The sequence below is a fragment of the Amycolatopsis sp. NPDC004747 genome, from assembly GCF_053601335.1.
The window spans coordinates 56779-112737 of sequence record NZ_JBSGBQ010000007.1; the positions used below are offsets into that span (position 1 = coordinate 56779).

Sequence of the window (55959 nt, forward strand, 5' to 3'; positions counted from 1 at the left end):
CGTACTTTTGCTATAGCAAGATGGTCAAGAGTTGCAAACCGATTTGCCGTAGACTAAGCCCCATGCTGGGTGAAGCGCTGACCACCGACACGCTGGCCGACCGCGTGTACCGCGCGCTGCGCGACGCGATCACCACCGGCGAGCTGCGGCCGGGCCAGAAGGTCACCGAGCGCGGGTTCGCCGAGCGGCTGTCGGTCAGCCCGACACCGGTGCGCGAAGCCATCCGGCGCCTGGAGCAGGACGGCCTCCTCGAACGCGCCGGACCGCGGACGGTCAAGGTCGCGATGTTCGGCGGCGTCGCCATCCAGGACCTCGCCGAGGTGGAGATCGGCCTGCGCGGCATGGTCGCCCGCTTCGCCGCCCGACACGCGACCCCCGAGCAGCTGGACGGCCTCGACGCCGTCCTCGACGAGGCCGACGACCTGCTCATCCTCATCAAGCAGCGCCACCAGGCCGGCCAGGACGTCGAGAAGCACATCGGCCGGCTCTTCGACGCCATGCAGCGCTTCAACGGCCTCGTCGAGGCGTGCGCCGGCAACCCGGTGCTCGTCCGCCTGCTCGACCAGACCCGGGTGTTCTCCTACCCCGAACGGCGCTCGCGGGTGCTCGAGCGCGCCACCGTGGACGAGACGTTCGGGATGAAGCGCTACGCCATGCACCGCGCGCTCGTCCGGGCGCTCCGCGCCGGCGACTCGGCGAAGGCCGAAGCGCTGGTGCTCGAAGACGCCCGGGGCGGGCTCGGCGACCTGCTCGCCGGCCGGTAGCTCACCCGATGTCCGCGAACAGCGTCAGGTCGTCGCCGACGCGGATGCGGCAGTCCGGCCCGAAGGAGCAGGAGGATTCCCGTTCCTCGAAGACGGCGGGCCCGGTGAGTTCCGTGCCCGGCCGCAGCCGGTAGCGGTCCCACACGGTGGCCCGCACCCGGCCGTGGCCGGGGAAGTGCACCTCCCGCTCGCCCCGCCGGGGGTCGCCGTCGGCGGGTGCGCACCCCAGCTCGACGTCGTGGCCGGGCAGGTGCGCGGTCAGGCGCCAGTCGACGACCTCGACGGGCCCGTCGAGGGTCCGGCCGAACGCCACGCGGTACGCCGCTTCGAAGGCCTCCCGGAGATCGCCGCCGTCGGGCAGGCCGACCTCGAGCGCGGAGCCCTGGCCGAGGTAGCGCAGGTCGGCGGACCGGCGCAGGCGCGCCCCGGGGCCGAGTACCGCGGCCGCCTGCCCGGCCATCTCGTCGTAGAGGGCTTCCACCCGCTTCCAGTCCACTTCGGACAACGGAGAAGGCAGGCTGCGGGCCAGGTCCACCGTCGGCGCGGCGACGAGGAACCCGTAGGCGGACATCACGCCCGCCCGCATCGGCACGATCACCCGCCCGATCTTCAGCTGCTTGGCCAGGCCATAGGCGTGCACCGGGCCCGCGCCGCCGAACGCCACGAGCGCGAACCCGGCGGGGTCCCGGCCGTGCTCGGCCAGGTGCATCCGGGCGGCCGCGGCCATGCTCGCCGTCGCGACCTCGACGATGCCCGCGGCCGCGCCGGTCTCGTCGAGCCCCAGCGGGTCGCCGACGTCCCTGGCCACCGCCTTGCGGGCTTCGGCGGCGCGCAGCCGCAGCTCGCCGCCGAGGAACGCGTCCGGGTCGAGGGAGCCGAGCACGAGGTCGGCGTCGGTGACCGTCGGCTGCTCGCCACCGCGGCCGTAGCCGACCGGCCCCGGCACGGACCCGGCGCTGCGCGGCCCGACCTTGAGCAGGCCCAGCGCGTCGGGCGCGGCGATCGAGCCGCCACCCGAGCCGATCTCGATCAGGTCCACGACGGTCAGCTTGACCGGCAGTCCCGAGCCGGGCTTGAACTTGTCGACGCGGCCCGCCTCGAAGTCGTGCTTGCGCCGCGGCTCGCCGCCGCTGACGATCGCGATCTTGGCCGTGGTGCCGCCCATGTCGAACGAGAGGACGTCCGGCTCGCCGGCCCGGCGGGCCACCGCGGCGGCGGCGATCGCCCCGGCCGCGGGGCCGGATTCGAGCAGGCGGACGGGGAACGCCTTGGCGTCCTCGACGGTGGTGACCCCGCCGCCGGAGAGCATGATGTGCAGCGGCGCGTCGATCCCCAGCTCGGTCAGGCCGGCCCGCAGCGCGTCGAGGTAGTGCGCCACCAGCGGCTGGACGTAGGCGTTGAGGCACGCCGTGCTCGCCCGCTCGTACTCGCCGATGACCGGGGCGACCGCGCTGGAGAGCGTCACCGGCAGGCCGGGGTGGGCCCGGGCGAGCAGCTCGCGCACCCGGCGTTCGTGCCGGTCGTCGCGGTAGGAGTGCAGGAGCGCGACGGCCAGCGCTTCGACGCCGTGGGCCAGCAGGTCCGCCACCTGCGCCAGCACGGCGTCTTCGTCGAGGGGCGTCAGCTCGGTGCCGTCCGCGGTGAGCCGGCCCGGCACGCCGCGGCACCGGTGCCGTGGCACCAGCGGGGGCGCCGGGCGCGCGTGCAGGTCGGTCGGGTCGAAGCGGATCTCGCGGGCCATCTCCAGGGTGTCCCGGAAGCCCTCGGTGGTGAGCAGGCCGACGACCGCGCCGGTGCGTTCGAGCAGCGTGTTCGTCACCAGGGTGGTGCCGTGGACGACGCCCGCGACGTCACCGGGGTCCGTTCCGGTCTCGGCCAGCAGCCGGGTGATGCCCGCGGTGATCGCGTCGTGCGGCGCGTGCGGGGTGGTGGGCAGCTTGCCGGGCCAGGTCAGGTCGCGGGCCGGGTCGTGCAGCAGCAGGTCGGTGAACGTGCCGCCGACGTCCACGCCGATCCGGGCGGTGCGGCTCATCGGCCCGCCTCCGGTGCGCCGTAGCCGCCGCCACCGGCGAACGAGATGACGACCGTGCCGCCGGGGGCCAGCTGCGAGATCGACTTCAACGGGACGCGTTCGCCGTTGTCCAGCACGACCTCGGCCGTGGCACCCGGCCCGCCGCCGTCGACGCCGAGCGCCGGGTGCCGTTCGCGGTCGCCGAGCAGCACCAGCTGCACCGGCCGGCCGGTCGGGTTGTGCACTTCGATGTCCTGGCCGAGCCCACCGCGCCGGCGTCCCGCGCCGCCGGAGCCCTCCCGCAGCTCCTTGCGGACGAACCGCAGCGGCGACGCGGCTTCCATCGCCTCGACGCTGCCGCTGCCGGAGTTGGTCGGGAACGCCGTCGCCGAGAGGCCGTCCTGGTCCTTCGAGGCACCCATCCCGGCGTTGGCGAAGAGCATCTGCGCGAACGGGCGGCCGGCGTCGTCGACCCCGGCGAAGCGGACGCGCAGGGCCGGCGCTCCCCCGCTGTCGGCGATCACCCGGTCCGGCAGCACCGGCGCGAGCGCGCGGTAGATCGCGCAGGAGAGCAGGTGCCCGGTCAGGTGCCGCGCGACGACCGGTGCCGGGAACCGCGGGTTGACGATCGTGCCTTCGGGCGCGGTCACGGTGATCGCGCGGTAGGAGCCCCAGTTCGTGCGCGTGGCCGGGTCGAGCAGGATCTTCAGCGGGTACACCGAGTACGCGCGGGTGTAGTTCAGCGTCGAGTTCATGGCGAACGGGACCTGCGGCGAGGTTCCGGTGTAGTCGATCGCGATCGTGTCGCCGCTGACGGTGACCGTGCACTCGATGTGCGTGGGATGTCCTTCGACGCCGTCCGCGTCGACGCCCGCGCGGTAGACGCCGTCGGGCAGCTCGCGGATCGCCGCTCGCATCGCGGCCTCGGTCATCCCGTGCACCTGGTCGGCGAAGTCGTCGAAGCCGTCCTCGCCGAAGTCCTCGAGGAACTCCTGCGCGCGCCTGCGGCAGACGGCGTGCGCGGCGGCCTGGGCTTCGAGGTCGCCCCACAGCTCGCCGGCGAGGCGGACGTTGGCCAGCAGGAGGTCCTTGACGCCCTGCTCGACGCGGCCCGCGCGGAACAGCCGGACCGGCGGGATCAGCAGGCCCTCGGACATCAGGTCGGTGGCGGCGAGCGACGGCGTCCCGCCGATGTCCGGGGAATGCGCCGCGGTGCCGGTGAAGCCGACGAGCGAGCCGCGGTGGAAGACCGGCGCGAGCATGGCGATGTCGGGCAGGTGCCCGGTCGCGATCCACGGGTCGTTGGTGATGACGACGTCGCCGTCCTGCCACTCCTGGGCCGGGAACCGCCGCAGCACCAGCGAAGTCAGCGAACTCATCAAGGCGGCGAAGCCGGGGATGCCGGCCCGTGACTCGGCCATCGTGCGGCCGCGGCGGTCCATCAGCACCACGGTGTAGTCGTTGGATTCGCGGATGATCGTCGAGAACGCGGTGCGCAGCATGGTCGACGCGGCTTCGCCGGTCGCCGCGGCGAGCCGGTCCCAGCGGACCTCCAGGCCGATCGGGTCGACGTTCACGCGAGCACCCGCTCGGCGATCGCCTTCCCGAGCCCCTCCGTCGTCCCGGTTCCGCCGAGGTCGGGGGTGAGCACGTCCGGCTGCTCGGCCAGCACGCTTTCGACGGCCGCGACGATCCGTGCGGCGGCCTCCGGCTCACCGAGGTGGTCGAGCATCATCGCCCCGCTCCAGATCTGCCCGACCGGGTTGGCGATCCCGCGGCCGGCGATGTCGGGGGCCGACCCGTGGACCGGCTCGAAGAGGCTCGGCCAGGTGCGGTCCGGGTTGATGTTGGCGCTCGGGGCGATGCCGATCGTGCCGGTGCACGCGGGCCCGAGGTCGGAGAGGATGTCGCCGAAGAGGTTGCTGGCCACGACGACGTCGTAGTTCTCCGGGCTCAGCACGAACTTCGCCGCGAGGATGTCGATGTGGTCCTTGTCCGCCGTGACGTCCGGGTACCGGGCGGCCATGGCGGCCGCGCGTTCGTCCCAGTAGGGCATCGAGATCGAGATGCCGTTGCTCTTGGTCGCCCACGTCAGGTGCTTGCGCGGGCGGGTGGCGGCGAGGTCGAAGGCGTAGCGCAGCACCCGGTCGACGCCGGTGCGGGTCATCACCGTCTCCTGCAGCACCGTTTCGCGGTCGGTGCCCTCGAAGATCCGGCCGCCGATGCTGGAGTACTCGCCCTCGGTGTTCTCCCGCACGACGAGGAAGTCGATGTCGCCGGGTTCGCGGTCGCGCAGCGGGGCGCGCACGCCGCGCAGCAGCCGCACCGGCCGCAGGTTGACGTACTGGTCGAAACCGCGGCGGAACTTCAGCAGGCTGCCCCACAGCGACACGTGGTCGGGCACCACCTCGGGCCGGCCGACCGCGCCGAAGTAGATCGCGTCGAAGCCGGCCAGCACGTCGTGCCAGTCCGGGGGCAGCATCTCGCCGTGCTCCAGCCAGTACTCGGCGGAGGCGAACCCGAATTCGGTCGTCTGGAGTTCGAAGCCGTGGACGGCGGCCGCGGCCCGCAGGCAGCGCAGGCCTTCCGGGACGACCTCGCGCCCGATGCCGTCGCCGGGGACGACCGCGATGCGGTGGTGCACGAAACGCTCCTCGATGTCGGGGCCCTCCACTGTGGGCGGTGGCCCGGCACCTGGCAAGAACGCCCGCGGCAACCTATCCTTTCCCCTGTGGAAAGACTGGACGACCTCGGCTTCTTCCACGTCGTCGCGGTCAGCGAGACGCTCACCGCCGCCGCGCGCGAGCTCGACGTCTCGCTGCCGGTGGTCAGCAAGCGCCTGAAGGCACTGGAACGCCGCCTCGACGCCCGTCTGGTCCACCGCGGCGCGCGCCGGCTCACGCTGACCTCCGAAGGCCGGGTCTACGCCGCCCGCGTCGAAGCGATCCTCGACCAGGTCCGCGAGCTCGACGACCTCGTCAGCCACTCGTCCGGCGAGTTGCGCGGCTCGATCGTCGTCCAGGCGACGCTCGGGCTGGGCCGGGCGCACGTCGCCCCGCTGATCGGCGAGTTCACCGCCCGCCACCCCCAGGTGCGGATCCAGCTGCGCACGTCCGCGCTGCCGCTGCGGCCGCACCGGCGCGAGTTCGACCTCGCCGTGCACGTCGGCACGCCACCGGATTCCACGCTGCGGATGCGCCGGCTGGCCCGCAACCGCCGGATCCCGTGCGCGGCGCCGTCCTATGTGGAGCGACGAGGCGCACCCGAGCGGATCGAGGACCTGACCGCCCACGACTGCATCGTGCTGCGCGAAAACGAAGGCGACTTCGCCGTGTGGCGCTTCGGCAGCACCGCGAAACCCCGCCAGGTCCGGGTGCGCGGCAGCCTGTCGAGCAACGACGGCGACATCGTGACCGACTGGGCCCTGCAGGGCCGCGGGATCGTGATGCGCTCGGAGTGGCAGGTCCGGTCCCACCTGGACAGCGGCGCGCTGGTCCGGCTCCTGCCCGGCGTGCCCACCCCGCCGGCCGACATCCACGCCCTGCTGGCCGAGGATGTCCACGTCCCGAGGCGCACCAAGGAGCTGATCACGCACCTGGCCGCCCGGCTGCCGGAGCGGCTCGGCCCGGCGAGTTCACCCACCGGACCGCACCGCTTCTGAGCCAGGACCTGCCGTTCGCGACGAGGGGTTCAAGACGCCGGTTCCGGCGGCCTCACCTCGGGCACCGGCGGGGGTGGGTCAGCGGCCGTAGGCTTCGAGCAGCCGCAGCCACACCTCGCTGACGGTGGGAAAAGCCGGAACCGCGTGCCAGAGCCGGTCGATCGGCACCTCGCCGGCGACCGCGATGGTCGCCGCGTGGATCATCTCCGCGACGTCCGGGCCGACGAGGGTGAACCCGACGATCACCGTGCGGTCCTCGTCGACGACCATCCGGGCGTGCCCGCGGTAGCCCTCGGCGTGCACGGCGGATCCCGCGGTGGCGGCCAGGTCGTAGTCGACGACGCGGATGCGCAGCCCGGCGGCCTCGGCCTTGGCCGCGGTCAGGCCGACCGACGCGGCTTCCGGGTCGGTGAAGACCACCTGGGGCACCGCGCGCTCGTCGGCGGTGGCCGCGTGCCGTCCCCAAGGAGCGTCGTCGACCGGCTCCCCCTTGGCGCGGGCCACGATCACGTCACCCACCGCGCGGGCCTGGTACTTGCCCTGGTGGGTCAGCAGAACGCGGCGGTTCACATCACCGGCCGCGTACAGCCAGTCGTTGACCCGCATCGTGTCGTCGACCGTCAGCCACGACCCCGGCGTCAGGCCGATGTTCTCCAGCCCGAGGTCCTGGGTGTTGGGCGTGCGGCCGATCGCGACGAGCAGTTCGTCGGCTTCGATCTGCTCGCCGTCGGTGAGCGTGATCGACACCGTGCCCGCGTCGCTGCGCTTGACGGAACCGGCTTCGGCGCCGATCCGCACCGAAACTCCCTTGCCCCGCAGGGACTCCGCCACCTGCTCGCCGACGAACGGCTCCTGCAGGTGCAGCACGCCGTCGCGGGCCAGCATCGTCACCGACGACCCCAGCTCGCTGAACGCCGTCGCCATCTCCGAGGCCACCACCCCGCCGCCGATGACGGCCAGCCGGGCCGGAACCTCCTTCGCCGCCACGGTTTCCCGGCTCGTCCACGGCTTCGCCTCGCGCAGGCCCTCGATGTCCGGGACCAGCGCACCGCTGCCGGTGGCGACGACGACCGCGTGGCGCGCGGTCAGCGTCGTGACGGTGCCGTCGGCGGCGGTCACCTCGACGACCCGCTCGCCGGCGATCCGGCCGTGCCCGCGCAGCAACGGAACGCCGACCGACTCGAGCCAGGACACCTGGCCTTCGTCGTTCCAGTTCGAGGCGAAGTCGTCGCGGCGGCGGAGCACGGCGGCCACGTCGAGCTCGCCGGTCACCGCTTCCCGCGCGCCGGGCACCTGACGGGCGGCGCGCAGCGCCGCGCCGCTGCGCAACAGCGCCTTGGTCGGCATGCAGGCCCAGTAGGAGCACTCGCCGCCGACCAGCTCCCGCTCGACGATCGCGGCGGTCAGACCGCCCTGCACCACCCGGTCGGCCACGTTCTCCCCGACCGGACCGGCCCCGATGACGATGACGTCGTAGGTCGACATGTCAATTCCCCTTCGCGGCGCGGCCGAGCCGGATCGCCGAGACGAGGAAGAAGATGCCGCCGAGAACGGCGTAACCGGCCACCCCGGACAGCGCCGGGTTCGCCGCGGAGGCGCTGATGACGAAGTTCGCCCCGGCCAGCACGGAGATGCCGCCGCTCAGGATCATCGGCCACTGGCCGCCCATCTTGCGGCGGGAAACGCCGACGACCAGCTGGACCAGCCCGGCGACGATCGCCCAGGCACCCCACACCCGCAGCACCGCCGGGATGCCCGAAGCCGCGGCGACGCCGAGGCCGATGGTGGCCAGGAGGCTGATCGCCATGTTCACGTACAGCCCGGTGACCGAACCGTTCCCCTTCGCCGACCGGGCGTCCACAATGGCCGCACCGACGTCGAAGAGCGGGTAGACGACGACCAGGACGACGCCGGCCACGCCCAAGCCCGACTTGGTCGTCAGGAACACCAGGACCGCCCACACGACGGCGAACCCGAACCGCACGAAGTACAACCGGCGCAGCGCCGGAGCGAACCCACCGACGGTGGGCGAGTCGACAGTAGTCACCATGATCCCCTTCAAGGCCGCGGGGACTTCCCCCGACAAGACCGAACGTTCTATCTCAACCGAGCATGGCGGGCTCCGCGAAGGAAGTCAAGACAGATCGTTCTATCTAGTTCTTACGAATCACTTGTCCGGCCGGAGCGGACGCGCCCGCCGGGAGCACCTCAGAAATGAGGAAATCGTCAGAACCTCTTGACTGACGATGCGGTCGAGAGTGACGATATCGTCATCATGATGGGAGGGGCGATGATCGACCACGACGATCCCCACGCCGACCTGCACAGCGAGCAGGGCGCGTTGCCCGGCGAACACCCCGGGAGGGCACCCAACCCGGTCGTCAAGGTGCACGACCTGGCGTGGCTGGAGTTCGAGAAGCCGGACCTGGCCAAGGCCGAGCTGTTCGCCCACGCCTTCGGTTTCACCACGTCGCTGCGCACCGCGGACGAACTGCAGCTGCGTGGCACCGAACCCGGCGCGCCCTGTGTCCTCGTCCGCCGTGGCGCGCGCTCGCGGTTCACCGGGCCGGCGTTCCGGGCCGCCGGCCCGGCGGACCTGCTCCGCCTGGCGGAGGCCACCGGGCACCGGGTCACCCGCCTGCCGGAGAGCCTCGGCGGGGCCACCGTGGACCTGCGCGACCCGAGCGGCGCCCGAGTGCGTGTCGTGTCCGGCACGCACGAGCTCCCGGCGTTGCCGGGGCAGGAGCCGCTGCCCCTCAACTTCGGGCGCGACATCAGGCGGGTGAACGCCACCCAGCGGCCGCGGCGGGAGCCGGTCAAGGTGCAGCGGCTCGGCCACGTCGTGCTGCAGACCCGCAAGTACCGCGAAACGCTCGACTGGTACCTGGCCCACCTGGGCCTGATCGTGAGCGACTTCCTCTACTACCCCGGGCAGCGCGGCCGGGGCCCGGTGATGAGCTTCATCCGCTGCGACCGGGGTGACACCCCGACCGACCACCACACCCTCGCGATGGTGCTCGGCCCGGCGAACCGGTACGTGCACTCGGCCTACCAGGTGCCCGACCTCGATTCGCTCGCCGCCGGCGGCGAGTACCTGCTCGAGCGGGGCTACCGGCGCTCGTGGGGCATCGGCAGGCACATCCAGGGCAGCCAGCTGTTCGACTACTGGCGCGACCCCGACGGATTCCTCGTCGAGCACTTCAGCGACGGCGACCTGTTCGACTGCTCGCTCGAGCCCGGCTGGGCGCCGATGACCGCGTCCGGGCTGGCCCAGTGGGGCCCGCCCGCCACCAGGGACTTCCTCGGGGTCAAACCCGGCCGGGAAGCGTTCGGCGAGCTGCGCGCCATCATCGGCGCGCTGCGCGAGGAAAACGAATTCGACTTCGACCGCCTTCGCGGCCTGCTGAAAGTAGCTGTGTCATGAGCATTTCCGTCCTCCGCACCGCCGACGCCTGGTGGGTGGCCACCCCGGCCGGGGCGGCCAAGGTCGCCACCCGCGCCACGACCACCGCCCAGCTGCTCGCCGATCGGAAAGCCCTCGAAGCGGCGTCGAGCGGGCGCACGGTCGACGTGGAGTCGCTCGCCCTCCTCTCGCCGGTCACCGCCCCGTGCCGGGTGGTCGCGCAGATGACCAACTTCGCGTCGCACGTCGAGGACACCGGCGGGAACCCGGACACCGTGCCGCTGACGTTCTTCCGCAAGTCGTCCGGCTCGATCAGCGGCCCGCACGACGACGTGGTGCGGCCCCCGCACGTGCGGCTCCTGGACTACGAAGTCGAGATCGGCCTCGTCATCGGCACGGAAATCCCGGTCGGCACGGAGATCGGCGACGACCTCTCGGCGTACGTCGCGGGCCTGGTGGTGACCGACGACGTCTCCGCGCGCGACATCCAGCTGCCCCAGACCCAGTTCTACGAGGCCAAGTCCTACCCCACGTTCACCCCCACCGGGCCCGCGCTGGTGCTGCTCGACGCCGACGAGCTCAAGCGGTTCACCGACCTGCGGCTGAAGCTGACCGTCAACGGCGAAACCCGCCAAGACCGGACAGCTGCCGACATGATCCACCGGCCCGCCGAGGCCCTCCGGGCCCTGGCCCGCTTCCAACGGCTCGACCCGGGCGACCTCGTCCTGACCGGCACCCCGGTCGGTACGGCGTTGTCCGCCCCGCCGAAGCCGGTGGAGGTCATCGGCTCGCTCCTGCCGCCGGCGCTCAAGTGGAAGCTGTTCTTCCGTGGCCAGGAACGCCGTCCCCGGTACCTCCGGGACGGCGACGTCATCGAGGCCGGCGTGGCCACCGACGACGGCGCGCTCGACCTGGGCACCCAGCGCACGGTGGTGAGGCACGCCCGATGAACGGGAACCCGCTGTGGCCGGAGCACTCCGCGCCCGCCGACGTCACCGCGATCGAGGCCCTGCCGCCAGCCGGCCTCGGCCGGCCCGCCCTGCGCGCCGGCGCCACCCGCCGCCACGCGGTCGGCCGGCGCCTGGCAGGTGCCGCATGACCGAGGTACCCGTGGTGATCATCGGCGCCGGCCCGACCGGCCTCACCGCCGCCACCCTGCTGGCCCAGTACGGCGTCGAATGCCTCGTCCTCGACCGGTGGGAGACGATCTACCCCCAGCCCCGCGCCGTCCACCTCGACGACGAGGTCTGCCGCATCCTCGGCCGGCTCGGCCTGTCCGAGGAGTTCTCGGCGATTTCCTGGCGCTGCCACGGACTGCGGCTCGTGGACCGGGACCTGCACGTGCTCGCGGAGTTCCGGCGCGACGCGGCGCACGGCAGGCACGGCTACCCCGAGGCCAGCATGTTCGACCAGCCCGAACTGGAGGCACTCCTGCGCTCGGGACTGAAGCGGCACGGCGCGGTCACGCTGCGCGGGGGCGCCGAAGTCACCTCCCTCGCCCCGGAGGTCGGCGGTGTGCGGGTGGCGTTCACCGAGTCCGGCCGCCCGGGCTCGGTGCTCGCGCGGTACGTCCTCGGCTGCGACGGAGCGAACAGCCTGACCCGGACCTCGATCGGCGCCGTCCTGCGCGACCTCGGGTTCACGCAGCGCTGGCTCGTCGTCGACATCCGCACCGACGCCGAACTCGGCGCCTGGGAAGGGGTGCACCAGGTCTCCGACCCGGTCCGCGCCGCCACGTACATGCGCATCGGCGAGAACCGCTACCGCTGGGAGTTCCAGCTGGCCGACGGCGAAACGGCCGACGGCCACCGCGAACCGGCGGCGCTGCTCCCCCTCCTCGAGCCGTGGACCGGCGAGACACCGGCCGACCGGCTCGAGATCGTCCGCGTCGCCGAATACACCTTCCGCGCCCAGGTCGCCGACCGCTGGCGCGATCGGCGGGTGTTCCTCCTCGGCGACGCCGCCCACCTCACCCCGCCGTTCATCGGCCAGGGCATGGGCGCCGGGATGCGCGACGCGATGAACCTCGCCTGGAAGCTCGCCGGCGTGCTCGACGGCACGCTGCCCGAAACCGTCCTCGGCAGCTACGAGACGGAACGCAAACCCCACGCCACCGCCATGATCCGGCTCGCCAAGCTGATGGGCACGGCGATGACCGAAGGCGGCGAACTCGGCAACCTCCTCCGCCGCGTCGCCGCACCGCGGCTGCACCTCGTGCCCGGCCTGCGCAAGCGCGTCCTCGAAACCGCAACTCCGCCCCTCCACCGCTCCGCGCTGGTGGCGCGCCCACTCCTGCGGCGTTCCCTGGCCGGCCGGCAGTGTCCCAACGCCCCGGTCGGCGGCGGCCGTCGCCTCGACGACGTGACAGCCGGCCGGTTCGCCGTCGTCAGCACCGCCGAGCCGTCACCCGCACAGCGCGCGGACATCGAGCGACGCGGTGCCGTGCTCGTGGTGGCCCGGCCGGGGAGCGCCCTGCACCACTGGCTGCGCCGCGGGTTCGCCCGGGCCGCGCTCGTCCGTCCCGACGCGACGGTGCACAGCTCCGGGCGCGACCTCGCCGCCCTCTGCGCGGCGATACCCCCGTACCGCGCAACCCCGTGAACCGCGTGCCGCCACTCGGATCGAACCGGGGATCGAAGCGCCCGTGACGAGCACAGTGCCTTTGGGAAGCCGGCCGCGGCCCTGGTGAACCGCTCAGTCCTCCAGTCCAGTGTGCTCCAGGTCCAGCAGCCGCTGGATGCGCCGCCGGGTGCCGTCGGTGATCTCGCCCGCTTCGAACAGGCGGGTCAGCTCGGCCGCTTCCACGTCGATCAGCTCGCGCTTCAGGGCGCGGTAGTCGATCCCGCGCACCCAGTCCGCCGCCTCCTCGCCGGTGTCGCCGCGGATGTGGTCCAGCCTGGCCTGCCAGCCGGCCCGCAACCGGTCGACGACGAACGCCGGCGCCGACTCGGTCTCGGCCAGGTGGTCCACGTGGGAAAGGCCGGCCTCGGCCAGCTTCCGGCGCGCGGTGGCGTATTCGGTGTGCAGGTCGGCCGGATCGAGCGCGATGCCCGCCCGGCGCACCAGCGGGGCGAGCGTGAAGCCCTGGACCACCAGCGTCAGCACGATCACCGCCGTCGTCAGCAGCAGGACGAGGTCACGCGCGGGCAGCTCGGAACCGTCCAAGGTGGCCACCGGCAGCGACAGCGCCGCCGCGAGCGGCACCACGCCCCGCGCGCCCGCCCACGACACGACCGCGGGCACCTGCCAGGAGATCCGGCCGTCCTCCCGTCGTTGCCGCAGCGCCGAAAGCACGAACACCAGCAGCAGCCGCGCCACGACCAGGGTCGCCGCGATGGCCAGTGCCTGCAGCAGCCACCACGCGCCCCCGCCGGTCACCCGGCGCACCAGGGCGGGCAGCTGCAGCCCGATCAGGCCGAACACCACGCTCTCCAACAGGAACACCACGGTCTGGTACACCGCGCCGACCTGCAGCCGGATCCGCGCGGTCGTCAGCCGCTCGGCCTGGGTCCCGAGGATCACGCTCGCCACCACGACCGCGGTCACGCCCGACCCACCGACCGACTCCGCGACGACGTACCCGGCATACGGCGTGACCAGGGAGATCACCGTCTCCAGCACCGGGTCCTCGGTGCGCCGCCGGATCACGAACGCCCCGAGCGCCGTGAGCACCCCAACCGCCACCCCGCCGCCCGCGAGCACCCCGAACTCCCCCAGCGTCCGGCCCCAGGACGCGGCCCCGCCGGCGACCGCCAGGAACAGCGCCACCCGGAACAGCAGCAGGCTGGTGGCGTCGTTGAACAGGCTCTCGGCCTGGATCAGCGCCTGCACCCGCGGCGGCAGCGCCAGCCGCCGCGCCAGCGCCGTCACCGCGACCGGGTCCGTGCTGGCCAGCACCGCACCGAGCACGAACGCCATCCCCACCGGCAACGGCGTCACCGCCACCGCGACCCCGATCACCGCCGCGGCCGACAGCAGCACCAGCCCGACCGACAGCACCGCCACCGGACGGCCGACCGCGCGCAGGTCCCGCCACGGCAGCTCCTCCCCCGCGGCGAACAACAGCGGGGGCAGCACGACCAGGCTGATCACGTCCGGAGTCACCTGCACCACGGGAACGCCGGGCAGCAGCCCCACGACGACCCCGACGACGACCAGCAGCGACGGCGCCGGCACCCGCCACCGCCGGGCGAACGTGGCCACCACGGTCGCCACGACCACGAGGAACAAGACGGTTTCCACCCCGCGCATGAGCCGGTCCTCCGATCCGAATCCGGATGCCGACCAGACTTCCCGGCGCGCCGGGACCAGCCTACGCGAGCCACCCGGCCGGGAGCACCGCAAACCACCCCGGCGCCGATGTGGGTGGTCGAGCCGCTCGTAGCCCCGATGGTCACGCCGGGGCGGCCGGCGAGACCGGGCCGTGGTGCTCGAGTCCGTACGCGGTGCGCGGCCACCGCAGCCGTCAGCGAACGGCGCCCTCGACGCCACCTCGGCGGGTGCGGGAGGTGACGACCACGAGCCAGACCGTGGCCGCGGCGGCCACGGCGAGCACGATCAGCAACAGCGCGGCCGGGCTCAGCCGGACGCCGGTCTGCCCCACGGACATCAGGAAAGGGAACGCGAAGCCGAGGTAGCTGAGCACCTGGTAGGCCGCCGTCGCGGTGCCGAGCGAACGGTGGTCGGCGATCTGCTGGACCTCGACGAGGCCGCAGAACTGGGTGAGGCCGTAGGCGGCGCCGAGTACCGCCGAGGCGAGCAGCACGACAGCGGGCGACCTCATGTCCGCGGCCCACGCCGCGCAGCCGATCCCGGCGAGGACCGACAACATCGACGCCGGCAGCAGAACGGGCCGTTCGGCGCGGTGGATCCGCTTCGCCAGCGGCTGGGCGAGGATCCCGGTGAGCGCCGTCGTCGCGGTGGTGACCGCGCTGAAGAGCAGGGCGTACCCGGTGACCTGGTCGGCGACCAGGGCAGGCAGGTAGGCCAGCGCGATCGTGGCGGTGCCGAACACCCAGGGCGCGAACGGCAGCAGCACCAGCAGGAAATGCGCGACCACACTCCGGTCCCGGGTGGACTCGGCGTGCGTTGCGGCCCGGACGACGACGCCGGGATCCGGTGTCCTGCGCAAGCCGATCATCGCGGCGAGCAGAAGCAGCAAATGCGGAACGTAGACGGTGATCGCCGGGTTCGGCAGCCACTGGGCGCACAGCCCGGCGACGAACGGGCCGGCCGCGAACCCGGTGGTCATGGACACGGTGGCCCGCCGCGGGCCGGCCGCCGTGTCGCCGGCTTCGGCCGAGAGCTCCTTCAGCCACGCGGCTCCCGTGCCGAACGCCAGGCCGCTCGCGATGCCGGCCAGCAACCGGCCCGCGTACAGCCAGCCCGGGAAGGTGCCGCCGATCATCAACAGGCACGTCGCGGCGAAGGAAACGGCGAGTGCGGTGCGCACGGCCGGTCGCCGCCCCGCCAGGTCGGACCACTTCCCGCCGACCAGCAGCGCCGGGATCAACCCGAGGGCGTACAGCCCGAACATGGCACTGGCCACCGCGGACGAGAGGCCGAGCCGCTGCTGGTAGAACACGATCAAGGGAGCGAACTGGTTCGCGCCCCAGCCGATCGCGGTCAACGCGAGGCCGGTGCCCAGCCACGCCCGCGACGACCGGGACACCTGTGGAGCGGCATGAGTCGAGGTCACCTGATCACCGTCGCTGAACGACGCGGCACACCGCGAGTGTCCGATCTGACAATGTGCGTACACTTTCGGACATGACCGTTGTGGCGCTGGCCGTGGCCGACGGCGTGCCGTTGTACGAGCTGGCCGCACCCTGCGCGATCTTCGGGACCGACCGCTCGGACCTCAGCGGCTCGCCGTGGTACCGGTTCGAGGTGTGCGCCCCCGCCGACGTGCGGGTGGACCGGTGGTTCCGCGCGAGCACCGAGTTCACCTACGAGGACCTGGTGGCCGCGGACACGGTCGTGGTGCCGGCCTGCCACGACGCCGAGCTGCGCCCGCCCGGCGACCTCGTGGACGCCGTGCGGGCGGCCTTCGAGCGTGGCGCGCGGGTGATCTCGCTCTGCACCGGGGCGTTCGTGCTCGCGGCCGCCGGTCTGCTCGACGGCCGCCGGGCCGCGACCCACTGGCTGCACGCCGAGACCCTCGCCCGGCGGCACCCGTCGATCACGGTCGATCCGAACGCGCTGTACATCGACGAAGGGCGGGTTCTCACGTCCGCGGGCAAAGCCGCGGGCACGGACCTGTGCCTGCACGTCGTCCGCCTCGACCACGGAGCGGCCGTGGCGAACGCGATCGCCCGCCGGCTCGTGACCGCTCCGCACCGCGAAGGCGGGCAAGCTCAATATGTGGCTTCGCCGAGCCTCAAGACGTCCTACGACGAGCTGGCGCCCGTCATGGACTGGGCACTCGCCAACCTCGACCGGTCCATCACGGTCGAGCAGCTGGCCAAGCGGGCCAACCTGGGGGTCCGCACGCTGAACCGGCACTTCCACGCCAGGATCGGCATCAACCCACTGGGGTGGCTCCAGGCTCAGCGCGTCCGCCGGGCCCAGCACCTGCTCGAACAGACCGACGACAGCATCGACTCCATCGCGGGGCAGGTCGGGTTCGGCACGGCCGCGGCCCTGCGCCGCCACTTCCGGCAGGCCCTCGACACCAGCCCCGACACCTACCGCCGGACCTTCGCCCAGAAAGCGGCCACGGACCGAACCGGCGCGAGCCGGGACGTCGGCGGTGGCGTCATGGCCGGCCGCGGCCAGTGATCACCTCCCCGGGAGGGCCGAGATGATCTCGCCCCTCCCGGGGACGGTTCGGCACCAGGATCAGATCCTGCCCGCGGCCACGTCGGCGAGCGTCACCCGGGCGGACTTGTAGTTCACCACGTAGCGCTTGGACGAGTCCGCCGAGGTGATCTCCTCCCGGATCGGCAGGCCGTTGCCGGCGTTGATGGTGAGGACGTCCGCGGCGCCGCCCAGGATGGCGGGGGGCGGGGTGAGGGTCAGCGCGGCCTGGCCGTCGACGTCGGTCCGGCCGACGACCATGCCCGGGATGGTCGCGTACAGCTTCAGAACGCCCGCGCGCACCTGCGCGTCGGCGGCGTTGGCGAACAGCGCGTGTTCGGCGTTGCTCCACAGGTGGTTGTCGATGAGGTTCTCCAGCTCCTTGCCCGTCGGACGCGGCTTGGGAGCGGGCACCGGCTTGCCCATCTTGCGGAACATCTCGGCGAGCTCCGCTTGGCCATCCGCCCAGGCCTTGTCCGCTTCGGCGGGGCTCAGGCCGACTCCCAGGGCGTTGTTGGACGCGGTGATCATCGCGATCCGGGCCTGGTCGACGTCACCGGTCGCGGCGAGCCGGGCCGCCGCCATCACCTTCCCGTCGTACGGCGTGGCCGGTTCGGCGTGGCCCTGGGCGACCGCCTCCGCCACGCTCTTCGCCGAGTCGCCCGTGAACTGCCGGCCCTGGTCGGTGTAGATCGTGTAGTTGAGGTCCGGCTTGCCGTCCGACCCGAACTTCGTGTTGACGATCAGCGACGCGTCTCCTGGCTGGGTGCCGGCCGCCTGGACCGCGGAGGCCAGCTTCACCAACGGCGCCTCGACCGCCGGCGGGGCGGCATCGGCCGGGCCGGCCGGGCCGGCCGGGACGCCGCCGCCGGACGTGCCGATCACCACGGCCGCCGCGACGGCCGCCGCGCCCGCGGCGGCGAGGCTGAGCTTGGGCCAGGAAAGCCGGCGCTTCGGTCGTCCGACCGTGGCCACGGGTTCCTCCATCGCCGCCCGCAGTGCCGTGCGGGCACGGTCATAGGCCTCGGGGCCGGGGGACGGCACGTCACGCAGATTCTTCATGAGATCCATTTCGTCCATGGGTCGTCTTTCAGGTCGTCGGGACTTGCAGCAGCGCAACCACTTCGGGGGCTTCACGCAGTGCCTTGCGCGCCTGGTGCAACAGGCGGCGGGCCGAGCCGGCCGGGATGTCGAGCACCCGCCCGGCCTCGGCGACGGTCAGGTCCTCCCAGGCGACCAGGCCCAGCACTTCCCGCTCTTCCGGTTTCAGCCGAGCCAGTGCCCTGCCCAGCAGAGCCTGCGTGTCCACGCGGACGTCCACCGCCGGCCAGGGATCCCAGTCACTCGCCACGCCGGTCAGGTCCGGCGCCGGCTCCTCGGCCGGTGCGGACCGCCAGTGCCGGCGCAGCCGGTTCAGCGCGACGCCGTACAACCAAGGCCGGGCTCCGGGATACGAACGGTCGTAGTTCGCACGGGACTCGTAGGCCGCCACCCACACGTCGCCGAGCACGTCCTCGGCGGCCTGCCGCCCGACCCTGCGCGCCAGGTAGTTCCCGAGGGCGGTCTCGTGCCGGCTGATCACTTCCACGAAGGCATCGGTGTCTCCGCGCAGCGACCTGCCGATAAGTTCCGCGTCCGACGCCATGAAGCTCCTCGGGTTGCGCTTCGCCCTGACAACCCGTCTTTGCCGAACCACGCCCGAAAGCGTTCAGGTTGCGTCAGCCCGTGACGAACAGCGCAGGTCAGGCGACGGTATCGAGGTCACGAGCGAACGTGCGAGCGGGACGGCCGGCGGGGGGTCCGCTGCGGGTACCAGGTTCACCATGAGATCGGGTGCGGGCTTCCTGGCCCCGTGCTCCCGCGGTGCCCTAGCGTCGTGCCATGACGATTCCGGCCGGGTTGAGCCGCGCGGTTCTCCGGGCGCGGCGGGACACCGGCTTCCTCGCCGCCGGTGTGCTGCCGCACCTGGCGCTGCTGCCCGTGTGGTCCTGGGCGGCGACGACCATCGACCGGACGGGGAACTGGCTCCTCACGGTTTCCGTGTCGGCCGCGCTGGTCGTGCTCGGTGCCCCGGTGCTGACGGCCGTCCAGCGGGTTCGCTACCGGGTGCTCCTCGGCGTGGACCTCCCCCGGCTCGCCCCCACCGCGCCGGCACCCCGGACGTGGGCCTCGGCCGCCCGGTGGCTCGCGGCGACGCGGCCTTGGCGCAAGCTCGGCTACCACCTCCTGCTGGGCCCGCTGCTCGCGCTGCCGGAGCTGCTGGTGCTCACGGCGGCAGCGGCGGGCTTGGCGGGTGTCAGCGCCTACGCCTGGTCATGGGCGCTGCCGGCCGCCGTCCGCCAGGACGGGTTCGGCTCCCTGACCCAGCTGCCGGCTTACACCGCTGGTGGGCTCCTGCTCCTGTGCGCCCTGCCCTGGACCGCGCGGACAGTGGCCCGGATCGAGGCGCGGACGGCGGTGGGCCTGCTCGGGCCGAGCCGGGCGCAGCGGCTCCAGGCGCGGGTCGATCAGCTGGCCGTGAGCCGGGCCGACCTGATCGAGGCCGTCGACGCCGAGCGGCGGCGGATCGAGCGCGACCTGCACGACGGCACCCAGCAGCGGCTGGTGTCGCTCGCGGTCAACCTGGGTCTGGCCTTGGCCGCCCGCCCGGACCTGCCGGGTGATGCCCGCGAGGTGATCGCGAAAGCGCACCGGGAGGCGAAGGAGGCGATCGCCGAACTCGACGACCTGGTGCGGGGGCTGCACCCGGCCGTGCTCGACGACCGGGGCCTGGACGCGGCGTTGTCCGGGCTGGCTGCCCGCACGCCCCTGCCGGTGCGGTTGCGGGTCGAGCTGGCGGAGCGGGTGGCACCCCACGTGGAGTCGGTCGCGTACTTCGTGATTTCCGAGGCGCTGACCAATGCGACCAAGCACGCCAACGCGATGCGTGCCGAGGTGACGGTCCGCCAGGTCGGCGAGGTGCTGCGAGTGCGCGTCACCGACGACGGGCTGGGCGGTGCCGACGCCGCCGGCACGGGGCTGACCGGGCTGGCCAAGCGGGTCGGCTCCCTCGACGGGGCCTTCCGCGTCAGCAGCCCCGCCGGCGGGCCCACCACCGTCACCGCGGAGCTGCCGTGCGCGCGGTGATCGCCGAAGATTCGGTGTTGTTGCGGGTCGGCCTGCGCAAGGTGCTGGAGATGGCCGGGTTCCAGGTCGCCGCGGAAGCCGGCGACGCGGCGGGGCTGCTGGCGGCCGTGGCGGAGCACCGGCCCGGACTCGCCTTGATCGACGTCCGGATGCCGCCCGGCTTCACCGACGAGGGGGTCCGCGCGGCACTGGAGATCCGCCGGCGCTGGCCGGGGACGCCGGTGGTGCTGCTTTCGCAGTACGTGGAGGAGCGGTACGCGGCCGACCTGCTGTCGGCGAACACCAGTGGGGTGGGCTACCTGCTCAAGCAGCGGGTCGCCGACGTCGCCGAGTTCGTGGCGGCGGTCCGGCGGGTGGCGGACGGGGGCACCGCCCTGGACCCGCAGGTCGTCGCCCAGCTGCTGCTGCGGCGCGACAGCGACCCGCTCGCGCGGCTGACCCCTCGCGAACGGGACGTGCTCGGCCTGATGGCCGAGGGGCGCTCCAACACCGGCATCGCGCAGGCGCTGGTGGTCGGCGAAAGCGCGGTGGCGAAGCACATCAACAACATCTTCGCCAAGCTCGACCTGCCCGTGGCCGACGTGGACCACCGGCGCGTCCTGGCCGTGCTGCGGTTCCTCGGAGCGTCCCGGCGCTGACGGTTCAGGCGTTGCGCAGCGCGAGCCACGTGCACAGGCCGGCCAAGGCCAGTTCCGGAACCGCGCAGGCGACGGCCTGGGTGAATTCGGGGCCGGCCTGGGCGGTGAGGACGTCGAACCAGGCGTCCATCACCATGAGCGCCGCGACGGCCGACGCCGACAGGCGGGCGCGGTCGTCGCCGAGGTGGACCAGGCGCGCGGTGGTCGCGCAGCCGAGCGCGACCGTCAGGTCGAGCCCGATCCACGCGGCGGGCCAGTGCCGCACCTGCGTGGTCTCGGGCAGCGACCGGCCCAGCACGACCACCCACGGCACCAGGCCCGCGGCGACCGCGCCGAGCACCCTGGGGGCCCAGCCGACCCGCGACCGGGCCCGGGCGCCCGGCACCCCCTCCGTGCGTGGCGGCCGGGGCATCGTCGGAACGGTCATGGATTCCTCCACCGGAGTCGGGGTGCCGCCGGCATCGGCGGCCTGCGGGGAAAACCTTGCCGCCGCGGGCCGCCGAGATCAGTAGCCCGCGGTTCCGTCTTCGTGGTGGTGCCTGGTACCGGACCGGCCTGGTGCCTGCACGATGGCACCGCCGGTCCGGTCTCGAACAGCTTCGGACGATGGACACGGCACGACGTACGCGGACCGCGGGTCCGGCGGCTTCCGGTCGCGGTGCTGCGCTGCCTGTGGAAGGACAGACCACGCCTTCCGGTCCGGAGCGCCCGGACCGGCGGGCGCCGGCTGCGGCGGCCCGACCCGAACCGCCTACCGCGCCGCCGGTACCGCGGGACTCACCGGTGGCCCGCGTCGGCGAGGTGCGCTCCGCCCAAGGGAGTGCGCTGCGGGAAGATGACCCGGCGGCTGATCCGCCAGCCGCCGTCGTGGCGCCGCAGGCTGTCGAGGTGCGTCACGCTGGCGAATGTCCCGTCCGCCATGATGATGAACCCCTTGGACCGCGCGGTCGCCCGGTCGTCCCCCTCGCCGGTGACGACGATGTTCGTCACGTGGTGGGCGACGGGGTTGCCCGCGCCGAGGTGCAGAGCGGCGTTCCTGATCGCCTCGATCCCCTCGAAGGTTCCCACTCCGAGAGCGCTCATGTCGTAGACGACGTCCGGCGTGAAGATCTCCCCGAGCCGGTCCAGGTGGCCTTCGTCGAACAGCTGCCCGTGCAAGGCCAAGGTCTCGCCGATGGCCTGGCGGTCTTCCGCGTGCAACTCGTGTGCCATGGGTGGTCTCCGTTCGTTTTGGTACTCGGTACCATACCGTACTTCGTTCCTTTTGGAACGGCAAGCTATGCTGAAGTCATGACCTCGCCCCGTCCGCTCGTGGAGCGCAAGCAACGCCAGGCGCGAGCGCGCATCATCGAGGCCGCCCAGGAGCTGTTCTTCGATCGGGGCTTCGACGGCGTCTCGGTCGGCGACATCGCCGAGCGCGCCGAAGTCGGCCGCACCACGTTCTTCCGCCACTTCGGCGACAAGCAGGAAGTCGTGTTCGCCAAAGAGCGGGAACTGCTCGAGACGATCGCCGCGGCCGGCCGGGCGGACGACGTCGCAGCCGCACGAAACGTGACCGAGGCCGTCGAACAACTCCGCCCGGTCGTGCTCGCGATCTGTTCCCGGGCCGCCGCCGACCCGGAGGGGTACACCCGGCACTTCCAGCTCGTCGAGCAGCACCCGGAACTGCGCGCCCGCGACGCCGTGAAAGTGCAGCAGATGGCCGACGAGCTGGGCGACCTGCTCGTCGACCGGGGAACCGACGAGGCCACGGCCCGCTTCGCCGCGAACATCGCCATCGCCTGCTACCAGACCGCAAAACGCCTGGGCAACGACCCCCGCACCCTGGTGGAAGAGGTCCGGACCGCCTTCGGCCGGGCACTCACGCTGGGGACCGGCGCCGCCGGGTCCTGACGCCGGGACCGCCCGCGCCCTATCCGCCCGTGCAGTCTTCATGTCCACCCGTGCACCCGGGTGGGTCGCTCTTCTCAACGCGGCGGCCATTGGCCAGGATGGACGCCTGGGTGGCGAGGGAGGTCCTTCATGACGACGGTGCGCAACGAGGCCGACGCGCGGCGGCAGCTGCGCGCGGCGCGGGAGCACGAGCCGGACGAGCTGCTTGTCGTCGGCCCGGTGACCGGCACCGGCGGCATCGAACTCCACTACGACGGGGTCGACGACGTCAAGCGGGCCATCGACGAGCGCTACGACGAACTGAGCCGGCACCTCGAAACGGCCCGCGCCCTCGACACCGGACTGGCCGACGGCAAGGGACCGGTCGCCCACTGGATGCGCCGCTCGTTCGCCGTCCGCGGTGGCGCCGAAGCCGGCGGGGTCCAGGCCGCGCTGCGGTCGTACCTGGCCGAGCTCGCGACGCTGCGGCAGACGCTCGACACCGTCGTGACCATGCACCAGGGCAACGACGAGCAGGCCGCCGCGGCGCTGCCGACGGGGGACGCCGATGCCTGAGTTCCACTCGACGAACCACGCCCCGACCGCCCGGCAGCGGGCCAAGGCGCGGCGCGTCCGCCGGGAGAAGGCGGTCAACGACCGCGAAGCCACCTTCGGCCGGATCAACTGGGACAGCTACGAGCACCGCGAGCTGTGGGACATGGTGCAGTCGGCCGTCCCGGCGAAGCTCGGCCAGCACGCGGCCTGGTGGCACGAGGTGGCCGCCGGGGTCGGATCCGCGACCGAAGAGGTGGCGGCGCTGGTGCGGAAGCTGCGGGAGTCGTGGCAGGGGCCGTCGGCGGACCAGGCCGCGGAATCGGTGGACCGGCTGACCGGCTGGGCGACGACGGTGGGCGACAACGCCCGGCGCGTCGGCTCCGGCCTCGAGACGTACACGTCGGTGGTCAGCGAGGCCCGGAACCGGATGCCCGAGCCGGTGCACTACTGGGCCGAGCGGTGGTTCCGGCAGGGGTACGCGGTGAAGCGGCTCGACGGCCCCGAGGGCACCTACATGCTGGACCAGCTGCTCGACGACAAGCTGCCGACGAAGAAGGAAGCCGACGACGCCAAGGCCGCGGCCGTCCGGGTGATGGAACAGTACGAGAGCGCGAGTCACGACGTCCGCCACCGCCTGCCCCCGGAGTTCGACACGGCCCCGCCGGTGACCGCCGGCTCCGCACCGCCGCCGGTGGTCCGGACCCCGCAGGCCCCGCCGGTCCCCCGCGATCCGGCCCCCCACGATCCGGTCCCGCACGATCCGGTCGCGCCGCCGGCCGGGGGAGCCCACCACGAGCCGGACGACTCGACGTCGACGGCGTCCGCGCTGCCGCCCACGTTCACCGGCGCCGGCGTCCCCGGCGCGCTCGACGGGGTCATCGGCGCCACCGGGCCGGGTGCGACCGGCCCGGCTTCCGGCTTCGCCGGCGTCCCCGTGGCCGGACCGGCGGGCCCGGGAACGCCGGGTTCGGGGACGCTCGGCGAAGGCGGACGAGCCGGCGCGGGCCGGTTCGGCGCCGGGTCGGCGGGCTTCGGACCGGGCGGGACGGGCGGCCGCGGCCCGGCGGCCGGCTACGGCATGTACCCGCAGGGCCAGGGCACGCGGCGCGAGGAGGACACCGAGCACCGCGACAAGTACGCGAAGGGCTACGACCTGCTCGACGACCTCCCGCCGGCGTACCCCCCGGTGTTCGGGGAATGACCGGCTTCCACGTCGACCCGGTGGCCCTCGACGCGTTGGCGCTGCGCCTGGAGGACACGGCGGACGAGTACCGCGCGGCCGCGGCCGCGCTGGAGGCACCGGAGGCGCCGGGCGGTCTCGGCCCGGCACCGGTCTCGGCGGCGCTCACCGCGCTGACCGGCGCGTGGTCCGGCAGCATCCGAGCGGTGCAAACGGACTTCGCCGACGCGGCCGCCGGTGTCCGGGCGGCCGCGACGGCCTACCGGGCCACGGACGCCGCCGCGGCCGAGGAGCTGGGCCGGGCCGATGGCTGACTTCCGCGGCCTCGGCTTCGACCCCGTCCCCGGCAGTCCCGACGCGGCCGCCGAAGCCGCTCGGCGCTGCACCGCCGCCGCGGCCCGGCTCGGGGAAATCCCGTCCACCGGCCCGATCCCGGAGTGGGCCGGCCGGTCCGCGCAGGCGCTCGCGGACCGCGCCGGACGAGCCGCCGCCGGCCTGTCGGCCACCCGCGATGCCCTCCGTGCGGCCGCCGGGGTCCTCGAAGACTGGGCCGGCACCCTCCTCGCGCACCACCGCCGGGCCGAAGACCTCGACCGGCGCGCCACCGCCGCGCGCCGAGCCGTCACCGCCGCGCACGACGACGTCGAGCGGGCCGAAACCGAAGCCCAGTTCTCCCCCGTCACCCGGCCGAACCTCGCCGCCGCCCGCACCCGGCTCGCGGCCCGCCGGGACGACCTCGACCGCGTCCTCGCCGAAGCCCGCGACCTGGAACGCACCCACGGCACCGAAGCGAACCGCGTCGCCGAGCGGCTGAACGCCCTCGGCGACGGCTCCCCCGTGCCGGAAGCACCCGGCTTCGCCCTGGTGGCAACCCAGCTGGAGGCCTTCTCGGCCGCCGGAGCTCAGCTGGGCGCCACCGTCGCGCGCACCCCGAAAGCGCCGGTCACGCCGCCGGCCGGGGCCGTCAGCGCGTTCGCCGCGGCGCTGGGTGGCCGGTGAAACTGCCCGCCGTTCCGGGGATCACCCCGGTGAGCCTGGACTCGGTCGAACGCACCACCGCCGAGCTGCACGCCCTGATGGCCCGGCTGCGCGGTCCCGACGCCGCCCGCGACCTCGGGCTGGAGGCCGCGGCCGTCCAGTGCGCGGAGATCGCCCACGAGCAGCGGGCCGGGCTGCTCGCCGTCGTCGAACACCGCGACGCCGATCCCGCCCTGCTCATCGCCGGGGTCGTCCCGGTCGACGACCCCGGCGAGGCCGCCGGCCTCGGGTACTTCCTCGCGGACACCACCCCCGGCATCCGCGAGGTCAGCAACGCGCAGACCGGCCGCGGCTACCCGGTGGTGATCGTCGAGCGGATCGGCCTGTCCGGCGCGCAGCTGCAGGCCGTCGTGCTCGACCCGGACCGGCCGCGCGCGGCCGTGTTCACCCTGCACTCCCCCGGTGGCCGCGGCTGGCTGGAGGTCGCCGGGCTGGCCGGGACCCTCGTCGCCGGCATCGACCTCACCCCCGCAGCGCCCGCTCCCGGAACTCGCGCGGCGTCCGGCCGGTCGCCTGGCGGAACGTCCGCGAGAAGTGCGGGGCGCTGGTGAACCCGCACTCCCGCGCGATCTCGGCGATCCCGCGTCCCGCCTTCGCCGGGTCGGCCAGCAACGCCTTCGCGCGCTCGACCCGCAGGCCCTTGAGCCGTTCCGACACACCTTGGCCGTCGTCGAACAGCTGGTACAGCCGCCGGCGCGAGATGTACAGCGCTTCGGCGATCCGGTCCGCGCCGAGGGACTGCTCGCCCAGGTGGGCGCGCATGTACTCGAGCGCTTCCCGCCTGCGCGCCGCCAGCGCGTCGACGCGGTCGAGTTCGACGCGCAGCGCGCTCCGCAGCACCAGTTCGGCCAGGCCGAGCAGGTGGTGGGCGAGCCCGTGCGGGTCGAGCCGCGGCCCGGCCGCCACGACGTGCGCGACGGCGCCGGCGAACAGCGACCGCAGCGGCGCGTCGACCTCGACCGGCCGGAACATCAGCGGCCGCAGCTCGGCGAAGGAGATCGACAGCTTCGCCGCCGCGACGGTCAGCATCACGACGCCGGACGGCTGCAGGTGCAGCGTCGCGTCGGCGAACGTCAGCTTCGCGCCGGACTCGGCGACCGCCCGCGGGACCGGGCAGCGCAGCAGCAGCTGGACGTCTTCGGGGTCGCGGCGGCCGCCGAGGATCGCGGCGCGCGCGGCCGCCGCGCCGGACGCGCGGACGACGAGGTACCCGCTCGCGGGGACGTCCATCGACTGCGGCTCGGCCATCGGCACCATCGTGCCCGACGGCGGCCGCTCGGCACGGGAAGGGGGACCATGGCGCGGCGCACCGCGACGGCGGCGGGAGTGATCCTGTCGCATCTGGAATTCGATCTCCTCTGGGAGGACCTGGGACCGGGCGGGCCGCCGCCGTACCCGTTCGACGTGCCGTCGCACGGCGCGACGCACGCCGAACGCGACGAACTGGGCGTCCGGGTGTTCGCCGGTCTCGCCGAAGCGGGCTTCACCGACGGCGAGGACGTCGACCCGGAACTGGCGGACCTGGTCGGGCTGCTGGGTTCGCCTGCCTTGAGCATCGACGCCCTGGTGCTCGGTGAAGCGCCGTGGCGGCTGCTCGCGGCGGCTCGCCCCGGCGCCGGCGTGCTCGCCGTGCTGGACGAGCGCGACCTGGTGCTGGAGCCGGTGCGCCCGGACGACCTGGTCCCCGCGGTGGCCCGGATGGCAGGCGACGCCGAAGCGGGCCCGGGTGACCAGCTGCGGCTGCCGCGGGCGGCGTATTCGGCGGCGATGGACGCGTACGCGCGCAGCGGGTACGACGCGTTCGAGCGGGCACTGGGCACGGCCGGGATCACCGGCCGCGCGGTCCGTCCGCTGGCGACGCTGGTGACGGCGCAGCGGTACGCGGCCGGCCAGCTGGCGGCGACCGGGTCGGCGGGCCGGAGCCCGGTGCTGGCGTGGTTCGACACCGCGGCCGGCCGGTACGCGGTGACCCCGGAGGACGTCGGCGGCGAGCCGTGGGTGACGGTGACCCCGGCCGGCGGCGCGTGGCTGGCCGACCGGCTGGCCCGCATGGTCGACGACGTCCGCTGAGCCCGTCTCCCGCGGCTCGTCACGTCGCCCAGGTCGCCGGGGCCCAGGAGTCGGGTTCTGGCGGGCGGGCGGCCGGCTCGGGCTCGTCCGGGAGCAGACCGCCCAGCAGCTCACGCCCCTGCCGCAGGGCGTCGACGCCCGCCTCCGCGGCCAGGCGCCGGATCAGCCCGGCCAGCTCCCCCGGCGGCTTGGTCAGCGCCCGCCGGTCGAACCGCAGGTCCACCAGCGCGCCGTGCAGGTCGACCACCACCGCGACGCCGTCGTCCGCGGCGGCCGCGCGGATCGCCGCCAGCCGGGTTCCGTAGCCGGGGTCCGGTGCCGCGAACGCGTCGTCGGCCAGTTCCACCGCCGTCCGGTTCACTGGGCCCGCCAGCTGTCCGGCGTGGTTTCTTCCGCGGCTTCCCCCGGTTCCGGCAGCCCGAGGGCCTCGACGCCGTCGTGGGCGTGCCACAGGGAAGCCGTGGCCCGCGCCGACGCGGTCGCGGTCAGCAGCAGGATCCGGCGTGCCAGTTCGTCCGGCTCCAGCCGCAGCGCCGCGGCTTCCAGGGTCAGCTCCTGCAGCGCCCCGCCGGGCGCGACCTCCACGGCGACCGTCCGGTCGGCGGCTTTTCCGGTGATCACGGGTGCACCCCTCCGTAGAACGTCGACGCCGAGAGCGGGTGCGTGTTCCGGCGGACGGCGTCCCCGGAGTTGCCCTCGATCATCGTGACCTGGTTCCCTTCGACCTTCTCGACGATGCCGATGTGCGTGCTCGTCGACGTGTTCTGCGGGCCGGTGCCGAAGATCAGCACGTCACCCGGCTTCGCTTCGTGCAGCGCGTGCTTGCCGTAGGCGTGCCCGTTGCGCTCACCCCAGTGGTAGACGTCGCCGCTGAAGGGCAGGACCGGGATCTTCACCCCGGCCTTGCGCCACATCGCCGTCGCGAACGACGAGCACCACGCGGCGGTCGGCCCGTACGGGTTCCGGTTGCTGCCCGGCGGGTTCTCGCGCGTGCCCAGTTCCTTCCGCGCCGCGTGGACGATCTCCGCGCCCCGCCCCGGACCTGCCTTCGCGGGCGCTGTTCCGGCAGGCACCGTCTTGTCCACGACCTCGTCGTGGGCCAGGTCCTTCCGCAGCCCGTGCAGCTTCTTCGCCGCGGCCTTGAGTTCCGCGTCGACGTGCCGCAGGGTCGAGGCCGACTGCCGGGTGTACCGCGGCGCCAGGTCGGCGGCGTGCCCGACGGCCCGCATCAGCGCCGCCTGCGTCCCGGCCGCGACGCCGGCGTCGAGGACCTGCTTGGCCCGGGCGGCGTACTCGTCGACCAGCCGCTGCACCGCCGTGTGCCCGCTGTCCACTGTGGACGCAACGTGCGCGACGACCTTCTCCGCCGCCGCGCCGGCCGCGCCGGTGATCCGCAGCTCCTTCGTCAGTTCCGCGCTCTGGCGGTGGAAGCCGTCGGCGCCGCAGCCACGCCAGTGGTCCAGGACCGTGCGGCTTTCCTTGTGGTAGGCGTCGTGCTGGGCGCCCAGCGTGCCGGCCACCTGGTGCAGGGCGTATTCGGCGCGGACGGCGTCTTCGGCCTTCCCGGCGAGCTTGTTGCGGTGCGCAATGAGGTCCTTCGCGAAGGACCGCGCGAGCGCGGCGGTGTCCATTTCAGCCCTTCCCGTTCAGAGCTGCGGCGGTGGCCGTCTCGTGGTCGCGATAGGTCTTCGCGGCTTTCCCGGCGGCCGACGCGAGCCCGTCGGCGTGCGCACCGACGCCGCCGACCTGCCGCTGCAGCGCCAGGCCGAACCCGGCGAGGGCGTCGGCGAACCCCGACTCGTCGCCGATCTTCCCGAAGCTGTCACGGGCGATCTCGCGGACGTCACGCAGTTGCCGGCTCGCGGTGCCCAGCGCGTCGGCGACGTGCCGGGTCCGGTGCACGTAGGAGTGCAGCACCGCGTCGTCCACCCGCAGCGGGCCGCCACCCGCGCTCGCGCCGGTCTGCCCGTGGTGCTCCGTGACGTCTTGGGCGGCCTTGCGCGCGGCCGTCAGGTGGTGCTTGTAGGCGCCGTTCAGGTAGGTCGACCAAGGCGTGAAGTCGTGGCCGTCGCCCGAGATGCGGTTCGCGACCCGCGCGTTGGTGGCCGGGTCGAACAGCTGGTCGTCGGACTTCAGGTGGTACTGCCGTCGCCGTTCCGGGCCGAGCGCGCCCAGCATGTTGATCTGCCAGAGGCCGTAGGAATCATCCGGCGGGGTGGCGTTGTGCGCGGTGGTCCGCCCGCCGGATTCGGCCAGCGCGACGGCGACCGCGGTGGTCAGGCCCCGGCCGCGGAACCCGGCCGCGTAGGCGTGCCGGGCGATCTGCTCGGCGCTCAGCTTGGTCATGGTCCGACCTTGCCGGTCCGGGGCACCGGTCCGGTAGGCGCGCTGCACACCGGGACAACCCGGCTGCACACGTGGCTCGGCGGAAGCCGTCCTCTGCGGAGAACGGCACCCGACCTCTCAGCGTTTTCACAGCGTCTTTGCGGAAAGGTTCGGCGCCGTCCGTCGTGTGGGAGGTTTTCGTGGACGACCCGCTGACCCGGCGCCGCCTGTTCGGGGTGGCGCTGGGCGCCGCCGCGCTCGCGGCGTGCTCGGCACCCGGGCAGACCCCGGCTCCGGTCGGCTCCACTCCTCCCACCGCGGGGCCGCCGTCTTCGAGCACGCCCTCGCCGTCGTCTTCGGCGCAGCCGCACGGGCCGGCCACCGAGCTCGTCCGCTCCGCTTCGGGGCGGCCGCAGGTCGCGCTGACGTTCCACGGCGCGGGCGACCCCCAGGTCACCCGGCAGGTGCTGGACGTCGTGCACCAGCACGGCGCGCGGATCACCGTGCTGGCCGTGGGCACGTGGCTCGCCGAGCACCCCGACGCCGCCCGGATGGTCCGCGACGGCGGGCACGAGCTGGGCAACCACACCTGGAGCCACCCGGCTCTCTCGGGGTACGCGGCCGAGCCGATGTACGCGGAAATCCAGCGGTGCCGGGACAAACTGGTCGAACTGACCGGCTCGCCGGGGAACTTCTTCCGGCAGTCACAGGGTCAGCACGCCACCCCCGGCGAACTCGCCGAAGCGGGCAAGGCGGGCTACGCCCGGGTGCTGTCCTACGACATCGACTCCCTGGACTGGAAGGATCCCGGGCCCGCCGCCATCCGCGCGGCGGTGGCGAAGGCCCGCGCGGGCAGCGTGGTCAGCATGCACCTGGGCCACCCGGGCACGGTGGCCGCGCTCCCCGGCATCCTGACCGCGCTCGCGGACCGCGGCCTCGCCCCGGTCACCGCGTCGGACCTGCTGGCGTAAGCGGATGCGCGTCCGGCTGACCGCCGTGGTCCTCAGTGCCTTCCTCGCTGCCGTCCTCGCCGCCGGCTGCTCGTCCGACGCCGGCTCGTCCATGCCCGGCATGCCGGGGATGAGCGGCGGACCGGGCACGTCCGTGCCCCGGCTGCCCACCCCGCCGGTGCCGGCGGCGAACCCGCTGCCCGGCATGCCCCCCGTTCCCGACCCGCACGACGTCGACGCCGCGGCGGGCGCCGGCATGCTCTCCCCCGCCGTCGCCGGCGACAAGCCGCTGGTCTACGTACCGCACAGCGGCTCGGGCGACGTCTGGGTGATCGACCCGGCGACCTTCGGCGTCGTCGCGAAGTACCCGGCGGGCAAGGAGCTGCAGCACGTGGTGCCCTCGTGGGACCTGCGCACGCTGTACGCCACCGACGACCGCGGCGACCACGTGCTGCCGTTCGACCCGAAGACCGGGTTGCCGGGCAAGGCGTTCCCGGTCGTGGACCCGTACAACATGTACTTCACCCCGGACGGCCGGTACGCGATCTCGGTGGCCGAGCGGCTGCGCAAGCTGGTCTGGTACGACCCGCACACCTGGCAGGCCCACGACGAAACACCGGTGCCCGAGTGCGCCGGCATCGACCACGCGGACTTCTCCCCCGACGGCCGCACGGCGGTCTTCACCTGCGAGTTCGCCGGCCGCGTCGCGGTGGTCGACGTCGTGACGCACCACCTGCTGCGGATGATCGACATGCCGCACCGCAACACGCGCATGGGCCCGCAGGACATCAAGCTCGCGCCGGACGGTTCGGTGTACTACATCGCGGACTCCGACGCGAACGGCCTCTGGGTCCTCGACGGCGCCGCGACGAAGGTGCTCCGCTTCATCCCGACCGGCCGCGGCGCGCACGGGCTGTACCTGTCACGGGACGCGAAGCAGCTGTACGTGACCAACCGCCACGAGGGCAGCGTCAGCGTGCTCGACGCGTACACCGGCGCGCCGCTCACGACCTGGCACATCCCGGGTGGCGGCAGCCCGGACATGGGCAACGTGACCGCCGACGGTACGCAACTGTGGCTCTCCGGCCGCTACGACCGGGCCGTGTACGTGCTGTCCACAAAGGATGGCGCACTGCTGGCGAAGATCCCCGCCGGGAACGAGCCGCACGGCCTGTGCGTCTGGCCGCAGCCGGGCCGGTACTCGCTGGGGCACACGGGCATCACCCGGTGAGCCCCGCGCGTTCGGCCGATTGACCGCTGCAGTCAGCGGCCGGTCACGGCCTTGGCGGGGACCAGGTAAGGCCCTCGCCGGCCGTGCGGACCCGGCGCGGCGGCCACCGGATCCGGCTGCCCGGCGGGCAACCCGCTCTCCCCCTCGGCGACAACGCACCCGGCCGAGGGCGGCGGAGGGCGGCGAGTGGGTGTGCCGAACGCGTGCTCCCCAGTGGCCACCACGCCATGATGGGCCGGTTTCCGGCCGCGAAATGCGGCCCATGACGCAACCGGAACGGCTCGAACCCGACGAGTGGGAGAACTTTCTGCCCGCGCTCACCGATTGGGCGGCCGTTTCACCTCGCAGCCAGGGATATCCGGCGTAGTCGAGCCGGCTCGGGGATCAGCCGCAGGGCACCGTGAGTTCGCGGTCGACGGCGGTGTAGGTGTTGGTTGCGGTGCCGTTGCACTGGTACTGCACGAAACCTTGGCCGCTGGCCACCACCTGCGGCGCGCCGTCGACCACCCGTGAAATCGACACCGGCAGCGGGATGATGGGCCCGAGCGGGAAGTAGGAAATCTCGTTCACCGCGGTCAACGTGGTGGCGGTGGCGGAGAAGTTCCGGATCACCCCGGCGGCGTGGGCGGGGGCGGTGGTGGCGCCGGTCAGCAAGGCGATTCCCGACGCGATCACGGCGATTCGACGAGGCATGACTACCGTTCTAACACCGCCACCGGGAACTGTCTGCCACCATTCGCGGCCCCCTCCGACAATGCGACGCGGGCACCAGCCCGCGGCGAAGATCCGGATTCCCGGCGGCGAATCGTGCGGGTTATCCGTCGGCGGGCGGGCGGCGCAGCCCGGCCAGCAGGAGCGTCACGACACCGTCGGCCTCGGTCCGCCAACCGGGGCGGTCGTGGGCCGCGCCGATGCCGTGCAGGGCCATCATCACCGCGCCGGCATCCACGTCGTCGCGGACCGTGCCGTCCCGCACGGCGGCGGCCACCAGGTCGGTGACCGCCTCTTCCAGCGCCCGGCTGCCTTCGGCGAGGGCGCCGGCGCGATCGGCCCACAGCGTGGCCAGCGTTCGGGCGAGGCCCTCGTGGGCGGCGATGTGGTCGACCATGTCGCGCAGGAAGGTCGCCAGCGCCTCCGCCGGGGGCAGCGTGGCCTGCAGTTCGCGGGCGCGGTTGCACAGCGTGGCGACCTCTCCGCGGTAGACCGCCTCGGCCAGCGCCTCCCGGGTCGGGAAGTGGCGGTACAGCGTGCCGGTGCCGACCCCGGCCAGCCGGGCGAAGTCGTCGAAGCGCAGGTCGAAGAAGCCTCCGGCGTCGAAGACCTCCCGGGCCTTGGCGAGCAGGGCCTCGCGCTTGCGCCGGGCGTCGGCCCGCAGCGGCTTGTCGGCGGTCATGCGCTCCCTCGCGTTGACAACTGGAGATGACCTCCATATTTTCGAAGTGGAGATGACCTCCAGATCGAGCCTACCCCACGAGGTGCAGCGTGAAGATCCTGATGTTCGGCCGGGGCGCGGTCGCCACCGTCTACGGCTGGGCCTTGGAACGGGCCGGGCACGACGTCGAGTTTTACGTCCGGCCGGGCCGCGCGGTGACGTACGGGAACACAGTGGACCTCGACCTGCTCGACGCGCGGCGCCGGCGGTGGGGGCAGCGCGTCGTCGAAACGTGGCCGGTGCGCCTGCGCGAGACGCTGGAGCCGGACCACGGCTTCGACCTCATCGTGCTCAGCGTCCCGCACCACCGCCTCGCCGGAGCGGCGGAATTCCTGGCCCCGCGGATCGGCCGGGCCACCGTGCTGGTCTTCGGCAACCTCTGGGCCGAGCCGGCGGCCGCGATCGGCCCGCTCCCCCTCGAGCGGGTTGCCTGGGGCTTTCCCGGGGCAGGCGGCGGTTTCGGAGAAGACGGCGTGCTCCACGGGGCACTGCTGCCTTCGGTCGTCTTCGGCACCCTGGGCAAGCCTCCGACCGACCGGGAACAGGCCGTGCGCCGGGCGTTTCGCGACGCCGGGCTCCGGATCAAGGAGCAGCCCGACTTCCGCGGCTGGCTGTGGGTCCACTTCGTGTCGGACGCCGGCCTGTTCTCGCAGGGCCTGCGGCGGGGATCGCTGTCCGAACTGACCGGGGCAAGGCGCGACCTGCGCGAGGCACTGCTGGCCGGCCGCGAACTGCTGCCGCTGCTCCGGGCGCGCGGCATCGACCTGCGCCGCCACCGGGGCGGTGTGCTCCCGTTCCGGGCGCCCACCTGGCTGACGGCCCCCGTGCTCGCCTGGCTGACGGCCCGGGTCGCGCTCGCCCGCGTGAGCCTCACGGCGCACTCCGACGCGGGCGCCGAGGAGCCGCGCGAGATCTGCCGGGACACCCTGGCCGAAGCCCGGCGGCTGGGCGTCTCGGTACCGCGGCTGGAAGCGGCGGAACCGCACTTCGCCCGTGCGGGTGCCGTGGGCGTTCGGGAAACCCGGACGAGCTCGACTCCGGCCAGGGGATGCCGCCGGTCCGTGTAGCCTGAGGTCCGTGTTCACGAAGTGAACACCGATTCCAGACTTCCGGCGGAGGCACCCCGTGACCAAACCGACGCGGTCCCCGGAGGCCCGCGCGGACCAGGCGGACATCCAGGCGGTGAGCCGGGTCAGCCAGATCCTCTCGCTGTTCGACCCGGCGACCCCCGAGCTGACCGCCGGGGAGGTCGCCGAACGGCTCGGCCTCAACCGCACCACGGCGTACCGGTACTGCACCTCGCTCGTCGCCGCCGGCCTGCTCGAACGCAGCGCCGACGGCGGTTACGTGCCCGGCGGGCTGCTGCTGCAGCTCGGCGCGTTCGCGATCGGGCACCGGCGGGTCGTCAACCTCGCGCCGCGGCACATGCAGGCGCTCTCGCGCGCCACGCAGACCAGCGTCGTGCTCAGCCTCTGGGGGCTCACCGGCCCGGTGGTCTCGCGGGTCGAGGAGAACGCCTCGACCATCGTCATCGTGTCCGTGCGGGTCGGCAGCCACCTGCCGCTGGACACCGCGCAGAGCAAGGTCTTCCTCGCCTACCACGCCGACCAGCTGTCGATGGAACGCCTGATCGGCACCCTGTCCGGCCCGGCGCGCGACGAGCTGCGCGCCGACGTCGAACGCGTGCGCGCGGCCGGCCACTGCTCCGCGATGAGCACGCCCGGCATCGTCGCGGTGGCCGCGCCGGTCTTCGACGAGTACGGCATCTGCGCCACGATCGCGATCGTGGGCCCGGACAACACCCTGTCGATGGGCGACGACACGCCCGAGCTGCGGGTCGTGGTCGACACCGCGCGCGAGCTCACCCACGAGCTGGGCGGGCACTACCGGCCCGACGACGTCCAGCGGGCGGTGTAGGGCGGCTCCACTCAGGACAGTGCCGTTCAGGACAGTGCGGGAATCGTGCTGTCGTCGGACATGTCGACGTCCTTGGTCTCCGGGCCGAGGAAGCCGCCGAGGCTGATCAGCAGGCCGGCGAGGACGATCAGGACGCCCGGAGCGAGGTGCGCGGGCACGACCCCGTCGAACCGCTGCAGGTAGAACTGGTAGAACGCCGGGGCGATCAGCGCGAGGCTGTAGCCGACGCCGTAGCCGGTCGAGCGGATGCTCGCCGGGAACCGCTCGGTCAAGTACGCCGCGATCGGGCCGAACGTGCCGACGGTGAACACCCCGATGAGCACGCCGAAACCGAGCGCCGCGCCGAAGCCGCCGTTCGAGGCCATCAGCAGCGTGTAGGAACCCGCCCCGACCACGACCATCGACAGGCCGTAGCCGATGTAGAACCGGCGGCGGCCGATGCGCTGGGACAGCACCCCGAACACCGGGTAGGACAGCGCGGCGGCCGCGTTGATGACGAGCATGGTCATGGTGACCTCCTTGCTCGACAGGTCCAGGTGCGCCTTCAGCTGCGCGGGCGTCACGGCGGCTTCCATGTTGGTCGCGAGCCAGGTGCCGGTCATCAGGACGAACACCTGGCCCAGCGCCCGCGGGTACTTCCGCAGCAGCCGGACGAACGGCAGCCTGTGCTTCTCGCCGGTCACTTCGGCCGGCGGCTCGTGGACCTGCTTGCGGTAGTAGCGGAACAGCACGGCCGCCAGCGCCGCCCCGACGAAGAACGGGATCCGCCAGCCCCACTGGACGTACGCGCTGTGCAGGCCGGCGGACGGCAGCAGCTGCAGCATCAGCAGCGTGATCGCGGCGATCACCGCGTACGCGGCGGGCGAGGTCGAGGTGATGATCGAGGCGTAGAGGCCGCGCTTGTGCTTCGGGCTCCACTCCATCGCCAGCGGCACCGCGGTCGTGTACTCGCCGCCGAGGAAGATCCCGTCGACGAACCGCAGGGCGATGAGGAGGCCGACCGACCACATCCCGATCGTCTCGTGCCCGGGCAGGCAGGCGGTCAGCAGCGTGATGGTGCCGAACCCGCCGACCGCGACCAGCGTCGTCCGCTTGCGCCCGACCGTGTCGGCGAAGTGGCCGAAGACGATCGCGCCGAGCGGGCGGCCGATCAGCGTCGACGCGAACACCAGGGACGCCAGCAGCGCGGCCGTGCTCGCGCTGAGGTTGGCGGCCTGGAAGTACGCCGCGGCCGGGGCCAGCACGACGATCGGCAGGTAGATGTCGAACTGGTCGACGAAGTAGGCGAGCGTCCCGCCGCGGATCGCGGCACGCACCTTGGCCGTGTCCGGGCCGTGCGGGGTTCCGGGACGGGCGGCCGTCCCCGCGGCGCTGGGCGGTGTGGACATCGGCGTCCTCCGTTGCTCCGAACTGAGTGTTCACGAAGTGAACGTCAGACACTCTAAATATGCGCTCGTCGAGATACAAGAGCGGTCGAAGGGTTGACAGGCGGTCTTATAGTGAACTTTGACTTCATAATGCGAACGGAAGGCTGCTCATGAGCCAGCGCCCCGCCATCGCCGCCGTCCTGGACGGCCTGGTCGACATGCACGTCCACTCCGGCCCCAGCCCGTTCCCCCGGCGGTTCGACCACGTCGAGGCCGCGCGGGACGGCGCCCGGATCGGGATGCGCGCCATGGTCGCCAAGTCCCACCACCACAACACCCAGATGGACGTCCTCGCGATGAAAGGCCGGCTCGCCGAGGTCGAGGCGCAGGTCTTCGGCGGTATCGCACTCAACAGCACGGTCGGCGGGCTCAACGTCCACGCCGTGCGCATGACCCTGCGCATGGGCGGCAAGGTCGTCTGGTTCCCGACCATCTCCTCCGGACGGCACCTCGACTGCCACCCCGAGGACGGCGCCTTCCCGACCACCACCGTCCCGCTGACGCTCGAGCGCATCGACATCGTCGACGGCGAAGGAGCCATCAAGCCCGAAGCGATCGAGATCCTCGACGAGATCAAGGAGCAGCAGGCCGTCCTCAACGGCGGGCACATGTACCCCGAGTACATCAAGACGCTGTTCGGGGAGGCGCACGAGCGCGGCCTGGAGCGGATGGTCGTCAGCCACCCGGACTTCGTCATCGGCGCGGACCCGGCCCTGTGCCGCGAGCTGATCGAGCTCGGCGCGTTCATCGAGCACGAGGTCGGCATGTACGACCCCGAAGGCACCCAGAAATGGGACCCGAAGAACCTGCTGACCTGGATCGAGACGCTCGGCCCGGAGCACACCGTGCTGGCCTCGGACTTCGGCCAGCAGGCCAACCCGAAGCCGGTGGACGCGTGGCTGCGCGTCGGCGAGGCGCTGCTCGACCTCGGACTGCCGGAGAAGGACCTGCGGCGGATGGTCCGGGACAACCCGGCGTACCTGCTGAACCTCGACGCCTGAAAGGACGCGACCGTGTACGGAAAAGACGATCCCCGCTCGGGCCTGGCGACCGCGGCCCGGCCCGACAGCGGCGACGCGATCGCGCCCGCGCAGTACCTCGACCTGTGGGAGACCCCGGTCGTGCGGGCGCAGAACGTCGTCCTCGTCCACACCGACGCCCGCGACGGCGACGACCTCGACAACGGCACCCTGGACGGCGAGCTGGCGATCGTCGTCACGGACGCCTCCCCCGCCTTCACCGTGCTGACCGGCGACGGCGCCATCCGGATCGCCGAACCCGGGCTCGTCGTCGTCCCGCCGGGCGCGTCGCGGATCAGCGTCCACGGCGACGGCCCGCTCGTCCGGCTGGTCGAGGCGACCGAAGCAGCCTGGCGGGATCGTGCCGCCAACGCCGACGCGTACGCCGAGGACCACCCGCGCGTCACGCTGCTGGAACGCTGGCCGGCCCCCGCGGAAGCGCGGGTCCGGTTCTACCCGTTGTCCGAGGTGCCCGAGGACCCGAAGCGGTTCGGCCGGATCTTCCGCACCCGCTCGTTCATGGTGAACTTCCTGCCGCTGCAGCACGGACCCCGCGACCCGCGCAAGCTCTCACCGCACCACCACGACGACTTCGAACAGCTTTCCCTGGCCGTGCAAGGGGAATACGTGCACCACATCCGCACGCCGTGGCTACCCGACCGCACCACCTGGCGCGAGGACGAGCACGTCCGGATCGGCAGCCCGTCGGTGACGATCATCCCGCCGCCGACCGTGCACACGTCCGAAGCGAGCGACCCGGGCGTGAACCAGCTGATCGACATCTTCAGCCCGCCGCGCGTGGACTTCTCGGAGAAACCGGGCTGGGTCCTCAACGCCGACGACTACCCGATGCCGTGAGCGGGCGGACTGGTGGCGGGCTGTTCACCCGTCCCGCCACGCCCGTCGGGACCTGGCTGAAGATCGCCTCGACCGAGCCGGCCGAGATCATGGCGTTCGCCGGGTTCGACTTCGTGGTCGTCGACCTGGAGCACGCGCCCCTCGACCTGGTGACCGCCTACCGGCTGATCAACACCGCCGCGGCGGCGGGAATGACGCCGATCGTGCGGGTGCCGGACAAGACGCCGTCGACGATCCAGAAGGTCCTCGACGCGGGGGCGATGGGCATCCTCGTGCCGCACGTGGACACGGTCGAGGAGGCGGCGGCGGTCGGGCGGGCGTGCCGGTTCCCGCCCCACGGCGTCCGCGGCGCCGGCGGCACCAGCCGGGCCGGGGCGTGGGGGCTGAAGCCGAACGCCGAGTACCTGGCGGCCGGCAACGACGACGTGTTGTGCATCCCGCAGCTGGAAAGCGTGGAGGCGATCAAGGCCGCACCGGAGATGCTCGCACTGGACACGGTGGACGCGGTGTTCGTCGGCGCGGCGGACCTGTCGCTGTCGATGGGCTCGACCCCGGCGTCGCCCGAGGTGCTCGACCTGGTCGCCTCGGCGATCGCGGCCGCGCACGCCGCCGGGAAGCGCTGCGGGCTGGCGTTCGGCGGGGTGCCGGAGAAGGCCGCGCAGGCGGTGCGCGACGGCTGCGACTTCGTGCTGCTGAGCAACGACACGACGATGCTGGCCGACGCGGCCCGCGGCCTGGTCCGGGCGTTCCGGGACTTCGCCGAAAAGGAGAACTGATGCGCACGGCCGAAAAGGTCATCATCACCACCGCCGTCACGGGCTCGGTGAACGTCCCGTCGCAGAGCCCGTACTTGCCGCTTTCGGCCGACGAGGTGGCCGATGCCGCGTTGGCGGCCGTCGAGGCCGGGTCGGCCGTCGTGCACCTGCACGCGCGGGAGCCCGACGGGCGGCCGACGCCCGATCCCGGCGTGTTCGAGAAGATCGTCGGGCGGATCACCGCCGAGACCGACGCCGTCATCAACATCACCACCGGCGGCGCGTCCTCGATGACGATGGACGAACGGCTCGCGGCCGCCTACCGGCTGCGGCCCGAGCTGGCGTCGATGAACATGGGATCGATGAACTTCGTCTACTCCGGCATCGCCGAGAAGGTGACCGAGTGGAAGCACGACTGGGAAAAGCCGTACGTGCTCAACACCTACTCGAAGCCGTTCGTGAACACGTTCGACAAGATCGAGCACACGCTGCGGACGCTCGGCGAGTCCGGGACCCGGTTCGAGTACGAGTGCTACGACATCGGGCACCTGTACTCGCTGGCGTACTTCGCCGAACGGGGCCTGGCGAAACCGCCGTTGCTGATCCAGGGTGTGTTCGGCGTTCTCGGCGGGATCGGCGCCGACCACGCGAACCTCGAGCACATGGTGCGGATCGCGGACAAGCTCTTCGGCGACGACTACGCGTTCTCGGCGTTCGCCGCCGGCCGTGACCAGCTGAGCTTCGGCACGCACAGCGCGTGGCTCGGCGGCCACGTACGGGTCGGCCTGGAGGACAGCCTGTGGATCGGCAAGGGGAAGCTCGCGGAGAGCAACGCCCAGCAGGTCCGCAAGATCCGGGCGGTGGTGGAAGATCTCGGCAAACCGATCGCCACGCCGGCCGACGCGCGCGCGATGCTGGCACTGCGAGGAGGAGCGGCATGAGCCTGTTGACGGGGAAGGTGGTCCTGGTCGTCGGGGCCAGTTCGGGCATCGGCGCGGACGCGGCGCGCGTGTTCGCCGCGGACGGTGCTTCGGTGATGCTGGTGGCCCGGCACGAAGAACCGCTGGCGAAACTGGCCGCCGAGCTCGGCGACCACGACGTCGCCTACACGACCGGTGACGTCTCTTCGGCGTCCGATGTGGACAGTTTCGTGTCGGCGACGGTCTCGCGCTTCGGCCGCCTGGACGGCGCGTTCAACAACGCGGCGATGGGTGGCGGCGGGCGGCTCGACCGGGTGTCCGAAGCGGACTTCGACCGGATCATGGCGGTGAACGTGAAGGGCACGTGGCTGTGCCTGCGTGCCGAGGTCGCGGCGATGGAGGGCCAGGGCTCCGGCTCGATCGTGAACGTCAGCAGCATCGGCGGCCTGCGGGGAAGCCCGGGCATGGGCGCCTACCAGGCGACGAAGCACGCGGTGATCGGCCTGACCCGCACGGCCGCGCACGACTTCGGCCCGCTGGGCATCCGGGTCAACGCGCTCGCCCCGGGCCCGACGGAGACCCCGATGCTGGACGAGCTGCGCCGCACGATCCCGGGCGGCGTGGAAGCCCGCATCGCGGCGACACCGTTGCGAAAAGCCGGCACGGGAGCGGAAGTCGGCTCGGCGGCGGCGTTCCTGCTGAGCGACCGGGCCGGCCACCTGAGCGGCGTGGTCCTCCCGGTGGACGGCGGCTTCACGGCCTGACCGCCGTCCGGGGCCCGGACCGCCGGTGCGGGGGCGGCCTTCACACTTCGCGGACCGTCTCCGCCACGAACCCGGCCAGCACGAGCCGCCCCGAGCAGCGGTTGTGGCCGGACGCCGTCGCCGGTGTGCGCCGGACGACGACCTCGTACCGGTGGGCTCCCGCGGTCACCAGCACCTTGCGGACGTCGCCGCCCGGCTCCTCGCCGGTGGCGAGCACCTCGTCGATGCCGCGCAGACCGGTGCGGCCGCGGATCTCGATCTCGGCGAACTGCGACCACGGGCTGTCCGCCGACGTGCGGCCGCGCAGGTGCTCCAGGCGGACGTTGCCGCCCCGCGCTTCCTTGGCGACGAGGTCGGCCTCGGGCACCGCGAGGCTGCCGTGGAGGTAGCCGTCGGGCACCGTCAGCAGGTTGCCCGCCCAGCGGTCGCCGCCGACGTGGCTGACCTCCCAGACCCGGCCGGGGTGGTTCTGCGCCAGCCCGGTCGCCACCGGGCGCCCGAAGACCGCGCAGCACATGTCCTTGCTGCCGTGCGTGCACACGAGGAAGAGCGGGCCGGACACCGGCTCGCCGTGCCCGCCGCGCCCCGCGGCGACGGCTTCGAGATCGAGGCCGGCGAGTTCGCCGAGGTCGGCGACGTCGAAGCGTTCGAGCCAGCGATGCCCCGGCCGGCCGCTGGCGACGAAGACCGCGCGGGACGCGCCGGGTACCCGCGCGTGCCGCCCGGGCTTGCGGACGAGCAGCGGGCGGAGCCCGGCCTCGCGGGCACTCTCCAGCCGCGCCGCCGGGAACGCTTCGGCCATCACGTGTTCGAGCGCGTCCGGCCCCCAGGCGCCCGGCTGCTCGACGAGCAGCCACGACGTCATGCGGGCCGCGGTGCCGGCGGGCTCGCCGCCCAGCTCGCGGGTCAACGCCGCGCACGCCGGCGCGGCGCCCGGACCCGGGAGGCAGGTTCCCGCCTCAGCCAAGGACTTAGGCATGCCTAAGTGTACCCGAACACCCGTGCCTCAATCCTCCGGTGTGACGACTGTGACGAGCTTGTCGCCGGGATCAGCTCGATCGAGGAAGTCACCCCACCGCCACCAGCCCCTGGGTGACGAGTTCGCCCAGCAGCGCCCGCACGGTCGGCCGGTCCACGCCCACCGCGGCGTCGGCCAGTTCCTTGAACGGCTGCGGACGGCCGCCCAGCAACGCCACCAGCACCGGCCGCGCCGCCGGCGCGAACACCAGCCGTTTTCCGGCGCCGACCAGGGCGACGGTGCCTTCGCCGTCGACCAGGGCGGCCCGGGGGGCGAGCAGCCGGACCTCGAAGTCGTCGTCCGGCGGCAGCAGCTCCGCCGTCGCCGACCACGGCAGCCCGACGCGGGTCTGGGCCGGGGCCTGGGCGTCGCGGTCGGCGAGGAACCGGTCGACGAGGTCGTCGCCGGTCAGCTCGGCCAGCCTGCTCCGCAGCTCCGCGGACCGCTCGGCCCGGGCGGCCGGACCGGCGAACCGGGGCAGGTCCCGGCGGCACAGCTCGTCGGCCCGCAGCTGGTCGGCCAGCCACGCGACGAGGTCCACGCCGGTCGCGGCGTTGAACCCGATCGTCAGGTGCAGCGACTCCTCGCCGACGGCCGACACGTCGTGCCAGTGCCCGCGCGGCAGGTAGAGGACGTCGCCGTCCTCGAGCAGGAAGTCCTCGTGCGGCTCGCCTTCGGGGCGTTCGGGCAGCTCGACGTCCCGCTGCAGCGGCGAGCGCCGGGTGGTGCCGTGCAGGCGCCAGCGCTTGCGCCCGGACAGCTGGACGATGAACGCGTCGTGGTCGTCCCAGTGCACGTCGAAGCCGTGCGTGGTGCCCCAGCCCGCGTAGAGGTTGACCTGGATCCGTTCCCGCAGGTCGTGCTCCAGCCGGCTCGCCAGCTCCCCGACCTCGTCGACCAGCTCGTGGACCGAGTCGAGCACGAGCGTGGCCCCGGCGCGCAGGTGTTCGGCGAAGGGAGCCGGCAGCACGCGCGGCACCAGCCCGTTGCGGCGGGTGGACACCATCTCGGTGTAGGTGTGCGCGGGCACGACGTCGCCGTCGCGCGCCAGGCGCAGCCGGGGGAACTCCAGGCGGTGCTGTCGCAGCACCCGGTCCAGTTCCGGCCACGGGAGCAGGCCGGCGAACCGGCCCTTCTCCCCCGGGAAGCGCCGCGGCGCCCGGCCCAGGACGTCGTCGAAGAACTGGCCGGCCTCGAGCGGAGCCACGAGGCCGGCCAGTCCGGGAATCTCCGGCACGGAGTGCGGCAACGGCTAGTCGTTGCCGTCGTTGTCGGCCACCGCGCCGTTGGCCTTGCCGCGGTCCACCGCGACCGTCAGCGTTTCCACGCCGAGCAGCAGGCCGCTGGCGGGCGTGTCGTTGTGGGGTGCCGTGTTCTCCTGAGCCATCCGGACCTCGCAAACGTCGACGACAGGACTTCCCACGCTACGGGAGAACGTGCGGGCTGGGCAGAGGTCATCGGGGTTGTCCCAGGAGCCGGACGCCGGTGGTCACGGCGACGCCGGGGCGGTTCCCTCGATCCGGATCCGGCTCGCCACCGCGTGCACGTGGTCCAGGCGGGCCAGCTCCCCCGCCGCCGCGGCCAGGGCGCCGTCCCGTGCCGTGCCCGTGACCAGCGTGAGCGAACGGCCGCTGCGCGCGGACGTCTCGACGGGTACGCCGTGCCGGGCGAGCACCGCGGCCACCGGGGCCAGCACCTCCGGGGCGTCGTCGACCTCCAGCCGCAGGTAGCACCGGGTCGGCACCTCGGCCATCGGCCGCGCCACCAGCTCGGCCGAGGGTGCGCCGCCGAACCCGGTGACGCCGGCCAGCTTGTTGCGGCTGACCGCGACCAGGTCGCCGAGCACCGCGCTGGACGTCGGCGCGCCGCCCGCGCCGGGGCCGGAGAACATCAGCCTCCCGGCGGCGTCGGCCTCCACGAACACCGCGTTGTCGGCGCCGCGCACCGAGGCCAGCTGGTGGCCGGCCGGGATCATCGCCGGGTGCGCGCGCACCGTGACCGAGCGGCCGTCGGTGCCGCGGTCGCACACCGCCAGGAACTTCAGGCGGTAGCCCAGCTCCTTGGCCGCGGCGATGTCCGCGGCGGTGATCGTGGTGATGCCCTCGCGGTGGACGTCCGCCGGCCCCATCCGCGTCGCGAACGCGATCCCGGCCAGGATCGCGGCCTTCGCCGCGGTGTCGTACCCTTCGACGTCGGCGGTCGGGTCCGCCTCCGCGTAGCCGAGCTGGATGGCCTCCTTGAGCGCCTCCGGGTAGCCGGTGCCCAGGACGTCCATCTTGTCGAGGATGAAGTTGGTCGTGCCGTTGACGATCCCGAGCACGCGGGTGATCCGGTCCCCGGCCAGCGATTCGCGCAACGGCCGGACCAGCGGGATCGCCCCGGCGACCGCGGCCTCGTAGTACAGGTCCGCGCCGGCCGCCGCGGCGGCTTCGTGCAGCTCGGGACCTTGGGCCGCGACCAGCGCCTTGTTCGCGGTGACGACCGAAGCACCGCGCGACAGGGCGGTGCGGATCAGCTCGCCGGCGGTGTCGATCCCGCCGATCACCTCGATCACCACGTCGACGTCCGGCCGCCGCGCCAGCGCGTGCGCGTCGTCGGTGATCAGGTGCTCCGGCACGCCGGGCCGCGGCAGCCCGGGCCGGCGGACCGCGATCCCGGCCAGCTCCACCGGCGCGCCGATGCGGGCCGCGAGGTCGGTGGCGTGCCGGTCCAGGTACCGGGCCACCTCGCCGCCCACCGTCCCGCACCCGAGGAGGGCGACCTTCACCGCGGCCGTCACGGGACCACCAGCAGCGCGGCGAGCGCCCGGACGGTCGGGTTCTCCAGCACCTGGCGGATCCGCAGCCGGACACCGCTGCGCTCGTGGATGCCGTTGACCAGCTGCGCGGCCAGCAGCGAGTTCCCGCCCAGTTCGACGAAGTCCTGTTCGACGCCGACCGACGGCACCTCCAGCAGCTTCGCGAACACCTCGGCGACCAGCAGCTCTTCCGGGGTCGAGGGCGCCCGGCCGGCCGGCACCACCGAGATCTCCGGTCTCGGCAGCGCCTTGCGGTCCAGTTTCTCGTTCGGCGTCAGCGGCAGCTCGGCCAGCACGACGAACGCGGCAGGCACCATGTAGTCCGGCAGCGCCGCCGCCGTCCGGGCGCGCAGCTCGCCGACGTCCGGCGCGGTCCCGGCCGCCGGGACGACGTAGGCGACCAGCCGCTGGTCGCCCGGGATGTCCTCGCGCAGCAGGCAGACGGCCTGGCCGACCCGCTCGTCCCGCAGCAGCACCGACTCGATCTCCTCGAGCTCGACCCGGAACCCGCGGATCTTCACCTGGTGGTCGAGCCGCCCGAAGAACTCGATGACGCCGTCGTCGCGCCAGCGGGCCGCGTCACCCGAGCGGTACATCCGCGCACCGGGCTCGCCGTAGGGGTCTTCGACGAACCGCTCGGCGGTCAGCTCCGGCCGGCCGAGGTAGCCCTCGGCCAGCTGCACCCCGGCGAGGTACAGCTCGCCCGTGACGCCGGCCGGCAGCTGGCGGCGCCGCTCGTCGAGGACGTACAGCCGGGTGTTCCACACCGGACGGCCGATGAGGACCGGGCCGGGCTCGGGGTTGCGGGGGCACCGCATCGAGGTGACGTCGACCGCGGCCTCGGTCGGACCGTAGACGTTGAACAGGTCGGCGGGCAGGACGGCGGCGAACCACGCCTGGAGTTCCGCGGGCAGTGCCTCACCACCGCAGACGACCCGGCGGAGGCTGGTGCACTTCGCCGCGTCGGGCTCGGCGAGGAACACCTTCAACCCGGAGGGGACGAAGTGGGTGATCGTGATGTCCTCCGCGACGATCGTCTCGGCGATGTAGGCCGGGTCCCGGTGCCCGTCCGGATCGGCGACCACGATGGACGCGCCGGCCAGCAGCGGCCAGAACACCTCCCGCACGGTGACGTCGAACCCGGCGGGGGTCTTCTGCAGCAACCGGTCGTCCGCGCCCAGCGGGATCTGGTGCTGCATGTGGTGCAGCCGGTTGGTGATCGCGCGGTGGGCGATCACCACGCCCTTCGGCCGCCCGGTGGAGCCCGACGTGTAGAGCACGTACGCGGGGGTGTCCGGCGTGAGCCGCGCGCGCCGCTCGGCGTCGGTGGGGTCGGCCGGGTCGGCGTCGGCCAGCCGCCGCCCGGTGGCGGCGGTGTCCAGCACCAGCTGCGCGGCCGGGACCGACACCGAGCCGGTGAGCTCGGTGATCGTCACGACGTGGGCGACCCCGGCGTCGGTGAGCACCTGGGTGATGCGCTCGGGCGGGTAGCTCGTGTCGATCGGCAGGTAGGCCGCGCCGGTCTTGGTGATGGCCAGCGCGCAGACGGCGTAGTCGATCGAGCGCGGCAGCACCATCGCGACGACGTCGCCGGCACCGGCGCCCTCGTCGAGCAGCAGCCGGGCGATCCGGTTGGCGCGGGCGTTGAACTCGGCGTAGGTCAGCCGGACGTCGTGGTGCTTGATCGCCGGGCGGTCCGGGTGCGCGGCGGCGTTCGCTTCGACCAGTTCCGGCAGGGTCGCCGCCGGGACTTCGTGGTCGGTGGCGTTCCACTCGTGCATCAACCGGTCGAACTCGGCCGGGGTCAGCAGGTCCACGTCGCCGACCGGGACGGCCGGGCCGGCCAGCAGCCGGTCGGTGAAGCACTGCAGCCGCTCGGTGTGCTCGCCCGCCTCCACCCGCAGCCCCTCGCCGAAGGCGAAGACGGGGCCGGGGGCGGGTTCCCGCGGCCCGAACCGGACGTGCGCGCTGACGGGCGGGGCGCCCTCGAGCGGCGCCCGGGCGCCCACCAGCTCGGCGAAGGTCGCGTCCGGCCCGACGGTCACCCGCACGGGCTCGCCGTCGACGTCGAGGGTGACGTCACCGGTCGTCGTCATGCGGGCCTGGTAGGCCGCGGCCGCGGCGATCGCCTGGTCCTGCCACCGGATGGCGTCCATGTCAGTGCTCCTCGAAGAACCCTCGCGCGGCGTCGGCAACGCGCTCGTCGTCCAGCATTCGTCCGCTCGCGACGGGGAAACTCCGTTCCGCCGCGGCGTGGGGCGCGCCCGGGCTCGATCCGGCCGACGTCAAAGCGACGCCACCGGCCCAGCCCGGCACGGGGTCCAGCGCGTGGGCCGCGTTCAGGTAGGACGCGTACGAGCGGAACAGGCCCAGCAGGTCTTCGCTGGTCTCCTCGTCCAGGCCCAGCCGCTCGAACGCCGTCCCCGCGGTGGCTTCGTAGAGCTTCACCACGCCGGCGGCGGCCGAGGCGAAGTCGTCACCGGCCGTCTCGCAGACCGCCCGCGCCTCCTCGACCGCGGCCGCGCGCTCCTCTGCGGAGAGGACCCCGATGGCCTCGACCGCGTTCCCGAAGTCCCGCTGGATGCTCGCGGTGACCACCGGTTCCGGGTCGATCAGCAGCAGCGCGGGCCGCGAGCCCTGCGCCCGCTCGACCGCGTCGGCCAGCGCCGGGAGGAACACGCAGCCCACGCAGAACCCCACGAGCGCATCGACCCGGCCGCCCGGGCGCTCCGCCCAGAAGTCCAGGTAGGTCCCGGCGGGCAGGAACTCCCGCTCGGCGGCCTCGGGCTGGCTCGTCAACCACATCTCGCCGGCCGGTTTCACCCGGCCCGCGAACGTGCGGAAGCCCGCCTCGGGCCGTGCGGTCGAATCGAAGTCGACCGCGAGGATCACCTTGTCCGAGCTGCCTTCGCCGATCCGGCGCCACGAGCTCACGGCTGGTTCCCTCCCAGTTTCTCCAGGACCTCGGCCTCCTCGGCCGGGGTCAGGCCGGCCTCCCGGGGGCGATCCAGTCCGAGTTCGCGTTCGTAGGCGAGGACATCGGTGACGATCTCCTCGAACGGCCGGTGCACCAGGCCGGCGCCGACGGCCTTGCGGTGGTCGTGCGCCAGGAAGCCGTGGTCCTCCCGCGGCACCCACACCGGCAGGGACCGCTCGCCCCGCCACTCGTGCACCCCGGCGGCGGCCAGCTGTTCGGGCGACGCCGGGACCAGCTCGGTGTCCGCCGGGCCGGCCACGCGCACGATGTCGGCCAGGAACTCGCCGAACGGGCGCGTCGGCCCGACTCCGTTGAACGTCCCGCCCAGGCCCCGCTCCCCCGCGTCGACGATCCACGCGGCCAGGTCACGCACGTCGACGACCTGCACCGGCTGCTCCGGGGTGGCGGGCACGAGCACCCGGCCGCCGCGCGAAATCCGCGCCGGCCAGTACCCGAACCGGTCGGAGACGTCGCCGGGGCCGACGATCAGGCCGGACCGCACGATCAGCGCGCGCTCGCCCATGGCCTCGCGCACCGCGGTTTCGCTCGCGACCTTGATGCCCGCGTACAGGTACGGGTTTTCGATGCGCTCGGCGGCGTCCGCCCCGCTCGTGACGGGTTCGTGCAGGGGCGCTTCCTCGTTCTGCCCGGGTGTCTCGGCATCGGCGTAGACGTTGATCGACGACACGAACGTCCAGTGCCGGGCGCCCGCGGCGAGCAGGCTCAGCGCGTTCGCCACCCAGGGGTGCGACATCGTGGCCACGTCGACGACCGCGTCGAACTCCCGGCCTTCGAGCGCGGCCAGCCCGTCCGGCGCCTCGCGGTCGATCTTCACCAGCGTCGCCCCGTCGGGGATCCGTCCCGACGTGCCGCGCGCCGCGCAGACCACTTCGTGGCCCCGCCGCACGGCTTCCGCCGCGACGGCGTGCCCCAGGAAAACCGTGCCGCCCAATACCAGGGTCCGCATCCGCTCACGCGCCCCCGTGCTGAACCGGGCAGCCGCTCGCGCCGGCGTCGGCTCCGGCGTCGGCGGGCAGCACCTTGTCGTACTTCACCGGCAGCGAGCTGAGCCCGCGGCTGACCGAGTTGTCGTAGATCCACTCGGTCTCCTCTTCCGGGATCGCCAGCGCGAGCCCGGGCAGGCGGCGCAGCAGGGTCGGGAAGACGACGTAGCCCTCGAGCCGCGACAGCGGGGCACCCGGGCAGTAGTGGGCGCCGTGGCCGAAGGTCAGGTGCTTGTTGGACGTGCGGGTGATGTCGAGCTCGTCGGGGTTTTCGAACACCTTCGGGTCGCGGTTGGCCGCGGCGATCAGCAGGTGCACGAAGGCCTCCTTGCCGATCTCGACACCGTTGACGGTCATCCGCTCCTTCGCCACGCGCAGGGTGCCGCGGTAGCTCGGCGACTCGTAGCGCAGGAACTCCTCGACCGCCGGGATCACCAGGCCCGGGTCGTTCTTGAGCAGCTCGAGCTGGTCGGGGTGGGTGAGCAGGGCGTGCACGCCGTTGCCGATCAGGTTCGTCGTCGTGCGCTGCCCGGCGATGATCAGCAGCGACATCGTCGAGGCGATCTCCTCGATGGTGAACACGGCGTCGTCGGCCGCGTCCAGCAGCTGGCTCACGAGGTCCTCGCCGAGATCGGTGCGGCGGGATTCGAGCAGGTCCAGGATGTACTGCTCGAACTTGGCGCTGACCTCCTTCAGGCGCCTGCTGCCCTCCTCGTCGGTGTACGGCGCCCCGCCGAGCACCTTCGACCACTCGAAGAGCTCCTCGCGGTCCTTCATGTCGATGCGCAGGTACTCGAAGATCACCCGCACCGGCAGCTCGCGCGCGAAGCCCATCAGATCGATCTCGCCGGAGTCCGGGAAGGCGTCGATCAGCCGGTCGGTGATCTCCTGGATGCGCGGGCGCAGGGTCTCCATCCGGCGCGGCACGAAGGACTTGCTGACCAGCCGGCGCAGCCGGGAGTGCTCGGGGGCGTCGGCGATGAGCATGTTGCGCGACTGCACCGGGCTGTCGCCGTAGAGCTGGTCGCGGAACCACTTCGGCGAGTTGTCCAGCGACTTCGAGATCCGCGGGTCGCCGAAGAGCTCGAGGGCCATCTCGTAGTCGGCCACGATGTACGCTTCGGCGCCCGGCGGGTGGTCGATCGCCCGCACCGGGCACCGCTCCCGCAGGTCGGCGTAGACCGCGTTGCGGTCCTGAAGCGGTTCCGTGAAGAACTCCGGCGGCAACGGCGATGCGGTCGTGTCCGTCGCCGGGCTTTCGGTTGCTTCCTGAGTCATCGCTATTCCTTTGCCTTCGTTCACTGAAACAGTTCGCGCGAGTTCAGGGTCCGGATCCCCTTGCTCAACGTGGGCAGCGCGGCGATCGCCGCGATCGCGCCGACGGTCGCGAACACCCATTGCGGACCCCAGGCGTCGAAGATCGCGCCGATCGCGAACACGCCGATCGGCGAGACGATCGTGGACGTCGAGACGATCGCCCCGAGCACCTGGCCCTGCAGGGCGTCCGGCACCGTCTTGGCGGTGTAGGTGAGGAACGACGCGTTGATCACCGGCCCGCGGAAGTACACGCAGGCCACGATGATGCCCAGCGGCAGCACCCCCGGCACGACCATCAGCAGCACCGCGGCGACCGGGCCGATCCAGTAGCCGGCGAGGAAGATCCACGAGGGCCGCACCCGCCTGATGACGAACCCCGACAGCAGCGCGCCGACCAGCGCCCCGCCCGCGGCGACCGACACGGTCATGCCGATGAACGCCTCCGACGCGCCCCGCGACTTGCCCGTGGCGATCACCGCCAGCGTCATCCCGACCGTGTTGAACGCCAGGTTGGACAGGATCACGCTGATCATCAGCGGGCGCAGCACCGGATCCCGCTTCAGGTAGCGGAACCCGCCGAGCAGGTGCTTGCTCCCCTCGGCCGGGTGCTCGGGCTTGGGCGTCCGCCGGACGAACAGCATCAGCACGGCCGAGGCGAGGAACGACACGCACGCGCCCAGGAACGGCAGCGCCCGGCCGAGGCCGTAGAGCGCGCCGCCGAGCGACGGCCCGGCGGTGATCGCGCCGAACCAGCGGACCTGGTTCTGCCCGGTGGCCTGCCCGACTTGGTCCGGCCGGACCAGCTGCTTGACCATCGCCATCCCGGCCGGCATCGACAACCCGAAGCAGCACGAGGAAACCATCGCGATGCCGAAGGTCAGGAAGATGTTCACCGGACCGGCGAAGACGAGCGCGGAGAACACGACGAGCAGCACCCCGCGGATCAGCCCGCAGACGAGCAGCAGCCGCTTGCGGTCGAGCCGGTCGGCGAGGATCCCGCCCCAGAACGACATCACGCCCTGGGCCAGCAGCTGTGCCGACCCGACGGCACCGGCGTAGGCGGCCGAACCGGTGGTGGCCAGGATGAGCAGCGGGTAGGCGACCCCGGCCGCGTTCTCGCCGATGCCCGCCAGCGCCTCACTGCTCCACAGCGCCTGGAAGGACCGGTTCCGCAGCAGGGACGGCTTTTTCGCCTCGATCTCGGGACTTTCAGCGACGGACACGCGCGGCTCCTTCCGCCTTCGCCAGTTCCGCCGCGAGCTCTTCGGCGTGCGGGGCCTTGAGCATCGACCAGTGGTTCCCGCCGACCGGGCGCACGGTGACCCCGCCGGCGTACCAGGCCCCGAGCTCGCGTTCGAGCGCTTCGGCTTCGCGCGGGTCCACCTCGACCTTGAGCACCAGCGCCCGGCAGTCCACCGGCCGCGGGCGGTACCGCGAGAGCACGAGGAACTTGTCCAGCAGCAGGCGCGGCAGCGCCGGGTTGCGCTTGGCCTGGGCACCGACCTCGCCGAGGCCGAGCACGGAGCTCGCCATCAGCCGCAGGTGCCCGGACACGAACGCGGGGTCGGCCCCGATCCGCCGGCCCGGCCGGCCGGGCACGTGGGCGTCGAGGCAGACGAGCAGGTCGACCCGCTCGCCGGCGGCGGTCAGCTGCGCGGCCATCTCGTGCGCCACGACCGCGCCGAACGACCAGCCGCCGAGGGTGTACGGCCCGGCCGGCTGGATGCGCACGAGCGTCTCGACGTGCTGCGCCGCACTGTCCTGAATGGACTTCCGCGAGCCGGGGTCCGGCGGTTCCAGTCCGTGGACTGCCCGGGTGCCGTCGAGGTGCCCGGCCAGTTCGAGGTAGCTCAGCGCCGACTCCGCGGCGTCGGCGACCAGGAACAGCGGCCGCCCGCTGCCCTCGCGCAGCACGACCGCGCCGGCCGGGGTCGCCGGCTCTTCGTCACCGCGCTGCCGGTCGACCAGGTCGAGCAGGTTCCCGAACGTCGGCTGCCGCATGAAGTCCACGGCCGGCACGACCACGTCGAACCGGTCCCGGACCTGCCGCATCAGCTGCAACGCCATCAGCGATTCGCCGCCCAGCTCGAGGAAGTGGTCCTCCCGGGCCGCGGCGGGCACCCCGAGCGCGCCGCACCAGAGCCGTTCGAGCCGGGCGTGCACCGGGTCCCGGTAGGTGACCGCGGCGGCGGCCACCGGCTCGTCGCCGTCCTCGGGGTCTCGGGCCGCGAAGGGGTGGCCCGGCAGCGAGACGTGGACCAGTCCCTTCTCGGCGGGGGCGAGCGTTTCCTCGACGGCCTCGACGCCGTGCTCCCACAGCGCGCCCAGCGCCCGCAGCAGCCCGCGGTCACCGTCGTCGGCCCGGCCGAGCAGCGAGATCCCGCTGTGGCCCGCCTCCCACTCCTCGCGCAGCCTGAGCGCGCCGAGCATCGAACTGCCCGAGCCGAGCTCGAGGAACGTCCGGCAGCCGGAGCCGAGCAGGGTCTGCATGCAGTCGTCGAGCAGCACCGGCCTGCTGACCTGCTCGGCCCAGTACTCCGGGCCGGTCACCTCGGCCGGGTCGGCCCAGCCGCCGGTGGTGTTGAGGACCATCGGCCGCTGCGGCGGCCGCGCCGGCGTGGCCGCGATGACCTCGGCGAGCCGCTCCCCCGCGGGCTTCAGCAGGGCGCAGTGGCCCGCGCGTTCGACGTTGAGCACCCGCGTGTCGAGGCCGTCGAGCGCCGAGCCGGCCAGCAGCTCCTCGACGGCGGCCCGCGGCCCGGACAGCACCACCCCGCCGCGGCTGATCGCCGAGACGGTCACCTCGCCCCCGAGGTCGACGCGGCGGGCGACTTCGGCGGCCGGCGCGGCGACGGTCACCATCCGGCCGGGCTCGGTCGCGAGGATCGCGCGGGCCCGCTCGTGGACGATGGCCGCGGCGTCGGCCGGGGACCACATCCCGGCCAGTGCGGCGGCCGCGAACTCGCCGACGCTGTTGCCGGCCAGCGCGGCGGGCTCGATCCCCCACGCGGCCAGCTGACGGCCGAGTGCGTACGGCAGGGCGAACAGGCCGACCTGGTGCGGGACGAACCCGTCGAACCATTCGCGCGGCGCGCCCGGCGTCACCAAAGGCGCCAGGTCGAGGTCGTAGGCGCCGCGCAGGAAGTCGTTGACCTCGTCGAAGGCCTCGCGGAACACCGGCAGCAGCCGGTAGGCCGCGGCCCCGGCCGGGTGGCGGAGCACACCGTGGCCGGGGAACAGGAACCCGACCTCGCCGAGGGACTTCTTCGCCGACGGCGGTGCGGCGCGGAGGACTTCGGCGGCCTCGGCGCGGTCCGCGGCCACCACGGTCTGCCGGCAGGCGTACTTCCGCCGGTCGAGCAGCGTGCGCGCCACCTCGGGCAGGGTCAGGGACGGGTCGGCCGCCAGCCGGCCGGCCAGGTCACCGCGCAGCCGGTCGAGCGCCTCCGGGGTCGCGGCGGACAGCATCAGCACCCGGTCCCCCGGCACGGCCTCCGGGCGTTCGCGTCCAGGCGCGGCCTGCAGGATCACGTGGGCGTTGGTGCCGCCGACGCCGAACGCGCTCACCGCCGCGGTCGGCGTCCCGCCCTCGGGCCACGGCCGGGTCCGCACCGACACCTCGAACGGCGAGCCGTCCAGTTCCAGCAGCGGGTTCGGCTCGGTGAAGTGCAGGGTCGGGACCAGTTCGCGGTGGTCGAGCATGAGCACGGTCTTGATGAACCCGGCGACCCCCGCGGCCGCGCTGGTGTGCCCGAGGTTGCTCTTGACCGCGCCCAGCCAGATCGGGCCGCGGTCCTCGGGGACGAACCCGAAGGCGTCGCTCAGCGCGGCCACCTCGACCGGGTCGCCCATCCGGGTGGCCGTGCCGTGGCACTCGACGTAGTCGATCTCGGCGGGGTCCACTCCGGACACCTTCTGCGCGTGCCGGATCACCTCGCTCTGGCCGGTGATCGACGGCGCGGTGAAGCCGAGCTTGTCCGAGCCGTCGTTGTTCAGCGCCGAGCCGCGCACGACGGCCAGCACCCGGTCGCCCTCGCGCACGGCGTCCTCGAACCGCTTGAGCACGACCACGCCGACGCCTTCGCTCGGGATCGTCCCGCCCGCCTGAGCGTCGAACGTGCGGCAGCGGCCGTCGGGAGAGAGCACGCTGCCCGGCTCGTGGAAGTACCCCCACTCGCCCTTCGGCGACACGGCCACCCCACCCGCGAGCGCCGCGTCGCACTCGCCGCCGATCAGCGCCTGGACGGCCATGTGGATCGCGGTCAGCGACGTCGAGCAGGCCGTCTGCACGGTGACCGCGGGGCCGCGGAGGCCGAGCTTGTAGGCCACCCGGGTCGCGACGAAGTCCTTCTCGTGGCTGACCACCCGCACGAGCGGGCTCAGCTCGCCGTCGGCGTTCAGCGGCGTCCGGTCCGAGCCGGCGTAGACGCCGATGCGGCCGTCGAACCGGCCGGGGTCGATCCCGGCGTCGTCGATCGCCGTGGACGCGCACTCGAGGAACACCCGCTGTTGCGGGTCGATGTTCGCCGCGTCCGCCCGGTTGTACTTGAAGAACCGCCAGTCGAAGTTCCGCGAACCGGGCAGGTATCCCTTCGACGGCACGAAGTCCGGCCGCCGCACCACCTCCGGGTCCACCCCCTTGGCCAGCAGCTCTTCGGGCTCGAAGTGCGTGACGCCTTCGACGCCGTCGCGCAGCAGCTGCCAGAACTCGCCGACGTCGGCCGCGCCGGGCAACCGGCAGGCCATGCCGACCACCGCGATCGCGTTCGGGGGCACCACGCGCTCCTGCCCGCTCATCGGCTCTGCGCCTTTTCGGCGATCCGGCGGACCCCGGCCGGTGTCGGTGTCAGCAGGAAGTCCCGCAGCCGCAGGGAGATCGACAGCCGTTCCTTCATCAGGCGGATCAGCTGGACCGCGCCGAGCGACGTGCCGCCGTGGCCGAAGAAGTCGGTGTCCGCGTCGACCTGTGGCCGCTCGCCGGACCCGGTCCCGGTGGTCTCGATCGCCTCGGCGAACAGGGCCACGATCGCCGCCAGGTCGCCGGCCTCCGGGGCGGCCGCTTTCCGCGCCGGTCCGGCCACCGCGGCCAGTGCGTCCCGGTCGACCTTCCCGTTCGGGGTCAGCGGGACGCTCTCCACGACCGTCCACAGTGCCGGGACCATGTAGGCGGGCAGCCGGTCGGAGAGCAGCTCCTTGAGCTCGCCCGTGCCGACAGTTGCCGCCGGGCCGAGCACGACCGCCGCGACCAGCCGCTTCTCGGCGCTGTTGCCGCCGGTGACGACCACGACGGCGTCCTTCACCTCCGGGTGTGCCTTCAGCGCGTCGCTGATCGCGGTCAGCTCGATGCGGTAGCCGCGCAGCTTCACCTGGTCGTCCACGCGGTCGAGGAAGGTCAGCCTGCCCCGCGTGTCGAGCCGGACGACGTCACCGGTGCGGTAGAGCCGCTCCGGCACGTCGGCGCTGAACCGCCCGAACCGCCGGGCGGTCTCGGCCTCGTCGCCGACGTAGCCGTCGGCCAGGCCGTCCCCGCCCGCGTGGAGCTCGCCGACCGCACCGGGCGGCACCAGCCGGCCCCGGTCGTCGAGGACGTACACCCGGGTGCCGGGGATCGGCGTGCCGATCGGCAGCGGGCCGTCGATCTCGTCCGCGGCCGTGACCGTGTGGGTGGTGGTGAACGTCGTGTTCTCCGTCGGGCCGTAGCCGTTGGTGATCACCAGCCCGGGGTGGCGGGCCAGTGCCCGGGCGGCGTGGTCGTGCGGGACGACGTCACCGCCGGTCAGCAGCTGTTTCAGGCCGCCGAAGGCGTCCGGTGCGAACTCCTCGACCAGCCGGAACAGCCCGGCCGTCAGCCAGGCGACGCTCACCCCGCGCGTCCGCAGGAACTCGCCGAGCTCGGTCGGCGACGGCAGCGCGTCCGCCGGGTAGACCTCCAGCGTGGCGCCGGTCAGCAGCGCACCCCAGAGCTCCAGGGTGGAGGCGTCGAAGGCCAGCGGGGCCAGCCGCAGCATCGTCTCGCCGGGCCCGGTCCGGACGTAGCCGGCGTGGTGGACCAGCCGGACGACGGCGCGGTGCGGGACGCTGACCCCCTTCGGCTCGCCGGTGGAGCCGGAGGTGAAGGCGACGTAGGCCTGC

The 55959-nt window shown here is 73.2% G+C and carries 55 protein-coding genes (1 of these 55 only partly in view); 25 read left to right on the top strand and 30 right to left on the bottom strand.

Annotation, left to right across the window (positions count from 1 at the left end):
* Positions 1-62: 62 nt before the first annotated feature.
* Positions 63-764: a GntR family transcriptional regulator gene (locus tag ACWEGE_RS13220; RefSeq protein ID WP_449660665.1), complete on the top strand. Its 702-nt coding sequence runs from the start codon at positions 63-65 to the stop codon at positions 762-764.
* Between the two features lies 1 nt (position 765).
* On the opposite strand, the gene ACWEGE_RS13225 is transcribed toward ACWEGE_RS13220, so the two are convergent.
* Genes ACWEGE_RS13225 through ACWEGE_RS13235 form a run of 3 tightly spaced genes read right to left on the bottom strand, consistent with a single transcriptional unit; the run spans position 766 to position 5419 of the window.
* Positions 766-2796 carry a hydantoinase/oxoprolinase family protein gene (locus ACWEGE_RS13225; RefSeq protein ID WP_449660666.1) on the bottom strand — a complete coding sequence of 677 codons (2031 nt, stop codon included), beginning with the start codon at positions 2794-2796 and terminating at the stop codon, positions 766-768.
* Positions 2793-4352, bottom strand: coding sequence for a hydantoinase B/oxoprolinase family protein (locus tag ACWEGE_RS13230; protein ID WP_449660667.1), 1560 nt, complete (start codon positions 4350-4352; stop codon positions 2793-2795). Before ACWEGE_RS13230 ends, ACWEGE_RS13225 begins: the two co-directional genes overlap by 4 nt.
* The gene (locus ACWEGE_RS13235; protein ID WP_449660668.1) at positions 4349-5419 is read right to left on the bottom strand and encodes a tartrate dehydrogenase; all 1071 of its coding nucleotides are present in this window, start codon (positions 5417-5419) and stop codon (positions 4349-4351) included. The genes ACWEGE_RS13230 and ACWEGE_RS13235 overlap by 4 nt, the downstream gene beginning before the upstream one ends.
* Before the next feature lie 87 nt (positions 5420-5506).
* Here ACWEGE_RS13235 and ACWEGE_RS13240 point away from each other — a divergent pair, with 87 nt between their 5' ends.
* Positions 5507-6436 carry a LysR substrate-binding domain-containing protein gene (locus ACWEGE_RS13240; RefSeq protein WP_449660669.1) on the top strand — a complete coding sequence of 310 codons (930 nt, stop codon included), beginning with the start codon at positions 5507-5509 and terminating at the stop codon, positions 6434-6436.
* A gap of 78 nt (positions 6437-6514) precedes the next feature.
* Here the strand turns inward: ACWEGE_RS13240 and ACWEGE_RS13245 are convergent, their stop codons facing one another.
* Positions 6515-7921: a dihydrolipoyl dehydrogenase family protein gene (locus ACWEGE_RS13245; protein ID WP_449660670.1), complete on the bottom strand. Its 1407-nt coding sequence runs from the start codon at positions 7919-7921 to the stop codon at positions 6515-6517.
* A gap of 1 nt (position 7922) precedes the next feature.
* On the bottom strand, positions 7923-8486 hold the full coding sequence (locus tag ACWEGE_RS13250) for a hypothetical protein (protein ID WP_449660671.1): 564 nt from the start codon (positions 8484-8486) through the stop codon (positions 7923-7925).
* A 228-nt stretch (positions 8487-8714) separates the two neighbouring features.
* On the opposite strand from ACWEGE_RS13250, the gene ACWEGE_RS13255 reads away from it, so the two are divergent.
* The 4 genes from ACWEGE_RS13255 to mhpA are packed head-to-tail and all read left to right on the top strand — an operon-like array spanning position 8715 to position 12440.
* Positions 8715-9860 carry a VOC family protein gene (locus ACWEGE_RS13255; protein ID WP_449660672.1) on the top strand — a complete coding sequence of 382 codons (1146 nt, stop codon included), beginning with the start codon at positions 8715-8717 and terminating at the stop codon, positions 9858-9860.
* The gene (locus tag ACWEGE_RS13260) at positions 9857-10789 is read left to right on the top strand and encodes a fumarylacetoacetate hydrolase family protein (RefSeq protein ID WP_449660673.1); all 933 of its coding nucleotides are present in this window, start codon (positions 9857-9859) and stop codon (positions 10787-10789) included. Before ACWEGE_RS13255 ends, ACWEGE_RS13260 begins: the two co-directional genes overlap by 4 nt.
* Complete coding sequence (locus ACWEGE_RS13265) at positions 10786-10938, top strand: hypothetical protein (RefSeq protein ID WP_449660674.1); 153 nt, start codon at positions 10786-10788, stop codon at positions 10936-10938. The genes ACWEGE_RS13260 and ACWEGE_RS13265 overlap by 4 nt, the downstream gene beginning before the upstream one ends.
* The gene (gene mhpA / locus ACWEGE_RS13270; RefSeq protein ID WP_449660675.1) at positions 10935-12440 is read left to right on the top strand and encodes a bifunctional 3-(3-hydroxy-phenyl)propionate/3-hydroxycinnamic acid hydroxylase MhpA; all 1506 of its coding nucleotides are present in this window, start codon (positions 10935-10937) and stop codon (positions 12438-12440) included. Before ACWEGE_RS13265 ends, mhpA begins: the two co-directional genes overlap by 4 nt.
* A gap of 93 nt (positions 12441-12533) precedes the next feature.
* Here the strand turns inward: mhpA and ACWEGE_RS13275 are convergent, their stop codons facing one another.
* A complete protein-coding gene (locus ACWEGE_RS13275) occupies positions 12534-14090 on the bottom strand; it encodes a Na+/H+ antiporter (RefSeq protein ID WP_449660676.1) in 1557 nt (518 codons plus the stop codon).
* Positions 14091-14304: 214 nt separating this feature from the next.
* A complete protein-coding gene (locus ACWEGE_RS13280; protein WP_449660677.1) occupies positions 14305-15537 on the bottom strand; it encodes an MFS transporter in 1233 nt (410 codons plus the stop codon).
* A gap of 71 nt (positions 15538-15608) precedes the next feature.
* On the opposite strand from ACWEGE_RS13280, the gene ACWEGE_RS13285 reads away from it, so the two are divergent.
* Entirely contained in the window at positions 15609-16619 is a 1011-nt protein-coding gene (locus tag ACWEGE_RS13285; protein WP_449660678.1) for a helix-turn-helix domain-containing protein, read from the top strand.
* A 60-nt stretch (positions 16620-16679) separates the two neighbouring features.
* On the opposite strand, the gene ACWEGE_RS13290 is transcribed toward ACWEGE_RS13285, so the two are convergent.
* Together ACWEGE_RS13290 and ACWEGE_RS13295 are read right to left on the bottom strand one after the other, a co-directional pair.
* The gene (locus ACWEGE_RS13290; RefSeq protein ID WP_449660679.1) at positions 16680-17699 is read right to left on the bottom strand and encodes a hypothetical protein; all 1020 of its coding nucleotides are present in this window, start codon (positions 17697-17699) and stop codon (positions 16680-16682) included.
* 28 nt (positions 17700-17727) lie between these two features.
* A complete protein-coding gene (locus ACWEGE_RS13295) occupies positions 17728-18282 on the bottom strand; it encodes an RNA polymerase sigma factor (protein WP_449660680.1) in 555 nt (184 codons plus the stop codon).
* A 236-nt stretch (positions 18283-18518) separates the two neighbouring features.
* Here ACWEGE_RS13295 and ACWEGE_RS13300 point away from each other — a divergent pair, with 236 nt between their 5' ends.
* Positions 18519-19763 (top strand): sensor histidine kinase, encoded by a 1245-nt coding sequence (locus tag ACWEGE_RS13300; protein ID WP_449660681.1) that lies wholly within the window; start codon positions 18519-18521, stop codon positions 19761-19763.
* The gene (locus ACWEGE_RS13305) at positions 19751-20401 is read left to right on the top strand and encodes a response regulator (protein WP_449660682.1); all 651 of its coding nucleotides are present in this window, start codon (positions 19751-19753) and stop codon (positions 20399-20401) included. Before ACWEGE_RS13300 ends, ACWEGE_RS13305 begins: the two co-directional genes overlap by 13 nt.
* Positions 20402-20405: 4 nt before the next feature.
* Here the strand turns inward: ACWEGE_RS13305 and ACWEGE_RS13310 are convergent, their stop codons facing one another.
* Positions 20406-20828, bottom strand: a complete 423-nt coding sequence (locus ACWEGE_RS13310) for a hypothetical protein (RefSeq protein WP_449660683.1) — start codon at positions 20826-20828, stop codon at positions 20406-20408.
* 350 nt (positions 20829-21178) lie between these two features.
* Positions 21179-21613: a nuclear transport factor 2 family protein gene (locus ACWEGE_RS13315; protein WP_449660684.1), complete on the bottom strand. Its 435-nt coding sequence runs from the start codon at positions 21611-21613 to the stop codon at positions 21179-21181.
* A gap of 78 nt (positions 21614-21691) precedes the next feature.
* Between ACWEGE_RS13315 and ACWEGE_RS13320 the strand changes: the two genes are divergently transcribed.
* The 6 genes from ACWEGE_RS13320 to ACWEGE_RS13345 all read left to right on the top strand — a co-directional run bounded on the left by ACWEGE_RS13320 (position 21692) and on the right by ACWEGE_RS13345 (position 25597).
* On the top strand, positions 21692-22294 hold the full coding sequence (locus ACWEGE_RS13320; RefSeq protein ID WP_449660685.1) for a TetR/AcrR family transcriptional regulator: 603 nt from the start codon (positions 21692-21694) through the stop codon (positions 22292-22294).
* 129 nt (positions 22295-22423) lie between these two features.
* Entirely contained in the window at positions 22424-22849 is a 426-nt protein-coding gene (locus ACWEGE_RS13325) for a hypothetical protein (RefSeq protein WP_449660686.1), read from the top strand.
* On the top strand, positions 22842-24029 hold the full coding sequence (locus ACWEGE_RS13330; protein WP_449660687.1) for a PPE domain-containing protein: 1188 nt from the start codon (positions 22842-22844) through the stop codon (positions 24027-24029). The genes ACWEGE_RS13325 and ACWEGE_RS13330 overlap by 8 nt, the downstream gene beginning before the upstream one ends.
* On the top strand, positions 24026-24322 hold the full coding sequence (locus ACWEGE_RS13335; RefSeq protein WP_449660688.1) for a type VII secretion target: 297 nt from the start codon (positions 24026-24028) through the stop codon (positions 24320-24322). The genes ACWEGE_RS13330 and ACWEGE_RS13335 overlap by 4 nt, the downstream gene beginning before the upstream one ends.
* Complete coding sequence (locus tag ACWEGE_RS13340; RefSeq protein WP_449660689.1) at positions 24315-25007, top strand: hypothetical protein; 693 nt, start codon at positions 24315-24317, stop codon at positions 25005-25007. The genes ACWEGE_RS13335 and ACWEGE_RS13340 overlap by 8 nt, the downstream gene beginning before the upstream one ends.
* A gap of 29 nt (positions 25008-25036) precedes the next feature.
* On the top strand, positions 25037-25597 hold the full coding sequence (locus ACWEGE_RS13345) for a hypothetical protein (protein WP_449660690.1): 561 nt from the start codon (positions 25037-25039) through the stop codon (positions 25595-25597).
* Here the strand turns inward: ACWEGE_RS13345 and ACWEGE_RS13350 are convergent.
* Positions 25509-26294, bottom strand: a complete 786-nt coding sequence (locus ACWEGE_RS13350) for a helix-turn-helix transcriptional regulator (protein ID WP_449660691.1) — start codon at positions 26292-26294, stop codon at positions 25509-25511. The two genes, ACWEGE_RS13345 and ACWEGE_RS13350, sit on opposite strands and share 89 nt — an antisense overlap.
* A 48-nt stretch (positions 26295-26342) precedes the next feature.
* Between ACWEGE_RS13350 and ACWEGE_RS13355 the strand changes: the two genes are divergently transcribed.
* Positions 26343-27116, top strand: a complete 774-nt coding sequence (locus ACWEGE_RS13355; RefSeq protein WP_449660692.1) for an ESX secretion-associated protein EspG — start codon at positions 26343-26345, stop codon at positions 27114-27116.
* Positions 27117-27135: 19 nt separating this feature from the next.
* On the opposite strand, the gene ACWEGE_RS13360 is transcribed toward ACWEGE_RS13355, so the two are convergent.
* From ACWEGE_RS13360 to ACWEGE_RS13375, 4 genes are read right to left on the bottom strand one after another with little or no spacing between them, the layout of a single operon-like run.
* Positions 27136-27477, bottom strand: coding sequence for a hypothetical protein (locus ACWEGE_RS13360; RefSeq protein ID WP_449660693.1), 342 nt, complete (start codon positions 27475-27477; stop codon positions 27136-27138).
* Entirely contained in the window at positions 27474-27737 is a 264-nt protein-coding gene (locus ACWEGE_RS13365; RefSeq protein ID WP_449660694.1) for a YbaB/EbfC family DNA-binding protein, read from the bottom strand. Before ACWEGE_RS13365 ends, ACWEGE_RS13360 begins: the two co-directional genes overlap by 4 nt.
* Complete coding sequence (locus ACWEGE_RS13370) at positions 27734-28747, bottom strand: CHAP domain-containing protein (RefSeq protein ID WP_449660695.1); 1014 nt, start codon at positions 28745-28747, stop codon at positions 27734-27736. The genes ACWEGE_RS13365 and ACWEGE_RS13370 overlap by 4 nt, the downstream gene beginning before the upstream one ends.
* 1 nt (position 28748) lies before the next feature.
* Positions 28749-29462, bottom strand: coding sequence for a transglycosylase SLT domain-containing protein (locus ACWEGE_RS13375; protein ID WP_449660696.1), 714 nt, complete (start codon positions 29460-29462; stop codon positions 28749-28751).
* Between the two features lie 179 nt (positions 29463-29641).
* Here ACWEGE_RS13375 and ACWEGE_RS13380 point away from each other — a divergent pair, with 179 nt between their 5' ends.
* Complete coding sequence (locus ACWEGE_RS13380) at positions 29642-30412, top strand: polysaccharide deacetylase family protein (protein ID WP_449660697.1); 771 nt, start codon at positions 29642-29644, stop codon at positions 30410-30412.
* A 4-nt stretch (positions 30413-30416) separates the two neighbouring features.
* Positions 30417-31622: a YVTN family beta-propeller repeat protein gene (locus ACWEGE_RS13385; RefSeq protein ID WP_449660698.1), complete on the top strand. Its 1206-nt coding sequence runs from the start codon at positions 30417-30419 to the stop codon at positions 31620-31622.
* Positions 31623-32006: 384 nt separating this feature from the next.
* On the opposite strand, the gene ACWEGE_RS13390 is transcribed toward ACWEGE_RS13385, so the two are convergent.
* Positions 32007-32315, bottom strand: a complete 309-nt coding sequence (locus tag ACWEGE_RS13390) for a hypothetical protein (protein ID WP_449660699.1) — start codon at positions 32313-32315, stop codon at positions 32007-32009.
* A gap of 121 nt (positions 32316-32436) precedes the next feature.
* Positions 32437-33015 carry a TetR/AcrR family transcriptional regulator gene (locus ACWEGE_RS13395; protein WP_449660700.1) on the bottom strand — a complete coding sequence of 193 codons (579 nt, stop codon included), beginning with the start codon at positions 33013-33015 and terminating at the stop codon, positions 32437-32439.
* A gap of 89 nt (positions 33016-33104) precedes the next feature.
* Between ACWEGE_RS13395 and ACWEGE_RS13400 the strand changes: the two genes are divergently transcribed.
* Together ACWEGE_RS13400 and ACWEGE_RS13405 are read left to right on the top strand one after the other, a co-directional pair.
* On the top strand, positions 33105-34121 hold the full coding sequence (locus ACWEGE_RS13400) for a ketopantoate reductase family protein (protein WP_449660701.1): 1017 nt from the start codon (positions 33105-33107) through the stop codon (positions 34119-34121).
* 58 nt (positions 34122-34179) lie between these two features.
* Positions 34180-34971, top strand: coding sequence for an IclR family transcriptional regulator (locus ACWEGE_RS13405; RefSeq protein ID WP_449660702.1), 792 nt, complete (start codon positions 34180-34182; stop codon positions 34969-34971).
* 26 nt (positions 34972-34997) lie between these two features.
* Here ACWEGE_RS13405 and ACWEGE_RS13410 read toward each other — a convergent pair whose 3' ends face one another.
* Positions 34998-36359, bottom strand: coding sequence for an MFS transporter (locus ACWEGE_RS13410; protein WP_449660703.1), 1362 nt, complete (start codon positions 36357-36359; stop codon positions 34998-35000).
* Positions 36360-36508: 149 nt separating this feature from the next.
* Here ACWEGE_RS13410 and ACWEGE_RS13415 point away from each other — a divergent pair, with 149 nt between their 5' ends.
* Genes ACWEGE_RS13415 through ACWEGE_RS13435 form a run of 5 tightly spaced genes read left to right on the top strand, consistent with a single transcriptional unit; the run spans position 36509 to position 40714 of the window.
* Positions 36509-37399, top strand: a complete 891-nt coding sequence (locus ACWEGE_RS13415) for a DUF6282 family protein (RefSeq protein WP_449660704.1) — start codon at positions 36509-36511, stop codon at positions 37397-37399.
* Between the two features lie 12 nt (positions 37400-37411).
* On the top strand, positions 37412-38275 hold the full coding sequence (locus ACWEGE_RS13420) for a hypothetical protein (RefSeq protein ID WP_449660705.1): 864 nt from the start codon (positions 37412-37414) through the stop codon (positions 38273-38275).
* Positions 38272-39051: an HpcH/HpaI aldolase family protein gene (locus ACWEGE_RS13425; protein ID WP_449660706.1), complete on the top strand. Its 780-nt coding sequence runs from the start codon at positions 38272-38274 to the stop codon at positions 39049-39051. The genes ACWEGE_RS13420 and ACWEGE_RS13425 overlap by 4 nt, the downstream gene beginning before the upstream one ends.
* On the top strand, positions 39051-39971 hold the full coding sequence (locus ACWEGE_RS13430; RefSeq protein WP_449660707.1) for a 3-keto-5-aminohexanoate cleavage protein: 921 nt from the start codon (positions 39051-39053) through the stop codon (positions 39969-39971). Before ACWEGE_RS13425 ends, ACWEGE_RS13430 begins: the two co-directional genes overlap by 1 nt.
* Positions 39968-40714, top strand: a complete 747-nt coding sequence (locus tag ACWEGE_RS13435; protein WP_449660708.1) for an SDR family NAD(P)-dependent oxidoreductase — start codon at positions 39968-39970, stop codon at positions 40712-40714. The genes ACWEGE_RS13430 and ACWEGE_RS13435 overlap by 4 nt, the downstream gene beginning before the upstream one ends.
* A 40-nt stretch (positions 40715-40754) precedes the next feature.
* Here ACWEGE_RS13435 and ACWEGE_RS13440 read toward each other — a convergent pair whose 3' ends face one another.
* From ACWEGE_RS13440 to ACWEGE_RS13490, 11 genes are all read right to left on the bottom strand, one after another.
* Positions 40755-41693, bottom strand: a complete 939-nt coding sequence (locus ACWEGE_RS13440; protein WP_449660709.1) for a sucrase ferredoxin — start codon at positions 41691-41693, stop codon at positions 40755-40757.
* Positions 41694-41781: 88 nt separating this feature from the next.
* Positions 41782-42981 (bottom strand): cupin domain-containing protein, encoded by a 1200-nt coding sequence (locus tag ACWEGE_RS13445; protein WP_449660710.1) that lies wholly within the window; start codon positions 42979-42981, stop codon positions 41782-41784.
* 3 nt (positions 42982-42984) lie between these two features.
* Complete coding sequence (locus ACWEGE_RS13450; RefSeq protein WP_449660711.1) at positions 42985-43119, bottom strand: hypothetical protein; 135 nt, start codon at positions 43117-43119, stop codon at positions 42985-42987.
* A gap of 102 nt (positions 43120-43221) precedes the next feature.
* The gene (locus tag ACWEGE_RS13455; protein ID WP_449660712.1) at positions 43222-44511 is read right to left on the bottom strand and encodes a homoserine dehydrogenase; all 1290 of its coding nucleotides are present in this window, start codon (positions 44509-44511) and stop codon (positions 43222-43224) included.
* The gene (locus ACWEGE_RS13460) at positions 44508-46685 is read right to left on the bottom strand and encodes an amino acid adenylation domain-containing protein (RefSeq protein WP_449660713.1); all 2178 of its coding nucleotides are present in this window, start codon (positions 46683-46685) and stop codon (positions 44508-44510) included. Before ACWEGE_RS13460 ends, ACWEGE_RS13455 begins: the two co-directional genes overlap by 4 nt.
* Position 46686: 1 nt before the next feature.
* Positions 46687-47463, bottom strand: coding sequence for a hypothetical protein (locus ACWEGE_RS13465; protein ID WP_449660714.1), 777 nt, complete (start codon positions 47461-47463; stop codon positions 46687-46689).
* Positions 47460-48473: an NAD-dependent epimerase/dehydratase family protein gene (locus ACWEGE_RS13470; RefSeq protein ID WP_449660715.1), complete on the bottom strand. Its 1014-nt coding sequence runs from the start codon at positions 48471-48473 to the stop codon at positions 47460-47462. The genes ACWEGE_RS13465 and ACWEGE_RS13470 overlap by 4 nt, the downstream gene beginning before the upstream one ends.
* 4 nt (positions 48474-48477) lie before the next feature.
* Positions 48478-49788: a cytochrome P450 family protein gene (locus ACWEGE_RS13475; RefSeq protein WP_449660716.1), complete on the bottom strand. Its 1311-nt coding sequence runs from the start codon at positions 49786-49788 to the stop codon at positions 48478-48480.
* A gap of 20 nt (positions 49789-49808) precedes the next feature.
* On the bottom strand, positions 49809-51050 hold the full coding sequence (locus tag ACWEGE_RS13480; RefSeq protein ID WP_449660717.1) for an MFS transporter: 1242 nt from the start codon (positions 51048-51050) through the stop codon (positions 49809-49811).
* Positions 51037-54624 (bottom strand): type I polyketide synthase, encoded by a 3588-nt coding sequence (locus ACWEGE_RS13485; RefSeq protein WP_449660718.1) that lies wholly within the window; start codon positions 54622-54624, stop codon positions 51037-51039. The genes ACWEGE_RS13480 and ACWEGE_RS13485 overlap by 14 nt, the downstream gene beginning before the upstream one ends.
* Positions 54621-55959 carry the final stretch of a non-ribosomal peptide synthetase gene (locus ACWEGE_RS13490; RefSeq protein WP_449660719.1) on the bottom strand. 2018 nt of this gene lie beyond the right edge of the window, so only the last 1339 of its 3357 coding nucleotides appear in the window; the start codon falls outside the window, past its right edge; the stop codon is at positions 54621-54623. Before ACWEGE_RS13490 ends, ACWEGE_RS13485 begins: the two co-directional genes overlap by 4 nt.

Bases quoted from the DNA above. Each gene is read 5' to 3' on its own strand.
- ACWEGE_RS13220 (WP_449660665.1), top strand. From the start codon at position 63: ATGCTGGGTGAAGCGCTGACCACCGACACGCTGGCCGACCGCGTGTAC.
- ACWEGE_RS13225 (WP_449660666.1), bottom strand. From the start codon at position 2,796: ATGAGCCGCACCGCCCGGATCGGCGTGGACGTCGGCGGCACGTTCACC.
- ACWEGE_RS13245 (WP_449660670.1), bottom strand. From the start codon at position 7,921: ATGTCGACCTACGACGTCATCGTCATCGGGGCCGGTCCGGTCGGGGAG.
- ACWEGE_RS13250 (WP_449660671.1), bottom strand. From the start codon at position 8,486: ATGGTGACTACTGTCGACTCGCCCACCGTCGGTGGGTTCGCTCCGGCG.
- ACWEGE_RS13255 (WP_449660672.1), top strand. From the start codon at position 8,715: ATGGGAGGGGCGATGATCGACCACGACGATCCCCACGCCGACCTGCAC.
- ACWEGE_RS13260 (WP_449660673.1), top strand. From the start codon at position 9,857: ATGAGCATTTCCGTCCTCCGCACCGCCGACGCCTGGTGGGTGGCCACC.
- ACWEGE_RS13265 (WP_449660674.1), top strand. From the start codon at position 10,786: ATGAACGGGAACCCGCTGTGGCCGGAGCACTCCGCGCCCGCCGACGTC.
- mhpA (WP_449660675.1), top strand. From the start codon at position 10,935: ATGACCGAGGTACCCGTGGTGATCATCGGCGCCGGCCCGACCGGCCTC.
- ACWEGE_RS13275 (WP_449660676.1), bottom strand. From the start codon at position 14,090: ATGCGCGGGGTGGAAACCGTCTTGTTCCTCGTGGTCGTGGCGACCGTG.
- ACWEGE_RS13285 (WP_449660678.1), top strand. From the start codon at position 15,609: ATGACCGTTGTGGCGCTGGCCGTGGCCGACGGCGTGCCGTTGTACGAG.
- ACWEGE_RS13290 (WP_449660679.1), bottom strand. From the start codon at position 17,699: ATGAAGAATCTGCGTGACGTGCCGTCCCCCGGCCCCGAGGCCTATGAC.
- ACWEGE_RS13295 (WP_449660680.1), bottom strand. From the start codon at position 18,282: ATGGCGTCGGACGCGGAACTTATCGGCAGGTCGCTGCGCGGAGACACC.
- ACWEGE_RS13300 (WP_449660681.1), top strand. From the start codon at position 18,519: ATGACGATTCCGGCCGGGTTGAGCCGCGCGGTTCTCCGGGCGCGGCGG.
- ACWEGE_RS13310 (WP_449660683.1), bottom strand. From the start codon at position 20,828: ATGACCGTTCCGACGATGCCCCGGCCGCCACGCACGGAGGGGGTGCCG.
- ACWEGE_RS13315 (WP_449660684.1), bottom strand. From the start codon at position 21,613: ATGGCACACGAGTTGCACGCGGAAGACCGCCAGGCCATCGGCGAGACC.
- ACWEGE_RS13320 (WP_449660685.1), top strand. From the start codon at position 21,692: ATGACCTCGCCCCGTCCGCTCGTGGAGCGCAAGCAACGCCAGGCGCGA.
- ACWEGE_RS13325 (WP_449660686.1), top strand. From the start codon at position 22,424: ATGACGACGGTGCGCAACGAGGCCGACGCGCGGCGGCAGCTGCGCGCG.
- ACWEGE_RS13330 (WP_449660687.1), top strand. From the start codon at position 22,842: ATGCCTGAGTTCCACTCGACGAACCACGCCCCGACCGCCCGGCAGCGG.
- ACWEGE_RS13335 (WP_449660688.1), top strand. From the start codon at position 24,026: ATGACCGGCTTCCACGTCGACCCGGTGGCCCTCGACGCGTTGGCGCTG.
- ACWEGE_RS13340 (WP_449660689.1), top strand. From the start codon at position 24,315: ATGGCTGACTTCCGCGGCCTCGGCTTCGACCCCGTCCCCGGCAGTCCC.
- ACWEGE_RS13350 (WP_449660691.1), bottom strand. From the start codon at position 26,294: ATGGCCGAGCCGCAGTCGATGGACGTCCCCGCGAGCGGGTACCTCGTC.
- ACWEGE_RS13355 (WP_449660692.1), top strand. From the start codon at position 26,343: ATGGCGCGGCGCACCGCGACGGCGGCGGGAGTGATCCTGTCGCATCTG.
- ACWEGE_RS13370 (WP_449660695.1), bottom strand. From the start codon at position 28,747: ATGGACACCGCCGCGCTCGCGCGGTCCTTCGCGAAGGACCTCATTGCG.
- ACWEGE_RS13375 (WP_449660696.1), bottom strand. From the start codon at position 29,462: ATGACCAAGCTGAGCGCCGAGCAGATCGCCCGGCACGCCTACGCGGCC.
- ACWEGE_RS13385 (WP_449660698.1), top strand. From the start codon at position 30,417: ATGCGCGTCCGGCTGACCGCCGTGGTCCTCAGTGCCTTCCTCGCTGCC.
- ACWEGE_RS13390 (WP_449660699.1), bottom strand. From the start codon at position 32,315: ATGCCTCGTCGAATCGCCGTGATCGCGTCGGGAATCGCCTTGCTGACC.
- ACWEGE_RS13395 (WP_449660700.1), bottom strand. From the start codon at position 33,015: ATGACCGCCGACAAGCCGCTGCGGGCCGACGCCCGGCGCAAGCGCGAG.
- ACWEGE_RS13410 (WP_449660703.1), bottom strand. From the start codon at position 36,359: ATGTCCACACCGCCCAGCGCCGCGGGGACGGCCGCCCGTCCCGGAACC.
- ACWEGE_RS13415 (WP_449660704.1), top strand. From the start codon at position 36,509: ATGAGCCAGCGCCCCGCCATCGCCGCCGTCCTGGACGGCCTGGTCGAC.
- ACWEGE_RS13430 (WP_449660707.1), top strand. From the start codon at position 39,051: ATGCGCACGGCCGAAAAGGTCATCATCACCACCGCCGTCACGGGCTCG.
- ACWEGE_RS13435 (WP_449660708.1), top strand. From the start codon at position 39,968: ATGAGCCTGTTGACGGGGAAGGTGGTCCTGGTCGTCGGGGCCAGTTCG.
- ACWEGE_RS13440 (WP_449660709.1), bottom strand. From the start codon at position 41,693: ATGCCTAAGTCCTTGGCTGAGGCGGGAACCTGCCTCCCGGGTCCGGGC.
- ACWEGE_RS13450 (WP_449660711.1), bottom strand. From the start codon at position 43,119: ATGGCTCAGGAGAACACGGCACCCCACAACGACACGCCCGCCAGCGGC.
- ACWEGE_RS13460 (WP_449660713.1), bottom strand. From the start codon at position 46,685: ATGGACGCCATCCGGTGGCAGGACCAGGCGATCGCCGCGGCCGCGGCC.
- ACWEGE_RS13470 (WP_449660715.1), bottom strand. From the start codon at position 48,473: ATGCGGACCCTGGTATTGGGCGGCACGGTTTTCCTGGGGCACGCCGTC.
- ACWEGE_RS13475 (WP_449660716.1), bottom strand. From the start codon at position 49,788: ATGACTCAGGAAGCAACCGAAAGCCCGGCGACGGACACGACCGCATCG.
- ACWEGE_RS13485 (WP_449660718.1), bottom strand. From the start codon at position 54,624: ATGAGCGGGCAGGAGCGCGTGGTGCCCCCGAACGCGATCGCGGTGGTC.